At 69.3% G+C, this 46,324-nt stretch carries 45 protein-coding genes; 16 read left to right on the forward strand and 29 right to left on the reverse strand.

Going from position 1 to position 46,324, the window contains the following annotated elements; all coding sequences use genetic code 11:
* The coding region (locus ACFQ27_RS13780) for a citrate synthase (protein WP_377353990.1) at positions 1-693 on the forward strand (693 nt) is incomplete at its 5' end.
* 62 nt (positions 694-755) lie between these two features.
* Positions 756-1,688, forward strand: coding sequence for a cation diffusion facilitator family transporter (locus tag ACFQ27_RS13785; protein WP_374343637.1), 933 nt, complete (start codon positions 756-758; stop codon positions 1,686-1,688).
* On the opposite strand, the gene ACFQ27_RS13790 is transcribed toward ACFQ27_RS13785, so the two are convergent.
* Positions 1,685-2,143, reverse strand: a complete 459-nt coding sequence (locus ACFQ27_RS13790) for a hypothetical protein (RefSeq protein WP_374343639.1) — start codon at positions 2,141-2,143, stop codon at positions 1,685-1,687. The two genes, ACFQ27_RS13785 and ACFQ27_RS13790, sit on opposite strands and share 4 nt — an antisense overlap.
* 187 nt (positions 2,144-2,330) lie before the next feature.
* Between ACFQ27_RS13790 and ACFQ27_RS13795 the strand changes: the two genes are divergently transcribed.
* The 3 genes from ACFQ27_RS13795 to queG all read left to right on the forward strand — a co-directional run bounded on the left by ACFQ27_RS13795 (position 2,331) and on the right by queG (position 5,078).
* On the forward strand, positions 2,331-3,203 hold the full coding sequence (locus ACFQ27_RS13795) for an alpha/beta fold hydrolase (protein ID WP_377353991.1): 873 nt from the start codon (positions 2,331-2,333) through the stop codon (positions 3,201-3,203).
* 110 nt (positions 3,204-3,313) lie between these two features.
* Positions 3,314-3,988: an FtsZ-binding protein FzlA gene (gene fzlA, locus ACFQ27_RS13800; RefSeq protein ID WP_377353992.1), complete on the forward strand. Its 675-nt coding sequence runs from the start codon at positions 3,314-3,316 to the stop codon at positions 3,986-3,988.
* On the forward strand, positions 3,969-5,078 hold the full coding sequence (queG, locus tag ACFQ27_RS13805) for a tRNA epoxyqueuosine(34) reductase QueG (protein ID WP_377353993.1): 1,110 nt from the start codon (positions 3,969-3,971) through the stop codon (positions 5,076-5,078). Before fzlA ends, queG begins: the two co-directional genes overlap by 20 nt.
* A gap of 116 nt (positions 5,079-5,194) precedes the next feature.
* Here queG and ACFQ27_RS13810 read toward each other — a convergent pair whose 3' ends face one another.
* The 6 genes from ACFQ27_RS13810 to rfbC form a co-directional block, all read right to left on the reverse strand.
* Positions 5,195-5,839, reverse strand: coding sequence for a glutathione S-transferase family protein (locus ACFQ27_RS13810; RefSeq protein ID WP_374343648.1), 645 nt, complete (start codon positions 5,837-5,839; stop codon positions 5,195-5,197).
* Between the two features lie 3 nt (positions 5,840-5,842).
* On the reverse strand, positions 5,843-6,661 hold the full coding sequence (locus tag ACFQ27_RS13815; RefSeq protein ID WP_377353994.1) for a crotonase/enoyl-CoA hydratase family protein: 819 nt from the start codon (positions 6,659-6,661) through the stop codon (positions 5,843-5,845).
* A gap of 18 nt (positions 6,662-6,679) precedes the next feature.
* Positions 6,680-7,585, reverse strand: coding sequence for a glutathione S-transferase family protein (locus ACFQ27_RS13820; protein ID WP_377353995.1), 906 nt, complete (start codon positions 7,583-7,585; stop codon positions 6,680-6,682).
* A gap of 64 nt (positions 7,586-7,649) precedes the next feature.
* The gene (locus ACFQ27_RS13825; protein WP_374343654.1) at positions 7,650-9,116 is read right to left on the reverse strand and encodes an MFS transporter; all 1,467 of its coding nucleotides are present in this window, start codon (positions 9,114-9,116) and stop codon (positions 7,650-7,652) included.
* A 214-nt stretch (positions 9,117-9,330) separates the two neighbouring features.
* The gene (locus tag ACFQ27_RS13830) at positions 9,331-10,176 is read right to left on the reverse strand and encodes an acyl-CoA thioesterase (RefSeq protein ID WP_377353996.1); all 846 of its coding nucleotides are present in this window, start codon (positions 10,174-10,176) and stop codon (positions 9,331-9,333) included.
* 2 nt (positions 10,177-10,178) lie between these two features.
* Entirely contained in the window at positions 10,179-10,736 is a 558-nt protein-coding gene (gene rfbC / locus ACFQ27_RS13835) for a dTDP-4-dehydrorhamnose 3,5-epimerase (RefSeq protein WP_374343658.1), read from the reverse strand.
* Positions 10,737-10,765: 29 nt separating this feature from the next.
* Here rfbC and ACFQ27_RS13840 point away from each other — a divergent pair, with 29 nt between their 5' ends.
* Positions 10,766-11,809 carry a glycosyltransferase family 2 protein gene (locus tag ACFQ27_RS13840; RefSeq protein WP_377353998.1) on the forward strand — a complete coding sequence of 348 codons (1,044 nt, stop codon included), beginning with the start codon at positions 10,766-10,768 and terminating at the stop codon, positions 11,807-11,809.
* On the opposite strand, the gene argE is transcribed toward ACFQ27_RS13840, so the two are convergent.
* Positions 11,769-12,947 (reverse strand): acetylornithine deacetylase, encoded by a 1,179-nt coding sequence (gene argE, locus ACFQ27_RS13845; protein ID WP_377353999.1) that lies wholly within the window; start codon positions 12,945-12,947, stop codon positions 11,769-11,771. The genes ACFQ27_RS13840 and argE overlap by 41 nt on opposite strands.
* Before the next feature lie 170 nt (positions 12,948-13,117).
* Between argE and purU the strand changes: the two genes are divergently transcribed.
* Positions 13,118-13,954, forward strand: a complete 837-nt coding sequence (gene purU, locus ACFQ27_RS13850) for a formyltetrahydrofolate deformylase (RefSeq protein ID WP_374343664.1) — start codon at positions 13,118-13,120, stop codon at positions 13,952-13,954.
* Positions 13,955-13,960: 6 nt separating this feature from the next.
* Here the strand turns inward: purU and ACFQ27_RS13855 are convergent, their stop codons facing one another.
* The 9 genes from ACFQ27_RS13855 to ACFQ27_RS13895 form a co-directional block, all read right to left on the reverse strand.
* Positions 13,961-14,323: a YybH family protein gene (locus ACFQ27_RS13855; RefSeq protein ID WP_377354001.1), complete on the reverse strand. Its 363-nt coding sequence runs from the start codon at positions 14,321-14,323 to the stop codon at positions 13,961-13,963.
* Between the two features lie 16 nt (positions 14,324-14,339).
* The gene (locus ACFQ27_RS13860; RefSeq protein ID WP_377354002.1) at positions 14,340-15,572 is read right to left on the reverse strand and encodes an FAD-dependent oxidoreductase; all 1,233 of its coding nucleotides are present in this window, start codon (positions 15,570-15,572) and stop codon (positions 14,340-14,342) included.
* Positions 15,573-15,743: 171 nt separating this feature from the next.
* Complete coding sequence (locus ACFQ27_RS13865; RefSeq protein ID WP_374343671.1) at positions 15,744-16,571, reverse strand: flagellin; 828 nt, start codon at positions 16,569-16,571, stop codon at positions 15,744-15,746.
* Between the two features lie 375 nt (positions 16,572-16,946).
* A complete protein-coding gene (locus ACFQ27_RS13870) occupies positions 16,947-17,543 on the reverse strand; it encodes a methylated-DNA--[protein]-cysteine S-methyltransferase (protein WP_374343673.1) in 597 nt (198 codons plus the stop codon).
* Between the two features lie 4 nt (positions 17,544-17,547).
* Positions 17,548-18,066 carry an FKBP-type peptidyl-prolyl cis-trans isomerase gene (locus tag ACFQ27_RS13875; RefSeq protein WP_374343675.1) on the reverse strand — a complete coding sequence of 173 codons (519 nt, stop codon included), beginning with the start codon at positions 18,064-18,066 and terminating at the stop codon, positions 17,548-17,550.
* A gap of 27 nt (positions 18,067-18,093) precedes the next feature.
* Complete coding sequence (locus tag ACFQ27_RS13880; protein WP_374343677.1) at positions 18,094-19,302, reverse strand: threonine ammonia-lyase; 1,209 nt, start codon at positions 19,300-19,302, stop codon at positions 18,094-18,096.
* Between the two features lie 31 nt (positions 19,303-19,333).
* Positions 19,334-19,756, reverse strand: a complete 423-nt coding sequence (locus tag ACFQ27_RS13885; RefSeq protein WP_377354003.1) for a GtrA family protein — start codon at positions 19,754-19,756, stop codon at positions 19,334-19,336.
* Positions 19,756-20,709 carry a glycosyltransferase family 2 protein gene (locus ACFQ27_RS13890; protein WP_374343681.1) on the reverse strand — a complete coding sequence of 318 codons (954 nt, stop codon included), beginning with the start codon at positions 20,707-20,709 and terminating at the stop codon, positions 19,756-19,758. Before ACFQ27_RS13890 ends, ACFQ27_RS13885 begins: the two co-directional genes overlap by 1 nt.
* Positions 20,706-21,542: a sterol desaturase family protein gene (locus tag ACFQ27_RS13895; RefSeq protein WP_377354004.1), complete on the reverse strand. Its 837-nt coding sequence runs from the start codon at positions 21,540-21,542 to the stop codon at positions 20,706-20,708. The genes ACFQ27_RS13890 and ACFQ27_RS13895 overlap by 4 nt, the downstream gene beginning before the upstream one ends.
* Before the next feature lie 150 nt (positions 21,543-21,692).
* Here ACFQ27_RS13895 and ACFQ27_RS13900 point away from each other — a divergent pair, with 150 nt between their 5' ends.
* Positions 21,693-23,180 carry a hypothetical protein gene (locus tag ACFQ27_RS13900; RefSeq protein ID WP_377354005.1) on the forward strand — a complete coding sequence of 496 codons (1,488 nt, stop codon included), beginning with the start codon at positions 21,693-21,695 and terminating at the stop codon, positions 23,178-23,180.
* A 7-nt stretch (positions 23,181-23,187) separates the two neighbouring features.
* Here ACFQ27_RS13900 and ACFQ27_RS13905 read toward each other — a convergent pair whose 3' ends face one another.
* A complete protein-coding gene (locus ACFQ27_RS13905) occupies positions 23,188-24,270 on the reverse strand; it encodes a GNAT family N-acetyltransferase (RefSeq protein WP_377354006.1) in 1,083 nt (360 codons plus the stop codon).
* Positions 24,271-24,362: 92 nt separating this feature from the next.
* Positions 24,363-26,159 carry an ABC transporter ATP-binding protein gene (locus ACFQ27_RS13910; protein WP_374343689.1) on the reverse strand — a complete coding sequence of 599 codons (1,797 nt, stop codon included), beginning with the start codon at positions 26,157-26,159 and terminating at the stop codon, positions 24,363-24,365.
* 93 nt (positions 26,160-26,252) lie between these two features.
* Here ACFQ27_RS13910 and ACFQ27_RS13915 point away from each other — a divergent pair, with 93 nt between their 5' ends.
* The gene (locus ACFQ27_RS13915) at positions 26,253-26,780 is read left to right on the forward strand and encodes a D-glycero-alpha-D-manno-heptose-1,7-bisphosphate 7-phosphatase (RefSeq protein ID WP_377354007.1); all 528 of its coding nucleotides are present in this window, start codon (positions 26,253-26,255) and stop codon (positions 26,778-26,780) included.
* Here ACFQ27_RS13915 and ACFQ27_RS13920 read toward each other — a convergent pair.
* Positions 26,777-28,381 (reverse strand): cisplatin damage response ATP-dependent DNA ligase, encoded by a 1,605-nt coding sequence (locus ACFQ27_RS13920; RefSeq protein ID WP_377354008.1) that lies wholly within the window; start codon positions 28,379-28,381, stop codon positions 26,777-26,779. The genes ACFQ27_RS13915 and ACFQ27_RS13920 overlap by 4 nt on opposite strands.
* Positions 28,378-29,388, reverse strand: a complete 1,011-nt coding sequence (locus tag ACFQ27_RS13925; RefSeq protein ID WP_374343696.1) for a ligase-associated DNA damage response exonuclease — start codon at positions 29,386-29,388, stop codon at positions 28,378-28,380. The genes ACFQ27_RS13920 and ACFQ27_RS13925 overlap by 4 nt, the downstream gene beginning before the upstream one ends.
* 351 nt (positions 29,389-29,739) lie before the next feature.
* Between ACFQ27_RS13925 and ACFQ27_RS13930 the strand changes: the two genes are divergently transcribed.
* Both ACFQ27_RS13930 and ACFQ27_RS13935 read left to right on the forward strand, forming a co-directional pair.
* On the forward strand, positions 29,740-30,201 hold the full coding sequence (locus ACFQ27_RS13930) for a PaaI family thioesterase (RefSeq protein WP_374343698.1): 462 nt from the start codon (positions 29,740-29,742) through the stop codon (positions 30,199-30,201).
* Positions 30,198-30,608, forward strand: coding sequence for a PaaI family thioesterase (locus ACFQ27_RS13935; RefSeq protein WP_374343700.1), 411 nt, complete (start codon positions 30,198-30,200; stop codon positions 30,606-30,608). Before ACFQ27_RS13930 ends, ACFQ27_RS13935 begins: the two co-directional genes overlap by 4 nt.
* Positions 30,609-30,745: 137 nt before the next feature.
* Here ACFQ27_RS13935 and phnD read toward each other — a convergent pair whose 3' ends face one another.
* Positions 30,746-31,744, reverse strand: coding sequence for a phosphate/phosphite/phosphonate ABC transporter substrate-binding protein (gene phnD, locus ACFQ27_RS13940; protein ID WP_377354009.1), 999 nt, complete (start codon positions 31,742-31,744; stop codon positions 30,746-30,748).
* Between the two features lie 114 nt (positions 31,745-31,858).
* On the opposite strand from phnD, the gene ACFQ27_RS13945 reads away from it, so the two are divergent.
* The 4 genes from ACFQ27_RS13945 to ACFQ27_RS13960 all read left to right on the forward strand — a co-directional run bounded on the left by ACFQ27_RS13945 (position 31,859) and on the right by ACFQ27_RS13960 (position 36,602).
* Positions 31,859-33,541 carry a lysine--tRNA ligase gene (locus ACFQ27_RS13945; RefSeq protein WP_377354010.1) on the forward strand — a complete coding sequence of 561 codons (1,683 nt, stop codon included), beginning with the start codon at positions 31,859-31,861 and terminating at the stop codon, positions 33,539-33,541.
* A 232-nt stretch (positions 33,542-33,773) separates the two neighbouring features.
* Complete coding sequence (locus ACFQ27_RS13950; protein WP_377354011.1) at positions 33,774-34,250, forward strand: MerR family transcriptional regulator; 477 nt, start codon at positions 33,774-33,776, stop codon at positions 34,248-34,250.
* Positions 34,251-34,362: 112 nt separating this feature from the next.
* Complete coding sequence (locus ACFQ27_RS13955; protein ID WP_374343708.1) at positions 34,363-36,150, forward strand: acyl-CoA dehydrogenase C-terminal domain-containing protein; 1,788 nt, start codon at positions 34,363-34,365, stop codon at positions 36,148-36,150.
* The gene (locus tag ACFQ27_RS13960; protein WP_374343710.1) at positions 36,150-36,602 is read left to right on the forward strand and encodes an OsmC family protein; all 453 of its coding nucleotides are present in this window, start codon (positions 36,150-36,152) and stop codon (positions 36,600-36,602) included. The genes ACFQ27_RS13955 and ACFQ27_RS13960 overlap by 1 nt, the downstream gene beginning before the upstream one ends.
* A gap of 117 nt (positions 36,603-36,719) precedes the next feature.
* On the opposite strand, the gene ACFQ27_RS13965 is transcribed toward ACFQ27_RS13960, so the two are convergent.
* The 4 genes from ACFQ27_RS13965 to ACFQ27_RS13980 all read right to left on the reverse strand — a co-directional run bounded on the left by ACFQ27_RS13965 (position 36,720) and on the right by ACFQ27_RS13980 (position 39,718).
* Positions 36,720-37,139 (reverse strand): very short patch repair endonuclease, encoded by a 420-nt coding sequence (locus ACFQ27_RS13965; protein ID WP_377354012.1) that lies wholly within the window; start codon positions 37,137-37,139, stop codon positions 36,720-36,722.
* A 19-nt stretch (positions 37,140-37,158) separates the two neighbouring features.
* On the reverse strand, positions 37,159-38,148 hold the full coding sequence (cysK, locus tag ACFQ27_RS13970; RefSeq protein ID WP_374343715.1) for a cysteine synthase A: 990 nt from the start codon (positions 38,146-38,148) through the stop codon (positions 37,159-37,161).
* A 100-nt stretch (positions 38,149-38,248) separates the two neighbouring features.
* Positions 38,249-39,391 carry a DNA cytosine methyltransferase gene (locus ACFQ27_RS13975; protein ID WP_377354014.1) on the reverse strand — a complete coding sequence of 381 codons (1,143 nt, stop codon included), beginning with the start codon at positions 39,389-39,391 and terminating at the stop codon, positions 38,249-38,251.
* Positions 39,392-39,586: 195 nt separating this feature from the next.
* Positions 39,587-39,718: a hypothetical protein gene (locus ACFQ27_RS13980; RefSeq protein ID WP_374343719.1), complete on the reverse strand. Its 132-nt coding sequence runs from the start codon at positions 39,716-39,718 to the stop codon at positions 39,587-39,589.
* A 133-nt stretch (positions 39,719-39,851) separates the two neighbouring features.
* Between ACFQ27_RS13980 and recQ the strand changes: the two genes are divergently transcribed.
* Positions 39,852-41,669 (forward strand): DNA helicase RecQ, encoded by a 1,818-nt coding sequence (recQ, locus tag ACFQ27_RS13985; protein ID WP_377354016.1) that lies wholly within the window; start codon positions 39,852-39,854, stop codon positions 41,667-41,669.
* Between the two features lie 10 nt (positions 41,670-41,679).
* Here recQ and ACFQ27_RS13990 read toward each other — a convergent pair whose 3' ends face one another.
* The 3 genes from ACFQ27_RS13990 to ACFQ27_RS14000 all read right to left on the reverse strand — a co-directional run.
* Positions 41,680-42,750: a methyl-accepting chemotaxis protein gene (locus ACFQ27_RS13990; RefSeq protein WP_377354017.1), complete on the reverse strand. Its 1,071-nt coding sequence runs from the start codon at positions 42,748-42,750 to the stop codon at positions 41,680-41,682.
* Positions 42,751-43,044: 294 nt separating this feature from the next.
* Positions 43,045-45,462: a DNA topoisomerase (ATP-hydrolyzing) subunit B gene (gene gyrB / locus ACFQ27_RS13995; RefSeq protein ID WP_374343725.1), complete on the reverse strand. Its 2,418-nt coding sequence runs from the start codon at positions 45,460-45,462 to the stop codon at positions 43,045-43,047.
* The coding region (locus ACFQ27_RS14000; protein WP_377354019.1) for a DNA replication and repair protein RecF at positions 45,459-46,324 on the reverse strand (866 nt) is incomplete at its 5' end. The genes ACFQ27_RS14000 and gyrB, both read right to left, overlap by 4 nt.

The following is a 46,324-nucleotide window of genomic DNA, read 5'->3' on the forward strand; positions in this document are numbered from 1 at the left end:
GCCCCCGACCCCGCCCTCGGCCACGTCGCCGACATCCTGCGCATGCTGCGCGGCGCGGCCCCCGCGCCGGCCGAGGCCCAGGCGGTGGACGCCTATCTGATGACGGTCTGCGACCATGGCCTCAACGCCTCGACCTTCGCCGCCCGCGTGGTGGCCTCGACCCGGGCCGGCCTGACCTCGGCGGTGCTGGCCGGGATCAGCGCCCTCAAGGGCCCGCTGCATGGCGGCGCCCCGGGGCCGGTCATCGACATGCTGGACGGGATCGGCGCGCCCGAAAACGCCCGGGCCTGGATCGAGGCGGCCCTGGCCCGCGGCGACCGGCTGATGGGCTTTGGCCACAGGGTCTACAAGGTGCGCGACCCCCGCGCCGACGCCCTGAAGGGCGCGATCCGGCGTATGGGCGCGGCCGGCGCCGCCAAGCGCGGACGGCTGGAATTCGCCGAAGCCGTGGAGAAGGCGGCCCTGGACATCCTCAAGGCCCACAAGCCCGACCGGCCCCTGGACACCAATGTGGAGTTCTACACCGCGCTCTTGCTGGAGGCTCTGGCCTTCCCCCCCAGCGCCTTCACCTGTGTCTTCGCCATGGGCCGCACCGCCGGCTGGCTGGCCCACGCCCGCGAGCAGCTGGCCGGCGGCCGCCTGATCCGCCCGGCCTCGGTCTATGTGGGGCCGACGCCCAAGGCTGCGGCTTAAAGCGCAAGGCTTGCGAGTCGTTCGCGCTACATCGGCCCGGCGGGCGCGGCTATCTAGTCGCCATGCACGCGCCCGCTGGCCTTTCCCCGCACGAGACCGCCGCCCTCACCCGGCGGATCACCCTGATGTCCGTCGCCACGGCCGGGACCTTAGTGGTCCTGAAGGTGGTGGCCTGGATCGCCTCGGGCTCAGTGGCCCTCTTGGCCTCGGCGGCGGACTCAGGCCTCGACCTCGTAGCCTCGCTGGTGACCTTCTTCGCGGTCCGCTACGCCGCAGAGCCGCCGGACGCCGAGCACCGGTTCGGCCACGGCAAGGCCGAGGCCTTCGCCAGCCTGGTCCAGGCCGGCCTGGTCTTCGCCTCCGCCGCCCTGATCGGCCAGGAGGCCATCCGCCACCTCTATGAACCCCATGCGCTCAGCCAGGGCGGATGGGCCATCGGGGTTATGGTGATCTCGACCGTCATGACCTTCGGCCTGATCAGCGCCCAGACCCAGGTGCTGAAGAAGACCAGCTCCGTGGCCGTCTCCGGCGACCGGGCCCACTACGCCACCGACCTGGCCTCAAACATGATCGCCCTCGTGGGCATCGGCGCCTCGGCCCTGCTGGGCGTCAACGGCCTCGACGCCATCGCCGCCCTGGCGGTCACCGCCCTCTTGCTGTGGGGCGCGATCAGCGTGTTCCGCGAGGCCGCCAACCAGCTGATGGATCGCGAGCTGCCGGAAGCGGACCGCGAGCGGATCATCGAGCTCCTGACCGAAGATCCGCGCCTGACCGACGTCCACCAGCTGCGCACGCGCGCCTCAGGGCCCTACGTCCACATCCAGATGCACGTCGACCTCGACCCGTCCCTGACCCTCGAGGCCGCGCATGCGGTGATGGTCGAGGCCGAGAAGCGGGTCCTGGCCCACTTCCCGTCGGCCGACATCCTGATGCACCCGGACCCGCGGGGCCGCGCCGAGCCCCACGGCGGCGCCTTCGCCGAAGCGCACGGCTAGCTGACGAGAACCACCAGCAGCACCGGCAGGACGCTGCCCGCGGCCAGCAGGCCAAGGGCGAGCTTGCGGCCGCGCGGGATCAACAGGCTGATCCACACCCCGGCGATGGACGATCCGGCCAGGCCGAGGCCGGAGAGGAACAGGATCGCCTTCAGGACGCCCATGGCCGGCGGCTCCTTACGCTCCGGCTCGGCCGCCTTGGGCTTTTCCGGGGCCTTCTGGGCGCTGGCGGCGGGCGCGGGGCGCTTGGGCTTTTCGGCGTAGCGCTGGTGGATGTGCACCTGGGCCAGCTTCTCGACGACCGCGGGCGGCGTGTAGGTCCCGCCCCGCGCCTCATGCAGGTGCAGCACCTGGATCGCCCCGGTCAGGCCGTAGAACAGCAGCAGCGGCGCGAAGAAGACGCTGACATAGAGGTGGATTTTCCGCAGCAGGCGGTTGAGTTGGGCGGGGTTCATGGGGGACTCCAAATCAGGCCTTCGCGCAGGGTGCTGCCCCGCCATAGCCCAGCTGGCATTGATCCACCTCAGAATCCCGGCGCCGACCCGCGGTTTCCCGGATCCGCGCCTGAGGGCGAGGCGCCCCTGGAGCCCGCCCGCGCAACGGTGCTAAGCCCGCCTGCGACGCCGCCGCAGGAGATCCGCCATGGAAGGCCCCACCTCGCACTTCTATTTCTCGCAGCGCCTGCGCCTGCACTATGTCGACTGGGGCAATGAGGGCGCGCCGCCCCTGCTGCTGGTTCACGGCGGCCGCGACCACTGCCGCAACTGGGACTGGGTCGCCGCTCACTATCGCGACCGCTATCACGTCATCGCCCCGGACCTGCGCGGCCACGGCGATTCCGGCTGGGCCATGGGCGGCGGCTATGACACGGCGGCCTATCTCTATGACCTGGCCCAGATCATCCATCAGAAGAAGCTCAGCCCCGTCACCATCATCTCCCACTCCCTGGGAGCCGGGATCGCCCTGAACTATTGCGGCGCCTTCCCCGAGACGGTGGCCAAGATCATCGCCATCGAGGGCCTGGGCCCCTCGCCCAAGATGCTGGCCGAAATCGCCGCGCGGCCCGTCGAAGGCCGCATCCGCGATTGGGTGAAGGAGCGCCGGGAGAACTCGGGCCGCAGCCCGCGCCGCTATGCGACCCTGGACGACGCCACCGCCCGCATGGCCGAAGAGAACCCCCACCTGTCCCCCGAACAGGCCCGTCACCTCACCGTCTATGGCGCGCACCAGAACGAGGACGGCACCTGGTCCTGGAAGTTCGACCCCTACGTCCGCTTCGGCGGCGGCATCGGCGGCCTGTCGCACACCGACCAGCACCATCTGTGGCGACAGATCACCGCCCCCGTCCTGCTGATGCGCGGCCTGGAGTCCTGGGCCTCCGATCCGGTCGCCGACGGCCGCATCGAGAACTTCAAGAACGCGCGGCTGGTCAATTTCGAGGGCGCCGGCCACTGGGTGCACCACGACAAGCTTCAACAGTTCCTGGCCGAGGCGGACGCGTTTCTGGCGGAATGAGGGGCTGCGCGCGATAAGCCGCACCCCTGAACGCCCTGATTCTGCTCTAAGTAAACGCGAACTTAAGGGGTCTGGGGTTTCCTCAAACTCCCCCCGTGACTGCCGTGTTCATGAGCGAAACTCGAATCCTTTTCCACTTCCCGCTGGACCCCGCCTCGCGCCAGGTGCGCCTGGCCCTGGGCGAGAAGCGGCTGGCCTTCACGGAACAGCCCGTCCGCTACTGGGAGCGTCCGGCCGAGCTGGTTAACCTGAACGCGTCCGGCCTGACCCCGGTCATGCGCGACGGCGACCTGGTGCTGTGCGAGAGCCGGGCGATCCTGGACTATCTGGAAGAGACCTTCCCCGAGCCCGCCCTCCTGGGCCGCGCGCCGTCGGAACGGGCCGAGGCGCGCCGCCTGCTGCAATGGTTCGACCGCAAGTTCGACTACGAGGTCGGCGGCTATCTGCTGCACGAGAAGATGGAAAAGCGCCTGCTGGGCCTGGGCGCGCCGGACCTGGCCAGCCTGCGCCAGGGCCGCGAGGCGCTGCGCGCCCACATGATCTATATCGAGGGCCTGGTCAGCCAGCGCGACTGGCTGGCGGGCAGCCGCATGTCGCTGGCCGACTTCGCCGCCGCCGCCCACCTGTCGGTGATCGACTATTTCGGCGACGTGCCCTGGAACGACTTTCCGGGGGTCAAGACCTGGTACATGAAGCTGAAGTCCCGCCCGGCCTTCCGCCCGATCCTGGCCGACCGCTGGCCGGGCCTCGCGCCGGCGGCCCACTATGACGACCTCGACTTCTGAGCTGATCCGCGCCCGGGCCGCCGAACTCGGCTTCGACGCCTGCCGCTTCGCCGAGGTGGAGAGCCCCTGGCCGGCGGGCGCCCGACTGGCCGCGTTCGTCGAGACCGGCCGCCACGGCGAGATGGCCTGGATGGCGGACACCCTGGAACGCCGGTCCCACCCCCGCGCCATGTGGCCGGGCGCGCGTTCGGCGATCCTCTTAGGCGTCAACTACGGCCCCGAGCGCGATCCGCTCGAAGCCCTGAAGAACCCCACCCGCGCCGCCATCTCGGCCTACGCCCAGGGCGACGACTACCACGACCTGATCAAGGGCCGGCTGAAACAGCTGGGCTCCTTCATCGCCGGCCGGCTGGGCGGTGAGCTGAAGGTCTTGGTCGACACCGCCCCCCTGATGGAAAAGCCGCTGGCCCAGCGCGCCGGCCTCGGCTGGCAGGGCAAGCACACCAACCTGGTCAGCCGCGAGTTTGGCTCCTGGCTGTTCCTGGGCGCCATTCTGACCGAACTTGTCCTGCCCCCCGACGAGCCGGGCCAGGACCACTGCGGCCAATGCCGGGCCTGCCTGGACATCTGCCCGACAAGCGCCTTCCCCGCGCCCTACCAGCTCGATGCGCGGCGCTGCATTTCCTACCTGACCATCGAGCTGAAGGGGCCGATCCCGGCGGAGCTCCGGCCCCACCTGGGCAACCGCATCTATGGGTGCGACGACTGCCTGGCGGTCTGTCCCTGGAACAAGTTCGCCCAGACCGCCCGCGAACAGCGGCTACAGGCCCGCGACGCCCTGGTCTCGCCGAGCCTCGCCGAGTTGGCCAATCTGGACGACGCCGCCTTCCGCGCCCTCTTCACCAAGAGCCCGGTCAAGCGCATCGGCCGCGACCGGTTCGCGCGCAACGTCCTCTACGCCATCGGCAATTCGGGGGACCCGAGCCTCGCCGAAGCGGCCAAACCGCACCTCACCGACCCCAACCCAATAGTCCGCGGCGCCGCCGTCTGGGCCCTGTCGCGGTTGCTGGATGGGGAGGCTTTTGGGGCGTTGAGAGCAGCGACGGACGAGGAAGACCCCGCCGTTCTCGCAGAGTGGAACACCCCCTAGATGTCATACCGGAAAGCGCGCAGCGCTTGTCCGGGACCCATACGCGCGGGGTCTGCAGGCAGTCTATGGGTTCCGGTCTTCGGCTACGCCGAAACCGGGATGACACTGCAGCCCCGTCACGCGCTCTGCCACCCCGGCGTCCCTTCGGAGGCCTGGGCGCGCTTGGCGGCCTGGAAGCCTGCGCGGGCCTGCAGCCGGTCCCAGTAGGCGGCGATGTGCGGGCCGAACCGCTCCGACAGGCCCAGCGTCTCCGCCAACAGCAGGGCGTAGCCCACCGAGATATCCGCGCCCGTGAACCGGCCGGCGCAGTACCAGCCGCCTTCGGGGACGATCTCATTGAGGATCTTCAGGCGCGAGGCGAACCAGCGGCCATAGTCCTCGGCCACCTGCGGGTTGCGCCGCTCCTTGGGCTCCAGCCGGGTGTAGCGAAGCACCAGGGTCTGGGGGAAGGTGAGCGTCGCCTCGCCGAAGTGCAGGCCGTTCAGCCAGGCGCCATAGGCCGGATCGCCCGGCTCCACCGACAGCACGCTCGGCCCCTCGCGGGTCGCCAGGTACTGCACGATGGCCGCGGACTCAGTCATCCGCGTGGTCCCATCCACCAGGAGCGGAATGGTCCCCAGCGGGTTCTCGGCCAGATACTCGGGCTGCCGGACCCTGGGCGGGAACGGCAGCAGCTTCAGCTCATAGGGAAGGCCCAGCTCCTCCAGCGCCCACAGGGCGCGGAAGGAGCGGGCGTCGGCGCAATGCCAGAGGGTCAGCATGGGCTAGTCGGCGTAGACCGCCGCGCGCTTCTGCATGTTGGACATCACCGCCTCGACCTGGTTGGGCGAGGAGATCAGCGCCGTCTGCTCGACGCTCTCGGCCTCCAACAGGGCGTGCTGCGTGGCGTGGGCCTGCAGCTCGAACAGGCGCTTGGCGGCACGGATGGCGGTCGGGCTCTTGCCGGCGATCTCGTTGGCCAGCTTCAGGGCCTCGGCCAGCGGATCGGCCGTGACCTTGGTCGCCACGCCGACGCGGCCGGCTTCCTCGCCGTCGAAGATGCGGCCGGTATAGGTCAGCTCGCGGGCGATATCGTCGCGGATCATGCCCTTCATCAGCACCATGCCGGCCATGTCGGGCACCAGGCCCCACTTGATCTCCATGACCGCCATCTTGGTGTCAGGGGCCACGATGCGGATGTCCGGGGCGATGGCCAGCTGGAAGCCGCCGCCGAAGGCCACGCCGTGGATGGCGCCGATCACCGGCACCGGCTGTTCGCGCCACACCATCACCGCGTGCTGGGCGTGGTTGGAGCCGCCCGCCGTGCGGTTCGGGGTCACCAGGGAGCCGCCGGCCGAGCTTTCGCCCGCCTTGCGCTCGCCCGAGGCCATCTTTCCGAAGTTGCTCATGTCCAGGCCAGCGCAGAAGGCGCGGCCTTCGCCGGACAGGACGATGGCGCGCAGGCCCGCGGTGGTCTTCAGCTTCTCGCCGGTCTCCACCAGGGCGGCGAACATCGCCGGATCCAGGGCGTTCATCTTGTCGCTGCGGACCAGACGGACGTCGGCCACGCCGTTGGTGATCTCAACCTTGATGCGCTCTTCCATGAGGGTCTCCTTGAATGTCTAGGCCTGCGGGACGGCGATGAAGCCGACGCGCGGGAAATGCAGGTTCAGCCGCCCGAGATCGGGCGTGTCGCGGGAAATGATCAGGCGGTCGGGGCGCGCGGCCACCACCGTCCCGGTGATGGGATCCTTGCCGTAGTCGTCGGCCATGACCACCACCGCCTGGCCGACCGTCAAGGGATCGGCGGGATCGTGGGCGGGCGCGGTCGCGGGCTCGGCGGCCTTGGCGACGGCCAGGGCCTCAGGCCCGGTCATCTCGGTCCGGGTCCCGTGACCCAGGGCCCGCATGCGCTCACGCCAGCCGCCCAGGCGCTCCAGGCCGGCGGTGAGCTCGGCGTAGGTCTTGGGCAGGGCGCCGCCCAGCCACCAGATGTTCATATAGGCCGAGACGTCCGACAGGCCGGGCGCCTCCCCGGCCAGGAAGGGCTGGCCCGCCAGGCCCTGGTCGATCCAGGCGGCCATGGAGCGCCACTGGACCTTCATGATCGGCGCGGCCTTGGCCATGCCGTCGACATCGAACGGCCGGCCGGAAAGCTTCTCGCGGTCGGCGATGAAGTCCTTGGGCGTCAGGTGGCCCATCTCGCCGAAGATCACCGGCACGGTGGCGCCGAAGAACAGCCGGTCGGCCCAGATGTTGGCGCCCCAGGCGGGCCCCGAGACCGTCGCCGGCGTGGGTGCACGGGCCTCGATCTCGGCCAGGATCACCTGGCTGTCGCAATAGATGTCGGCCCCGATCTGCATCACCGGCGCCTTGCGGTAGCCGCCGGTCAGGGGCGTCAGGTCCGGCTTGGGCATCATGTTCGGCGTCTGCACCGAGCGCCAGGCCAGGCCCTTCAGACCAAACATCACCCGCACCTTCTCGGAAAAGGGCGAGGGGTCATAGTGGTGCAGAATGAAGTCGCTCACGGTCGTCCTCCCGACCGGCTCTTCCAGGCCGGCGGCGCAAGCTGTCACGGATTTCGCGGCGAGCCTACTGTGACCCCGCGTCAGACTGCGCAGGTTTTGCAGGCGGCTGGGACACGAAGGCCACAGGCGAAGGCTCGCCCAGCGTATCCAGGATGGGCGCTTCCTCGTAAGCCGCCCGCACCCGGCCGTCACGGGCGTCCAGGGCTTTTCGGATCTCGGCGTGGCGCGCGGCGTCCAGCTTCCAGCCCATGACGCAGACCCCGCCCAGCATGACGAAGAAGATCGGCCCCAGGATGTAGGCCAGCTCCAGGGAGCGGATGGCCTCCGGCGTATTGTGCGCGCCTTCCTTGGCGATGTAGCCGAGATAGCCGAGCAGCGGGAAGGTCAGGCCGATGGAGAAGGCCGAGGCGATCTTGGCCGCCAGGGTGTTCAGCGCATAGATCAGCGACAGCTGCTCCTTGCCCTGCTCCAGCCGCACCTCGTCGGCCACATCGGCCAGCATGGCGCGGATCATCAGATCGAAGCCCGCGGCCATGAAGCCGCACCAGAACATCAGCGGCAGGACCGCCGGCACGCTGCCCTTGGGCGCGGCCATCAACAGGCACAGGCCCAGCGAATAGGCCGTGGTGGTGACCATCAGGGTCCGGTGCTTGCCGAACCTCTGGGCGATGCGGGCGGTAAGCGGCGCCCCCGCCACCCCGGCGATCACATAGACCAGCAGCAGCACCGAGGCGACGCCGGGGGTGAAGCCACGGCTGTCAGTGAAGAAGAAGACGTAGAGCGCGCTCATCCAGCCGGGGCCGAGCGTCAGGCACATCTGGGCCAGGAACAGCCGCAGCAAGTCGGGCTTCACCAGCAGGGACAGATAGTCCCGGGCCTTGAACTCCACCCCGTCATGGTCGGGATTGACGTGTTCCGGGGTGCGGCTGAGGGCGATCAACGCCGTCACCGGCGTCAGCCAGAAGATGAACCAGCCCATGTCGCGCACGGCCTGAGCTTCGCTGCGCCCGAACTTGTCGGCCAGGATCGGGAACAGCAGCACCACCACCGCGCCCGTCACCCCCAGCATGGCCACCACGCCGAACACCCGGCTGCGTTCGTGGTACTCGGTAGACAGGGTCGCGCCCCAGGCAGAGTGGCCCAGCGCCAGGATGGAATTGCCCAGGTAATAGATCAGCAGCCAGCCGATCAGGTACAGCTCGCTGACCTGGCCCTTGGCCTCAAACAGGGCCCAGACTGAGATCATCAGGATCGGCGCGCCGATCGCCATCCAGGGCCGGTAGCGGCCGAAGCGGGTGCGGGTGCGGTCCATGACCAGGCCGAGCGCCGGGTCCACCCCGATGTCCAGCAGCCGCACCACCGCCCAGGCGCCGCCCACGGCGGCGAGGCTGACCCCCAGGTGGCTGGCGAAGAAGGGCGGCAGATAGACCGAGACCGCCACGGCCAGCGCGCCCAGCGGCAGGTTGGCCAGCGAGAACGCCAGAATGGTCGAAAACTTCAGCCGGCTCTGCGCCGACACGGCCTCACTCACGCGTCCAACTCCCCCGGCGAGCCGGCGCCCGCATCTGTTCTCTAAGTGGAGTTGAAAGCCAGCGCGGGCGTACGCGCAAGTTAAGATGACGCAAGAACCCTTCCCGCTCAGGACTATTCGTCCTGACCGGACAAGAAGGGTTCTCAACAGAGTGATGACGACCCTTTTTATCCCGATTGGGCTCGCCCAATCGGGAAAGGGTCTAGGTTCAGATTTAGCGGTAGCGGATCAGGGCTTCCTGCGCCGCCGAGGCCACCAGCACGCCGTCACGGGTATAGATGGCCCCGCGATTGAAGCCGCGTCCGCCAGAAGCCGAGGGGCTGTCCTGCACATAGAGGTGCCACTGATGGAAGTCGGTGGCCTTGTGGAACCACAGGCTGTGATCAAGGCTGGCGACCTGCAGCCGCCCGTCGCTCCAGACCACTGCGTGCGGCCGAAGCGAGCAGTCCAGCAGGGTCATGTCGGTGCCATAGGCCAGGGCGCATTGGTTCAGCACCACGTCGTCGCCGAGGGGCGCGCGGGCCCGGAACCAGCACATGTCCAGCGGCGGCAGCACCTTGGGCGTGTCGTGGGGCTGGGGATCGCAGGGGCGCACCTCCACCGGCCAGACCCGGCGTTCGGCCGGATCGCGGCCCGCCGCCACCCACAGGTCTTCCTCGTTCTTCAGGCTGTCGGGGTCCGGGGCGGCCGGCATGTCCGACTGGTGCTCGAAGCCCTCTTCCGGGGTCTGGAACGAGGCGGCCAGGTTGAAGATCTGCTTGCCGTGCTGGATGGCGATCACCCGCCGCACGGCGAAGGACCCGCCGTCCCGCACCCGCTCGACCTTGAACAGGATCGGGATCTTCGGATCGCCCGGCCGGATGAAATAGGAATGCAGGGAGTGGCAGACGCTGCCCTCGACCGTGCGATAGGCCGCCGACAGGGCCTGGGCCACCACCTGGCCGCCATAGATCCGGCCGCGATCCTTATCGAGGGTGTGGCCCCGGTACATGTCGAGCTCGATCTGCTCGAGCTCCAGGATACGGACCAACTCGTCCTCGGCCGGCATGCGGAAGGCCATGGTCAGAACTCCGCCCGCGGCATGTCGGCCAGGCGCGGCAAGAGCTTGTCCTTGTCCGAGGTGATCGCGCCGGTCAGGTCCATGCCCCAGTCGATGGCCAGGTCCGGATCGTTCCAGGCCACCCCGCCCTCGCATTGCGGCGCATAGAGGCCATCGACCTTGTAGGCCAGCATGGTGTTGTCCTCGAGGGTGCAATAGCCATGGGCGAAGCCGCGCGGGATCAGCAGCTGCTCGCCGCCTTCCGCCGTCAGCTTCGCGCCCACCCACTTGCCGAAGGTCGGCGAGCCGGGGCGCACATCCACCGCCACGTCGAAGATCGCCCCGGACAGCACCCGCATCAGCTTGGCCTGGGGGTGCGGCGCGGTCTGGAAGTGCAGCCCGCGCACCGTGCCGGCCTTGGCGTTGAAGGCCTGGTTGTCCTGCACGAAATCCAGGTTGAGCCCCGCGGCCTCGAAGGCGCGGCGGCTCCAGGTTTCGGAAAACCAGCCCCGCGCATCGCCATGGCGCTTGGGCGTGATAAGCAGGACGTCGGGCAGGTCGAGCGGCGTGAGGGTCGTCATGGTCTTCCTGAGCGTGAGACGTGTTCGCCATGAACGAGGCCAAGGCCGAAGACAAGACCGCAGCGCCGGCCGTCACCGTCGCCGTGGTGGCCTATCGCAGCGGCGCCACCCTGGCCGCCTGCGTCGAACGCCTTGCCCAGCAGAGCTTTTCCGACTTTGAACTGGTGCTGGTGGACAACGCCTCGCCGGAGCGTGAGGCCCAGCCTGTCGCCTCCGCCTGGCCCTTCGCCCGGCTGATCGAGAACGCCGACAACCTGGGATTCGCCGCGGCGATGAATCAGGCCGCCCGCGCCGGGCGGGGCCGCTGGCTGGCCCTGTTGAACCCCGACGCCTTCCCGCAAGCCGACTGGTTGGAGCGCCTTGTGGACGCCGCTGAGCGCCACACCACGATCAAGGCCTTCGCCAGCCGCCAGCTGATGGACGAGGATCCCACCATTCTGGATGGCCTGGGCGATGTGATGGGCGGTCCCTGCATCCCCTATCGCGGCGGCTACCGTCGGCGCGATCCCGGCGACACCCCGGAAGGCCTGGTGTTCTCGGCCTGTGGGGGGGCGATGCTGATCGACCGAGCGCTGTTCCTGGCCCAGGGCGGGTTTGACGAGCGCTTCTTCTGCTATTGCGAGGACGTCGACCTGGGCTATCGGCTGCAGCTGGCCGGCGAGTCGACCCTCCTGGTTCCGGCCGCCGTGGTGCGCCATGTGGGCTCGGCCTCGTCGGGCGGACCCCGGTCGGACTTCGCGGTGTTCCATGGCGTGCGCAACCGCTTCTGGGTGCTGGTCAAGGACACCCCCTGGCCCCTGCTGCCCCTGGTCCTGCCCCTGCACGTCCTGGCCCAGACGGTGATCTCGATCATCCAGCCGGAGAACCGCCGCCAGATCGGCCTGACCCTGAAGGCCTATGGCGCGGCGCTGAAGGGGCTGGGGCCGATCCTGAAATCCCGCCGCCAGGTTCAGGCTGACCGTAAGGTGTCGACCTGGCGCATCGCGCGGGCCATGACCTGGAACCCGCTGGACCTCGCCGGGCGGCGGGCGGTCATTCGCCCGATCGCGCCCAGTCCACCAGACGCGCCATGAAGGCCGCGCCGCGCTCCATCTGGGTGACCTCGACAAACTCGTCGGGCTGGTGGGCCTGGTCGATAGAGCCGGGGCCGCAGATGACGGTGGAGAAGCCCGCCCCCTGGAACTGACCCGCCTCGGTGGCGAAGGCCACCACCCGGGCCGGGCCGTTGTCGCCGGTCAGCCGGCGGGCGAAGACCTCGGCGGGGCCGTCATCCTCGGGCGCCAGGGCCGGGGTGTTGGAGCGCCGCTCGATCACCACGCCGGCCTCCGCGAACCGCGCCTTCAAGTCTGCGTCCATCGTCCGGGCGCTGGCGTAGAAGTCCGCCAGGATGGCGTCGGGGTCCTGGCCCGCCTGACAGCGCAGGTCGAACAGGAACCAGCATTCCCGCGCCAGGATATTGCCCGCCGTGCCGCCCTGGACCATGCCGATGGTCAGGGTGGCGTGCTTGGGGGTGAAGGGACTGGCCGGATCGGCCTCGCGCTCCAGCCGCTCGGCCAGGGCGTTGAGCTCGCCCATCAGCTTCACCGCCGCCATCACCGCCGAGGCGCCCAGCTGGGTCTGGCTGGAATGGGCCTCGTGGCCGGTCACGGTGACCTTGAAGGTCGAGATACCCTTGTGGCCGCGCACCGCCTCCATGTTGGTCGGCTCGCCCACCACCACCAGGGCCGGCTTGGGTAGCTCATTGGCGATCACCTTGATCATGTCGGGCGCGCCCAGGCAGCCCACCTCCTCGTCATAGGAGAAGGCCAGGTGGACCGGCGCCTTCAGCTCCGCCGTCGCCAGGTCCGGGATGGCGGCCAGGGCCAGGGCCAGGAACCCCTTCATGTCGCAGGTCCCGCGACCATAGAGCCGCCCGTCCCTCAAGGTGACCTTGAACGGGTCCGAGCTCCAGGGCTGGCCGTCCACCGGCACCACATCGGTATGGCCCGACAGCACCACCCCGCCCGGGATCTCCGGTCCAACGGTGGCCAGCAGGTTCGACTTGGTCCCGTCGACGTTGGGGACGCGGCGGTGCGGCACCCCATGGCGGTCCAGATAGGCCTCCACCCATTCCACCAGGGCCAGGTTCGACAGCCGCGAGGTGGTGTCGAACCCCACCAGGGTTTCCAGGAGGTCGAGGGCGCGGGGCGCAAGGCTCTGGGCGGTGGACATGCCCCTAACCTAGGCGCGCCCGCCGCAACCGGCAAAGGGCCAGACCGCCCGCTCCCCCAATCGTCATCCTCCGGTCAGCCGCCAGGCTGATCCGGGGGACCCAAGCTGAATCCGCGGGCGGAGAGAGTGTGCTTGACCTCCGCTCCGTTCTTGGGCCTAGCGCAGGGATCATGATCCTGACCCTCTCCTGTCCCGACCAGCCCGGCATCGTCGCCCGCGTCTCGACCTTCCTGTTCGAGCGCGGTTGCAACATCCTGGACGCCCAGCAGTTCGACGACCAGGAGACCGGCGTCTTCTTCATGCGCGTGGTGTTCGAGGGCGGCGCCGCCGAGGACCTGCGCGAGGCGTTCGCGCCCCTGGCCAAGGGCTTTTCCATGCGCTGGGCGATCCGCGACCCCAAGGTCCGCCGCAAGGTGATGATCCTGGCCTCGCAGCAGGACCACTGCCTGGCCGACCTGATCTATCGCTGGCGCCGGGGCGAGCTGCCCATGGACCTGGTGGCCATCGTCTCCAACCACCCGCGCGAGACCTACGCCCACCTGGACCTTGACGGCGTTCCCTTCCACCACCTGCCGGTGACCCGCGCCACCAAGCTGGAGCAGGAGGCGCAGATCTGGGCCCTGATCCAGGAGACCGGCGCGGAGCTGGTGGTGCTCGCACGCTACATGCAGGTCCTGTCCGACGGCCTGGCCGCCAAGCTCGAGGAGCGGTGCATCAACATCCACCACTCCTTCCTGCCGGGCTTCAAGGGCGCGCGCCCCTATCACCAGGCCCACGCCCGCGGGGTGAAGGTGATCGGAGCCACCGCCCATTATGTCACCGCCGACCTCGACGAGGGGCCGATCATCGAGCAGGACGTCGAGCGCATCAGCCACCGCGACACGCCCAAGGACCTGATCCGCAAGGGCCGCGACATCGAACGCCGGGTGCTGGCCCGCGCCGTGCGCTGGTGGCTGGACGACCGGGTGCTGCTGAACCGCACCAAGACGGTCGTCTTTACCGACTAGGCCGTCTCACCCCTGCGCAGGCAGGGGGTGGACATAGACCTCGTTCACCGCGATCCGGGCGCCGTCGAGGATCACCAGGTCGAAGCCGCGCATGGCCGGGGCGGCCTTGGGGTCCTCGCCGATCACGCAGAACCAGCGCCCGCAGAAGCCGCCCGGGACCGGCCAGGTCTCGTCCGGATTGTAGGCCATGGGCGGGGTGGCGGCGAACAGGCCGGTCAGGTAGCCGCGCAGGGCCTCGTGCCCCGTGATCCCGTGCGGGACCTGCTGGTCCACATAGCGGCAGTCCGGCGCGTAGAAGCCGAGCAGGGCGTCCACATCCTTGGCGGTCCAGGCGGCCAACCAGCGGGCGTTGTAGTCGGCGATATCCATCGGCGTCGGGCTCCCCTCAGACACTCAGAACGCGGGCCCGATGCTCGGGCGTGAAGATCTCCGGCGGCGCCATCTCCGGCCCGGCCATCACCGCGATCCCATGCAGCTTCAGGGTCGGATCGGTCTTGGCGGCCTCGCTGTGCCGGCGGCGGCGCTCGGCGGCTTCGGGGCCGAACTCGGCTTCCAGGGCGGCGGTGATATAGGCGCTGACCCGCAGGCGGCGCATGCGCTCGGCCCGTTCCTCGGCGAAGGGGGCGAAGGCCTTGGCCGACCAGTCGTCCGAGGCCTTCAGGATGTCGCTGACGATGCGTACATCGCGATAGGTGACCGACAGACCCAGGCCCTGGATCGGATCGTTCCAGCCGCCCGCGTCCCCCACCAGCACCGCGCCCTCGACGAAGGGCTCGTCGGTCCAGGCGTCGTTGTTGAAATAGGCCATCAGCGGTCCGGCCGGGGTGGCGTCGGCCAGCGCCCGGTTTGCCGGGGCGCAGCCGACCCGGAAGGCTTCGAGGAACGCCTTCGGCCCTTCAGGTCCGGAGAACCGGCGCCGCTCATCCAGGCCGAAGCTGCCATAGAGCCGCACGCGGCCCTCGCCCTGCGGGAAGGCCAGGAAGCCGAACCGGCCCTCGACCCCGATGGCCTGGCGGCTGGGGTCCCAGTCGCCCGCCCCGTCCACCAGCATGCCGGCGAACATGTGATGCGGCGGGTCCTGATGCAGGACGATGCCGGCCTTTTCCCGCACAAAGGACGTGCGACCATCGGCGCCGACCAGCAGGCGGCAGGTCGCGAGGTGATCGCCCTCGGCGTCGCTCCAGGCGCAGAATGGGGCGGCGCCAGCGCCGGCGTCGGTCACCCGCACGCCCCGGCGCACCTGGGCGCCCGCGCGGGCGGCGGCGTCGAGCAAGGTCTGGCAATGCTTGGGATGGCCCAGGCACAGCGGCCCCGGCACGCCCTCGGCGAAGAAGCCCAGGGGCAGGGGCTCGGCCTCCGACACCTCGGCCGGCCGGCTCTCGTCATAGGTGACGTGGGTGGCGATGTGGTGGCCGCCGGCGCCCATCAACAGCTCGTAGAGGCCCAAGCGCTGGACTTCCTTGACCCCCCAGGGCGCGATCCACTCGCCGCGCACCCGGTCCTCGAACACCTCGGACTGCTCCAGCACCAGGACCGAGCGTCCCGCCCGGGCCATGACCTCGGCCAGGGTCGAGCCGCCGATGCCGCCGCCCACCACGATAAGATCGTAATCCGCCATAGCGCGCCTCCTCGCCGGCGCCGTCCCGCGCCGTTCGAGAAGAGATTGGCGCCTATTCCCCGGCGGAATGAAATCCCAAAGAGGCCAAAAGCAAAACGGCCCCCCGACACGAGGTCGGGAGGCCGCGAAAGTCTTGCCTGGAGAGGCTGTCGTTCTTGTTTTTCGAACGCTTTAGCGGAACAGGCTGAGGAGGCTCGAGGACGAGCTGTTGGCGATGGACAGCGCCTGCACGCCCAGCTGCTGCTTGGTCTGCAGCGAGGTGAGGCGAGCGCTTTCCTTGGCCAGGTCGGCGTCGACCAGGTTGCCGACACCGGCGTCGATCGAGTCTTGCAGCTTGCCCACGAAGGACAGGTGCGAGTTCAGCGACTTCGCGCCGGTGCCCAGCTTGGACAGAGCGGTCGAGACGTTGCTGATCGAGGTGCTGACCGTGGTGATCATGTTCTGGGCCAGCGTCTGGGTGCCGATCGAGTCGGTGGACGCGACGGTGACGTTACCGCCGCCCAGGGAGAGGTCCTGGGCCGCGACGGTCAGCTTGGAGGTGCCGTCCGCATCAGCCAGGGCGGCGATGGTCGCGCCACCGCTCTTGATCATGTTGATGCCGTTGAAGGTCGCGTTGGTCACGGCCTTGCCGATCTGGTCACGAAGCGACTTGAAGTCTTCGTTCAGAGCGGTGCGCGAGGCGCTGTCCAGCGAGGAGTCCGAGGCGGCGAGCGCCTTTTCCTTCATCTGCAGCAGCAGGTCGGAAACGCTTTCGCCACCGGCGACGGCGACGTCCACGGTCGACTGCGAGCGTTGCAGCGAGTCCTTGACGGCGTTCAGGGAGTTGGAGGTCGAACGCTGGTTCTGAGCGATAGCCCAGATAGCGCCGTTGTCCTTGGCCGAGGCCACCTTCTTACCGGTGTTGATGCGGTTCTGGACCTGCATCAGCTCCGAGTTGGTGGAGTTGAGGTTCTGCAGGGCCACCATCGCCCCGACATTGGTGTTGACGCTATTCGGCATCACATAGTCCTTGTTCTTAGGTTTCCGATCCTCCTTTTGAGGACCGCCGGCTTTTTGCCTAATAGCGTTTGTACACGGGCTTGATTATCGAACCGTTGATCGAATCCGAAAGAGTCATGAATCCGGCCGTTTATTTTCGTTAATACAGTAAACGGATAGCAAGCATTCAAGTTTAGATTTGATTCAGCATCCCTAATAGATTCAGCCCCACGCCCCTAGACTCTGGGGGCCGTTAAGATCGGTGAATCCGCCTTAAGAGATCGGCCCGGCCGGGTTCAGGCGCACAGCGCCGACCGCCGGGCCGGCGGGGCGTTCGGGTCGTCTCGACGGGTGTTGGGAAGCTGAGGCCCGGGACCGGCTACGGCGGGGCCAAGGTCATCGCGGCGGGGACGACCCCGGCCGCCTGACGCTGAGCGGCAGACCGCCCAGGTCGTCGAACAGGCCCGGCGCGTCGGACAGGCGGGCCTGCTCGATGGAGAGCAGCCTGAGCTTGGTGTCGACCCCGCCGGGGGCCGAGAAGCCGGTGAGCTTGCCGTCCGCCCCCATCACCCGGTGACAGGGAACCACGATGGGCCAGGGGTTCTTGCCCATGGCCTGGCCAACCGCGCGGGCCTCGCCCGGCGCGCCGGCTGCGGCCGCGATCTGTCCATAGGTCCGCGTCTGGCCTGGCGGCACGGCCCGCGCCGCGGCGTAGACACGTTTCAGGAAGTCCGTCAGGCCGGTCTCATCGAGCGCCAGGCCGGTCAGGTCGGTCCGTCCGTCGGCCATCAGCGCCTGGATCGCCGTCACCGCCTCGGCGCCCGCGCCCCAGGGCTGGCTCTCCACCGCCTGCGGCCAGCGTCGCGACAGCCGGTCTCGCAGGGCCTCGGCGCCCCGGTCCGGCAAGGCGGTCCCGGTCAGGCCGATCTCGTTCCACACCACCCCGCAGACGCCGATCGCCGTGTCGAACAGGGCGAAGGCTTGCGGGGCCATGGGATCACCCGTTGGCCGAATGGCCAGGGCCGGGCAGTACGCCCAGGAGCTCGATCTTGAAGATCAACACGCTGTTGGGCGGGATCTCGCCGCCGCCCGCGCCTTCCTCGCCATAGCCCAGCTCCGGCGGGACATAGAGCATCCACACATCGCCCGGCCGCATCAGGGTCAGGGCTTCCTGCCAGGCGGGGATCAGGGCGGCCAGGGGCATGGAGGCCGGCGCGCCGCGGTCATAGGAGGAATCGAAGACCTTGCCGCCCTCGACCTTGCCGTCGGCGCTCAGCAGCCGGCCCTCATAGTGGACCTTCACCTCGTCCATCTTCTGCGGGCGGACGCCGTCCGGCGCGCCAGTCTTCAGCACCTTATACTGCAGGCCGTCAGCCAGGGTCTGGACCCCCTTCTGCTTGGCGTTGGCGGCCAGGAAGGTCTTGGAGGCGGTCAGGTTGTCGGCGATCGCCTGCTTGTCCGGCCCGCAGGCGGCGAGCGACAGGGCCGCGGCGAGAACGAGGGCGAAGCGCTTCATGACAGGGTCCTTGGGCGACGATCAGACTCAGATGGTTCTGGGCGGATATCCCGCCTTGCCCAGGGCGTCCATGATGTCCTGGGTGTGCTGGGCGTCGCGGGTCTCGATGGTGATGTCGAACTCCGCGCCCTTGGCCGGCACGTCGAGGGCCAGGCGGTTGTGCGCCACCTCGATGATATTGGCCCCCATATTGCCGATGATCGCCGAGACCGTGGCCAGCAGGCCCGGCCGGTCGTCGCCGATGATGCGGATGGAGACCAGGCGCTGATCGCGGATCAGCTCACGGGTCAGGACCGACGCCAGCAGGCGGGTGTCGATATTCCCGCCGGTGACGATCAGACCGACCTTCTTGCCCCGGAACGGATTGGGATAGGCCAGGAGCGCCGCCAGCGAGGCCGCGCCGGCGCCCTCGACCACCGTCTTCTCCACATTGCAGTAGAGGGCGACGGCCCGCTCGAAATAGGGCTCCTCGATCAGCAGCACCTCATCCACCAGCGGCCGGGCGATGGCGTAGGACAGGTCGCCGACCTGCTTGACCGCGATGCCTTCGGCGATGGTCGCCCCGCCCGCGTTGGCCGCCCCGCTGACGCCCCGCATCTTGGCGGTGAAGGACGGGTACATGGCCGGCTCGACGCCGATCACGCGGATATTGGGATTCAGGGTCTTGGCCGCCGTGGCGCAGCCGGCGATCAGCCCGCCGCCGCCGATGGGGATCGGCAGGACCTCAAGGTCCGGCTGGTCCTCCAGCATCTCCAAGGCCACCGTGCCCTGGCCGGCCATCACCTGAAGGTCATTGAACGGGTGGACAAAGGCCAGGTCGCGGTCATTGCACAGCCGCTGGGCGACGCCCGAGGCCTCGTCATAATTGTCGCCCTCCAGCACCACCTCGGCGCCATGGGCGCGGGTCTGCTGGACCTTCACGAAGGGGGTCGAGCGCGGCATGACGATGGTCACCGGGATGCCCAGCCGGGCGGCGTGATAGGCCAGGCCCTGGCTGTGGTTGCCGGCCGACGCCGCGATCACCCCGCGCTTGCGGACGTTCTCGCCCAGCTGCAGCAGGGTGTTGAGCGCCCCGCGCTCCTTGTAGGCGGCGGTGAACTGCAGGTTCTCGAACTTCACCCAGACCTCGGCCCCGGTGATCTCCGACAGGGTGCGGCTGTGGCGCAGCGGCGTGCGCTCCACGTGTCCCTTCAGCCGGTCTGCGGCTGCGCGGATATCGTCGAGGGAAAGGGTCATGGGAGTAAGTCTTCCGAACGGGCCGCCACCTCTAACGAGGCGAGGTGGGCGGGGCAATGGGCCGGAACACCCAGAGCCGGGCGGCGGCGAAGCTTGAGGCGGGCACGACCGCGACCATGCCGGCGAGCCCGACCCAGAAGGGCAGGCCCAGCCGGGTGACCAGCAGCCAGATGATCCCCTGCCCAACCGCCAGACCGCAAAGCGACATCACCACGAACCGGGCGATCTGGTCCCGCCGCCAGGGCGCGGCGCCGAAGGTCAGGAGGGTGTTGCCGAAATAGGAGACGCTGACCGCCGCCAGATAGCCGGTGAAACTGGCCGTAAGCGGCGGCAGGTTCGCCCAATGCCGGGCGGCCAGGGCGACCAGCACATGCACGGCCGTCGCCGTCACCCCGATCAGGCCGAAGCTGGCGGCCTGCCGCAACAGGAGCGCGACCCAGGCGGGCGGGCGCATCAGGCCTCGAACCCGGCCCGGTCGCGGACCACATAGATCGGCCGACCCTTCACTTCCTGGAACATGCGGGCCACGTACTCGCCCATCACCCCCAGCGCGATCATCTGCAGGGCGAAGCCGAACAGGATCGTCACCATGATCGAGGCGTAGCCGGGGACGTCGCGGCCCAGCAGCAGCACCCGGATGATGATCACGCTGCCGAACAGGATGGCCAGGAAGGCGCTGACCAGGCCGATCCAGCTCCACACCCGCAAGGGCACGGTGGAGAAGGAGGTCATGCCGTCGATGGCGAACCGCCAGAGCTTCAGATAGCCCCAGGAGGTGGTCCCCGCGGCGCGCGGCGGCCGGGCGTAGGGCACGCCGACCTGGGTGAAGCCCACCCAGGAGAACAGGCCCTTCATGAACCGGTTGCGCTCGGGCAGGCGGTTCAGGGCGTCCACCACCTGGCGGTCCATCAAGCGGAAGTCGCCCGTGCTGGCCGGGATCGAATGGTCCGAGACCGTGTTGAACAGGCGGTAGAAGCCCGCCGAGGTCAGGCGCTTCAGGGGCGTGTCGCTGGCCCGGTCGGTGCGCACCCCATAGACCACGTCATAGCCCTGCTCCCACAGGCGGATGAACTCGGCGATCAGCTCCGGCGGGTCCTGCAGGTCGGCGTCGAGCGGCACGACCAGGTCGCCTGTGGCGGCGTCGAGGCCGGCGGTCATCGCCGCCTCCTTGCCGAAGTTGCGCGACAGGCGGATCAGTTTCAGGCGCGGATCGTTGGCCGCGCGGGCGGCGAGCCGCCCATAGGTGTCATCCTGGCTGCCGTCGTCGATACAGACGATCTCCAGCCGGACCGGCAGGGCGGCGAGCGCCGTCTCGATCCGGGCGAAGAAGACCTCCAGCCCCTCGGCCTCATTGTGCATCGGCACAATGAGCGACAGCAGCAGGCCTTGGGCGGAGCGCGGCGTCACGGGGCGGTGACAGCGGGCTGGACGGCCCGGTCCTTGAGCCGCGCGGCCCAGGTGCGGACCGGATGCAGGTAGGCGCCGGTCAGGCCAGGCGCGATCTCTTCCTGCACCCCGGTCGGCTGGTCGCACACACCCGGCGCATAGAAGGTCCCGAAGGCCCGGTCGAACACCGAGAACACCGTGGCGAAGTTCACGCCCGAGCCGCGATATTCGCGAGCGTGGTGCCAGCGATGCATGGCCGGCGAGATGAAGATCCAGTCCAGCTTGCCCAGGGTCCAGGGCAGGTCGGCGTGGATCAGGTGGCCCCAATAGTGGCGCACCAGCACCGCCGTCACCACCGCCCAGTCGGGCAGGCCCAGCAGGATCATGCCGATCAGGTCAATGAGCGTCCCCAGCCGGTCGAAGGGATGCATCCGCACCAGGGTGAACCAGGTCATCCTGGTGTCACTGTGGTGGATGGCGTGCGAGGGCCACAGCACCGAGGTGTGGAACAGCCGGTGGTTCCAGTAGCCTAGGAAGTCGCAGACAAAGACCGCTGCGAACAGGGTCCCGACCGGGCCGATCTTGTCCCAGACGACAGCGCCGGCATAGACCGCGCCGGGCGCATGCATGATCGTGTAGACCGCGCTCGAAGCCATGGCCAGGGCGGGGCCCACGGTCAGGCTGTCCATCACATAGAGGACCAGATTGCGCTTGGTCTCCGCCGCGGCGGCGCGGCCGTCGGCCACGGCGCGGGCGCCCTTGACCAGCAGGGCCAGCAGGAAGAAACCCACGGCCAGCAGGCTCATCTCGACCGCCTGGTGGACATAGGCCGCGAGGCCGGGAGGAAGCTGCATCAGGGCCGCCAGGGCTGGATCTCAAAGAGACCCAAGGTCTAGCCGCATCTTCCTTCGCCATCCTTAATCGGCGGCGAAAGCCTGTCCGTTAAGGCCCCGTCAACCCTGCCGACCCGACCCATGGGACGAGATCCCTTGCAGGCCCACGCCATGACCGAACCCGCCTTGGCGTTCACCTTTCCCCGCCGGCCAACGCCGCGACGCGGGCTGGTCGCGGTCCTGACCCTGCTGGTCCTGCTGATCGCCGCCGGCCGCATCCGCTTCGCCCTCACCGAGCCCCTGTGGTTCGACGAGACCTTCACCCTGGCCATCACCGGCCAGGAGACCTGGGCGGGCTTCCTGCGCGAGTGCTGGCATGACCCGGGCGGCCCGGCCTACTACCTGCTGGCCAGGCTCTGGACCGGCCTGTTCGGCGCCGGCGACCTGGCCGTGCGCGCGCCCAGCCTGATCGCCGTGGCGATCGCCGGCGCCCTGCCCATGCTGATCAAGGTCCCTGGCCTGTCGCAGCCTGCGCGGATCGGCTGGGGCCTGATGATCTATGCCTGGTGGGGCGTGGGCTTCTTCCTCGACGCCCGGTGCTACGCCCTCCTGCTGGCGATCTCCACCGGCCAGCTGATCGCTTTCGCCCGGTTGATGGAGACGCCGGGCCTTCGGCGGGCGCTGATCTGGGCAGGCCTCGCCGCCCTGGCCATTGTCACTCACTACTACGCCCTGTTCTTCGGCCTGGCCCAGGGCTTGATCTACCTCGCCCGCTGGCGGCTGCAGGCGGTGCGCACCTGGCCGGCGGCGCTGGCCTTTGCCCCGGCCTTCGCCGAGATCGCCTGGCACGCGCCGCAGCTGAAGCGGTTCTCCGCCCTGGGCAAGGTCTGGCATCCGGACCTCACCGCCGCCGGCGTGGTCCAGGTGGCGACCTTCCTGGTCAATCCTATCGGGCCGCTGGCCCTGGCCGGCGCCGCCCTCGTCCTGATCCTGGCCCGCCTGGCGGGCCGCCGCGACGATGCGGAACTTGAGGTCCCGCCAGCCGCCATCTGGCTCACCGCCGGGTCAGGGGTCCTGGCCTTCGCCCTGGTGCTGGCCTTCGCCCTGACGGGGTCGGGCCTATCGCCGCGCTACCTGATCCCCGCGGCCCCGGCCCTGATGCTCGGCCTGGTCCTCATCGCCCAGGCCGGCCCCAGGCCCAGCCTCGCCCTGGGCGGCCTGGTCTTCCTGTGGCTGGGCCTGCAGGTCAGCCCGGCCTTGGATGGCCTTGGTCCCCGCCGCCCCCTGCCCCGCTACGAGTTCGAGACCGCCTCGGAATTCCTGATGGCCAAGGGCGTCACCGACGTCGTTTTCCTCTGGGACCACGAGGTCACGCCGATCATCCCGCCGGACACCATCGCCCGCGTCGGCGGCGTGTTCTTCCAGCGCGCCGGACGCCCCGTGCGGGTCACGCCCCTGGTGGTCACGCCCGACCAGGACCCCAACCGCCTGATCCCTCAAGCGGCCTCAGGGGCAATGCCCGGCTTTATCTGGCTCTACAACCAAGACGGCCACACCGCCGCGCACCGCTTCCCGCCGACGCTCGACAAGGCGCCCGGCTGGTCGTGCCAGCGGACAGCGCCCGGCCCCGCGGGGGTCTTGGCCTGTGTGAAGGGCTAGGCGCTGATCAGCGCAGGCCGCGGATCGTATCCAGCCGGCGCATGGCCTTGCCGGGCAGTTCGGAGACCCGTCCGAGCGGCAGGGCCTCGGCGGCGGCGCGCACGCCATAGGCCGCCGTGCGGATAAAGGCCGCCGCGGAGGGCCGGCCGACAAAGCCGAAGGTGACGTCCTGGCCCAGATTGGCCAGCTCGCGCTTGAAGCGGTAGTCGCCGGGACCCAGATCCAGCCGGCTGTAGGGCGTCTGGTCCATCCAGCGCAGGATGTCCTGGAACAGCAGGATGCCCGGCGAGTAGCGCTCGAACTCGGGGTCGTGGGCGATCAGCCAGCCATGGACGGTGCGCCGACCGCGCAGGTGCAGGTGCACCGCCGCCAGCCGCTCGCCGAAGTGCAGGGTGAACAGGGTGGCGCCGAAGTCCGGGTCACGGCTGGCGAACAGGTCGCGCAGCAGGCGCATGGTCCAGCCGGTCTCGAACAGGTCGGTCTGGCCGGTGGCGTGCAGCTGGGCCCGCTTCCAGGCCACCAGGCTGTCGAAGTCGGCCCGCGACCGCGAGAAGGCGGTGAAGCGGGCCTCGCCCACTTCGCGCTCCACCTTGCGGCGCTTCTTGTCGCAATCCTTCAGCACAGAGGTGCCCGCCGCCCGGCGCGCGGCCTCATAGGCGGCATAGCCCTGGCCCACATCGACCACGTGGCTGGTCACCTGACCCCGGGCGTGGGGGGCGAAGCTCTGGTCCTCCGCCAGCATGTGGCAGAAATCGAAGCGATTGACGCCGAGGGCCTCGACCAGCTCGCGCGCGTCGATCTTCACGCCGGGCTCGGCCACCAGGCCCTGGTAGTCGCACATCGGCGCGCCCGCCGGCATGGCGGTGACGCTGCCGGCCCGCGCGGCGAAATAGCCGACGTCGCGGCCGTCCTGGCGCAGCACCGCCACCCGGACATGACGCGCCCCCTCGCCCTGGGCTCGCTCCACGGCGCGGGCCCATTGCGGCGACAGGAACGGGCTGTCGAGACGGATGTCGGACGCCTGCAGCTCCCGCCAGCGCTCCATGCGGGCAGGCGACAGGTCTTGCGGACGGAGAACTTCGATTTCCACTCAGGCGGTCCCGCACAGTAAGCCGACGTCCTTAACCTTAGACCTCGACTCCTTTCCGGGGGGTTGCAATTGGGATCGCGCCACACGCGACCTCAGGCGGGGTCGAACTCGCTGACATAGTGGCCGGGCGCCACCTCCTGCAGCTGCGGGACATAGGGCTCGGCGGCGTCCAGCCGCGAGGGCAGGAAGCGCAGGGCCGCCCTCGGATCCATCGGGCTGGGCGGCTCGCCCGCCAGCTTCACCCGCGCCCGGGTCCGCTCCACGCTCGGGTCAGGGATCGGGGCCGCCGACAACAGGGCCTTGGTGTAGGGGTGGCGGGCGTCGGCATAGAGCTGGTCGCGGTCGGCCAGCTCCATCACCCGGCCCAGATACAGCACCATCACCCGGTGGCTGATCTCGCGCACCACCGCCAGGTCATGGCTGATGAAGATCATCGCCAGGCCCATCTCCTTTTGCAGGGCGATCAGCAGGTCGATGATCTGGGCCCGGACGCCGACATCGAGGGCCGAGACCGCCTCGTCGCAGATCACCAGCTTCGGCTTCAGGATCATGGCCCGGGCGATGCCGACCCGCTGGTTCTGGCCCCCGGACAGCTCATGCGGATAGCGGTTGATCAGGCCCGCCGGCAGGCCCACCCGCTGCATCATCGCCGCCACCTCGGCGTCGCGCAGGCTGCGGGTCAGGTCGGGCCGGAACACCTGCAGGGGCTCGGCGATGGAATCGCCGATGGTCATGCGCGGATCGAGGCTGGCCAGGGGATCCTGGAAGACGATCTGCAGGTCGCGACGGGCCGAGCGCATCGTCTCCCGGTCCGCCCGCGTGATGTCACGGCCCATCAGGGTCACCGCGCCGGCTGTGGACGGCAACAGGTTCAGCACCGCCCGCGACAGGGTGGACTTGCCGCAGCCGCTCTCGCCCACCACGCCCAGGGTCTCGCCCTCGCGGACCGTAAAGCTCACCCCGTCCACGGCCCTAAGCTGACGCGGCTGGCCCCACAGACCTTCTCGGACCGGGAACCAGACCTTGATGTCCTTGGCCTCAGCCACCACCGGCGCGTCGGGCTTCACGGGCGAGGTGGTCGGCCGCCCGCCGCGGTCGCGCCGGTCCAGCCGGGGCACGGCGTCCAGGAGCGAGCGGGCGTAGGCGGTCTGCGGGGCGGCGAACAGGCGCTCGGCCGGCCCCTCCTCCACATAGGCCCCGTCCTTCATCACACAGACCCGGTCCGCCAGCCGGGCGATCACCCCCATGTCGTGGGTGATCAGCACCAGGGCCGCCCCGGTCTCGCGGGTCAGCTCGGCCATCAGGTCCAGGATCTCGGCCTGGACGGTGACGTCGAGCGCGGTCGTCGGCTCGTCGGCGATCAGCAGCTCCGGTCCGCAGGCCATGGCCTGGGCGATCATCACCCGCTGGCGCATGCCCCCGGACAGTTCGTGCGGATATTGGCCCATCCGCCGCTCAGGGTCGGGAATGCGCACGCGCTTCAGCCACTCCAGAGCCCGGGCGTGCGCGTCCTTAGCCGACAAACCCAGGTGCAGGCGCAGGGGCTCGGCGATCTGGTCGCCGATCCGCACATGCGGCGTCAGCGCCGTCAGCGGATCCTGGAAGATCATGGTCATCTTCGAGCCGCGGACCTTGTTCAGCTCCGCCGGCTTCAACCCCAGGAGCTCGCGGCCCTGGAACTTCGCTGAGCCGGACGCGGCGCCGTTCTGGGCGAGCAGGCCCATGACCGCCATGAAGGTCTGGCTCTTGCCCGAGCCGCTCTCGCCCACAACGCCCAGGGTCTCGCCCCGTCCTACCGCCAGCGACACCCCGCGCACCGCCTGGACGGTCCCGTCATGGGTGTCGAACTCGACCTTCAGGTTCTCGATCGCGAGCACAGGTGACGACAAGGGGGCCTCGAAAGCGGACAGCGGCTCAGGCAAGGACCATAGACCGGCCCGCGCGGCTTACGAAAGCGCAGGCCCGCGCTATAAGACGCTCCCGTGACCCAGCCCATTTCCGCAGCACCGCCCCGGCCCGCCCTGTTCCTCGACCGCGACGGCGTGCTGAACGAGGACCCCGGCTATGTCTATCGCTGGGAGGACTTCCGCTGGATCCCCGGCGCGCGGGAAGCCATCGCCGCCTTCAACGCCGCGGGATGGTGGGTGTTCGTGGTCACCAACCAGTCCGGGGTGGGCCGGGGCTATTACGGCGAGGCCGATGTCCTCGCCCTGCACGCCCAGATGAGCCGGGACCTGGAGACGGTGGGCGGGCGCGTCGACGCCTACTACTACTGCCCGCACCACCCGGAGGCGGCCGAAGCGCGCTATCGCCACCCCGACCCGCCGGACCGCAAGCCCAATCCCGGCATGCTGTTGCGCGCCATGGCCGAGCACCCGGTGGACGTCTCCCGGTCCCTGATGGTCGGCGACAAAGACGGCGACGTGGAGGCCGGCCAGCGCGCCGGCGTGCGGGCGCTGAAGTTCGAGGGCGGCGACCTGTTCGAGTTCCTTCAGGACGAACTCCGCTAGTCCAGCATCCGCTGCAAGGTGGAGAGCTCGTCAGCCTCGCCCGGCGGCTTGTCCCAGCGCAGGCGGTGGATGCGCGGAAACCGCATGGCCACGCCCGACTTGTGCCGGGTCGAGCTTTGCAGCCCTTCGAAGGCCACCTCCAGCACGAGGCCGAAGTGCGGCTCGGCGCGGACCGAGCGGACGGGCCCGAACCGCTCCACCGTGTTGTCACGCACGAACTTGTCGATCTGCTTCAGCTCCTCGTCGGTGAAGCCGAAATAGGCCTTGCCCACCGGGGTCAGGTGGCGCTGGCCCGTTGTGTCCATCGTCCAGACCCCGAAGGTGTAGTCAGAATAGAAGCTCGATCGCTTGCCGTGCCCCCGCTGGGCGTACATCAAGACCGCGTCGATCAGGTGCGGGTCCCGCTTCCACTTGAACCAGGGCCCCTTGGGCCTGCCGGCCTCATAGATCGAATCCCCGCGCTTCAGCATCAGCCCTTCCGCCAGGCGCGCATCGCCCTCCGGCGGCTCGGCCCTCAGCTGCGCGAGGTCCTCCCAGGCGGCGAAGGGCTGCAGGGGCGACAGGTCGATGCGGGCAGACCCGATCCGCGCCACGAAGGCCTCGAGCCGCAGCCTGCGGTCGTCGAAGGGCAGGTGGCGGATATCCTCCCCGCCCTCGGCCAACAGGTCATAGGCGCGGATCCCGGCCGGCAGGCTCTGGATCAGCTTGGCGTCCGTCGTCTTGCGGTTCAGACGCTGCTGCAGATCGCTGAAGCTCATGATCGAGGCGCCGTTGCGGATCACCAGCTCGCCGTCGATCACGCCCTCGAAGTCCAGCGCCTCGACCACGTCGGGAAAGCTCCTGGAGATGTCGTCGCCGGTCCGCGAATAGAGCCGGCGCACGCCGCCCTCGCTCACCGCCTGCACCCGGATCCCGTCCCACTTCCACTCGGCGCGATAGGCGCCTGGGTCGAGCCTGGCGAAATCCACCGCCTCGTCGAGGGCCTGGGCCAGCATCACCGGCCGGAAGCGTCCGGGGGAGATCGCGCTTGGCCGGTCGGAGCGCCCTTCCAGCCAGGCGAACAGGTCCTCGTAAGGGGGCGACAGCCCGTGCCAGATCTCCTCGATCTCGGCGACCTCCACGCCCCCTAGCGCCGCGACCGCCTGCTTGGCCAGCCGGGCCGAGACCCCGACCCTTAAGCCCCCGGTCATCAGCTTCAGAAGCGCCCAGCGCCCGGTGGGGTCCAGGGTGTCCAGCCAGGTCTCGATCAGCCGCTGGACCTCGGCGCGGCTGGCGCTCCCGAGCGCATCCACCACTTCGGACAGGGCGGGTTCGCGGTTGGCGCCGGGCCGGCCTTCCCAGACCAGGGCCACGGTCTCAGCAAGGTCGCCTACATAGTCGTAGGACCAGCCGAACAGCACCGGGTCCATCCGCGCCTCGGCGGCCTTGCGGATGAAGCCCGGCTTGGCGGCGTCAAACACCAGTTCGCCGGTCAGGGCCGCCAGCGCCCAGCCCCGATCCGGGTCCGGCGTCTGGGCAAGATAGTCCCGCACCAGGGCGAGCTTGGTGTTCCGCGAGGCGGTCAGGGACAGGCGGTCGAGCAGGTCGGCGAAGGCCCTCACTCCCCCTCCTCCTCTTCATACCCCACAAGCGCCAGGGCCCGCGCCGGGACGCCGTGCAGTTCACTCCAGCGCAGCAGGGCCTCCTCGCGGCCGTGGGTGATCCACAGCTCGCCGGGGCGCAGCTCGTCCACGGTGGCGGTGAGTTCGTCCCAGTCAGCGTGGTCGGACAGCACCAGGGGCAGCTCCACCCCGCGCTGGCGGGCCCGAGCCCGCACCCTCATCCAGCCTGAGGCGAAGGCCCCCACCGGGTCGGCGAACCGGCGCGACCAGCGGTCCTGCAGGGCCGAGGGCGGGGCGATGACGATCTCGCCGGCCAGGTCGCCCTTGGCCGAGGCGGTGGCGGGCGCAAGGGGACCTAGGTCCACCCCATGGGCTTCGTAGAGCCGGTTGAGCCGCTCCAGCGCCCCGTGCACATGGATCGGCCGGTCCCAGCCGGCCTCGCGCAGCAGCCGGATCACCCGCTGGGCCTTGCCGAGCGCATAGGCCCCGACCAGGTGGGTCCGCTCGGGGAACTGGGCGACCGAGCGCAACAGCCGGGCGATCTCGTCACCATCCGGCGGATGGCGGAACACCGGAAGGCCGAAGGTCGCCTCGCTGATGAACACGTCGCACGGCACAGGCTCGAAGGCCGGGCAGGTAGGATCGCGCCTGCGCTTGTAGTCGCCGCTGACCACCATGGTCAGGCCCTTCCACCGGACCACCGCCTGGGCTGAGCCCAGCACATGGCCGGCCGGGACCAGGGACACCTCGACCCCATTGATCTCCACGCGCGCGCCATAGGCGCAGGCCTGGGTCGTCCCCGCGAAGTCCGCGCCATAGCGTTCAGCCATGATCGCCAGCGTCTCCGGCGTCGCCAGCACCGCGCCATGGCCGGCGCGGGCATGGTCGGAGTGGCCGTGGGTGATCACCGCCCGGTCCACGGGCCGCACGGGATCCACGTAGAAGCCGCCCGGCGGACAGAACAGGCCTTCAGGCGTGGGATGCAGCAGGGCTTCAGGCCGGATCATGCCGGGCCATATGGGAAGCCGCCGCGACAGCTGCACCTTACAGAGTATTCACATTGTGAATTCAACGTCATGACCAAGACTTAACGGGTATTCGCGAGCGGCCAAGTCTATACCGCCGCTCACGACGAACGCGCCTCCCCGCGCATCGTTCAGAACCGGAAGACCAAGCCCATGACCCATTCTTTCCAAGCCGGCCGCTTCGGCGGTCTCGCCACCCTGCTCGTCGCCATCCTGCCGATGGCCGCGATCCTGCTGGGCGGTCTCGCCAACCTCGCCTGAGGACGGCCGCCGCCCAAACTGACGCGTCGTCAGGATTGACCTTGGCCGGTCCCCTGGCCCACACTGGGAGATATGAGCGCCAATGATCCTGTCCTGATGGCCGCCGCCCAGATGGCGACCAGTGTGCCCCAGGCCGCCGCCCTCGGCTTCGAGCTCGTCTCGGTGGGCGACGGCCGCGGCTCCATCCGCACCCCCTGGCGGGAGGAACTGGTGGGCGATCCCGAGACCGGGGTCATCGCGTCCGGCGTCGTCACCGCCCTCCTGGACCACACCTGCGGCCTGGCGATCACAGCGGGCAAGCGCGACGCCTTCTCCACGGCCACCCTGGACCTGCGCATCGACTATATGCGCCCGGCCGCCCCCCGCAGCGGGATCACCGCCGAGGCCCACTGCTACAAGCTGACCCGCTCCATCGCCTTCGTCCGCGCCCAGGCCTGGGACGAGGATCCCAACGATCCCATCGCCACCGCCCAGGCGGCCTTCATCATCAATACGCCGGTCCCGCAGCCCGCCCCGCCGGAGGCTGGCCAATGACCACCCCCGCCGACCAGCTGAAAAGCTTCCTGGCCTCCGTCCCCTATATCCGCTTCCTCGGCATGACCGCCGAGCTGGCCGGCGACGAGATGACCGCCATCCTGCCGTTCGCGCCGCACCTGATCGGCAACACCTACCTGCCGGCCCTGCATGGCGGGGTGATCGGAGCCTTCCTGGAAATGACCGCGCTCGCCCAGCTGTCCGTGGTCCAGGAGACGCCCAAGGTCCACAAGACCATCGACATCACCATCGAATACCTGCGCCCAGGCCGGTCCATGACCACCTACGCCCGCGCCGACCTGCGCAAGGTCGGCCGCCGCATCGCCAATGTGCATGTCGAAGCCTGGCAGGAAGCCCGCGACAACCCCATCGCCGCGCTGCGGGGCAACTTCCTGCTGGGGGGCTGACGGCCCCCAAACTGTCATCCCGGCCGCAGCGAAGCGGAGAGCCGGGACCCATACGCGCGGGGCGGTCCGGAGAATTAGGTGTCTATGGGTCCCGGCCTTCGGCTGCGCCGAAACCGGGATGACACCCTGAGCCGCAGCTACTTCTTCAAGGCCGCCTGCTCGGCGTGTACCTGATCCAGCAGCTTCTGGGCTGCGGCGATCGCCGCCGGGTCCTTGCCGTTCTTGGCCTCGATCAGCTTCTCGGTCGCCTCCATCTCGCGCACCGGCAGCAGGTGGGTCGCGTCAGCGGGCTTGAAGGGGCCGGTCTGGATGGTCTTCAGCACCGCCCGCTGGCGTTCCGCCTCCGGCCCGGTCCCGACGCCGTAGCTGAACATGAACTTGGAGATCTTGGCCTTGGTCGCGGCGTCCAGGTCGGCGCGCCAGACCATCGGATCCTCGGGAATGGTCGGCGAGGTCCAGATCACCTTGATGCCGTTGACCGTCTTCTGGGCCATGGCGTCCGGCTTGGCGGCCAGGCGTTCGATGGACTGGGTGTTGTTGGTGGCCGCGTCCAGCACGCCCGAGCCCACGCCGAACAGGTTGGTCTCATGGTTGGCCGAGCGCACCGTCTTGAAGCAGGCGGCCGGGTCGATCCCCTTGGGCGCGAACAGATAGGTCATGGGCGCCAGGGTGCCCGAGGTCGACTTGGCGTCGCCCATGCCGAAGTTGATCGTCTTGTCGCACTTCAGCAGGTCGTCGAGGGTCAGCTTGCTGTCCTTGCCGACGATGATCACCGACTGGTAGCCGTCGGGCTTGTTGTCCGGCTTGGCGGTGCGGGCGAACACCTCGCCGCCGGCCCGGCGCGTCGCCTCCAGCCCCGACTGGTTGGTGAACCAGCCCATGTCGGTCTGCTTGAACCGCATGGCCTCGACCACCGCCGAATAGTTGGCGCCGAAGAACGGCTTCACCTTCAGGCCCGTGGCCTTTTCCATGTCCGCCAGGAAGGGCGCCCACTGCACCGCCTGGGACTGGGCGTTTTCGGTAGAGACGATGGAGAAGATGATCTCGTTCTTCGCGGGCGGCTTTTCCGCCGGCTTGGCGCAGGCCGCCAGCAGGCTGAGCGTGGCCAGCGAAGCGAGTTTCAGCGCGGTCTTCATCGACGTCCCCCAAGGCATTCCCGCGCCCTATCCTCCCATTTCGTGACGCTTGCGAGACGGCTCGCGCCGATTTGGTTCTTGAGGCCGGGCGTTTAGGGCGCTAACGCGCGGACCATGTCCCTGCAAGGTCTCTCCCATCAAGCCCGCGACGCCAAGAGCTGGCCCTTCGAACAGGCCCGCCTCCTGCTGGATCGCGTCCTCAAGCTCCGCCTCTCCGACGCCGAGCGTGACCTGGCCGCCACCCTGATCGCCGCCGGCAAGGCGGACGAGGCGGCGCGCACCTTTGAGGCTCTGCAGAAACCCGTCGTCTTCCAGTGCGGCTTTGGCGCATCGGGTCTGCCGCACATGGGCACCTTCGGCGAGGCCGCGCGCCCGACCATGGTGCGCAACGCCTTCCGCGCCCTGACCGAGGACGCCATTCCCTCCAAGCTGATCGTCTTCTCCGACGACATGGACGGCCTGCGGAAGATCCCGGACAACGTCCCCAACCGCGAGATGCTGGAAGAGGACCGCGACAAGCCGGTCAGCCGCGTGCGCGACCCCTTCGGCGAGTACGAGAGCTTCGCGGCCCACAACAACGCCCGCCTGCGCGCCTTCCTTGACGGCTTCGGTTTCGACTACGAATTCATGTCCTCGACGGCCTGCTACACTGGCGGCCGGTTCGACGAGGTGCTGCTGCGCTTCCTGGAGCGCTTCGACGCCATCCAGGCGATCATGCTCCCGACGCTCGGCGAAGAGCGCCGGGCAACCTATTCGCCCTTCCTGCCGATCAGCCCCAAGACCGGCCGCGTCCTGCAGGTCCCGACCTTGGAGCGCGACCTCGCCAAGGGGACCATCGTGTTCAAGGACGAGGACGGGACCCTGACCGAGGTCCCGGTCACCGGCGGCCATGTGAAGCTGCAGTGGCGTCCCGACTGGGCCGCCCGCTGGACGGCGCTTGAGGTCGACTTCGAGGCCTCCGGCAAGGACCTGATCGATTCCGTCCGCGTCTCGGACAAGCTCACCAAGGTGCTGGGCGGGGTTCCGCCCCAGGCCTTCCACTTCGAGCTGTTCATGGACGAGAACAATCAGAAGATCTCCAAGTCCAAGGGCAACGGCCTGACCATGGAGGAGTGGCTGCGCTATGGCGCGCCCGAGAGCCTGGCCTACTACATGTACCAGTCGCCCAAGTCGGCGAAGCGGCTCTATTTCGACGTCATCCCCAAGGCCGCCGACGAGTACCTGCAACAGCTCGACGCCTTCAACCGCGTGAAGGCCGAGGGCAATGCGACGCCCATCGACAATCCGGCCTGGCACGTCCATCGCGGCGCGCCGCCGCAAGCCGGCTCGCCGGTGTCGTTCTCCCTGCTCTTGAACCTGGTCTCGGCCGCCGACGCCTCCACCAAGGACATCCTGTGGGGCTTCATCTCGCGCTATATCCCGGGCGCGGACGCGACCAGCCAGCCCTTGCTGGACCGGCTCAGCGACTACGCGATCAACTACTACGAGGACTTCGTGAAGCCCTCGAAGACCTTCCGGGCGCCCGACGACAAGGAGCGCGCGGCCATGCTGGACCTGGTGGCCCGCTTCAAGGCCCTGCCGGCCGGCTGCCAGGACGCCGAGCTGATCCAGAACGAGGTCTATGAGGCCGGCAAGACCGCCGGGTTCGAGCCCCTGCGCGCCTGGTTCACCGCCCTCTACGAGGTCCTGCTGGGCCAGAGCCAGGGCCCGCGCTTCGGCTCCTTCGCCGCCATCTTCGGCCTGGACCGCACCATCGCCCTGATCGAGCGGGCGCTGGCCGGCGAGTTTACCGCCTAGGCCGTCATCCTCCGGCCGCGCCATCGGTCCGGGGGACCCAAGCTGAATGTCTGACAGGCCCCGTGGGTCCCCCGGATCCCCGCTGCGCGGAGACCGGAGCATGACGCACGCCTGGGGCGATCACGCATCCGTGATCACCTCCCGCTGCGATATGTGAACGGCGGTTATATTGACGTGCGCGGAAGGCAACCTTACGTTTCCGTCAACGACAACCTAGTCAGGGAGGACGACCATGCCGCTCGAACTGCGCCGGCCCGCGCGCACCTTCACCATCCGCCAGCTCTGCCAGGAATTTAAGTGCACGCCCCGCGCGCTGCGCTTCTATGAGGACAAGGGCCTCCTGACCCCCGCCCGCGACGGCATGAACCGGGTCTATTCCTACAAGGACCGCGCCCGCCTGCAGCTGATCCTGCGCGGCAAGCGCGTCGGCCTCTCCCTGCAGGAGATCGGCGAAATCCTGGACCTCTATGAGGTCGGCGACAATTGCGCCGCCCAGAACGCCCGGTCGCTGGCCAAGTTCCGCGAGCGCATCCTGGCCCTCGAGGTCCAGCGCAAGGACATCGACGACGCCATCGACACCCTGGTTGAGGCCTGCAACCGCCTCGAACAGCACCTGGCCAACACCCGGCCGGACCTGCTGCCCCAGGCCGCCGACTATGACCAGGTCCTGCGCGCCCGCCTGGGCGACCACCCGGAAGCCGCGCACTAACCTAGCGGTAGCAAGGCCGTTCCGCTTCCAGCGGAAAAGCTCTAGATCGTGACTACAGCGTCAGGTTCGCCATAGCGAACCTGACGTCCGTCATTTCCGGAGCCCATCCCCCATGAGCTACACGCCCCCCGTCCGCGACCACATCTTCCTTCTGAAGGAAGTCCTGAACCTCGAGACCTATTCGGCCCTCCCCGGCTTCGAGGACGCGCCGATGGACCTGGTGGAGCAGATCGTCGAGGAGGCCGGCCGTTTCACCGCCGGCGTGCTCGCCCCCCTGAACAGCGTCGGCGACAAGGAAGGCTGCCGCTGGAATCCGGACCACACGGTCACCACGCCCAAGGGCTTCAAAGAGGCTTACGCCCAGCTGGTCGAGGGCGGCTGGCCTGCGATCGGCGCGGTGAAGGCCTATGGCGGCCAGGGCCTGCCGCACGTGGTCAACCTGTCCTTCTCCGAGATGAGCTCGTCGGCGAACATGGCCTTCTCCATGTATCCCGGCCTGACCCACGGCTGCTACTCGGCGATCCTGAACGGCGGCTCCGACGCCCAGAAGGACCTCTACCTGCCCAAGCTGGCCTCCGGCCAATGGGGCGGGACCATGAACCTGACCGAGCCCCATTGCGGCACGGACCTGGGCCTGCTGCGGACCAAGGCGGTCCCGCAAGGCGACGGCAGCTACAAGATCTCCGGGACCAAGATCTGGATCTCCGGCGGCGAGCACGACATGGCCGAGAACATCGTCCACCTGGTGCTGGCCCGGATCGAGGGCGCACCGGAGGGCGTGCGCGGCATCTCCCTGTTCATCGTGCCGAAGTTCATCCCTGACGCCGATGGCAAGCCCGGCCCGCGCAACAGCGTGTTCTGCGATGGCCTGGAAGAGAAGATGGGCATCCACGGCAGCGCCACCTGCGTGATCCGCCACGAGGAGTCGGTGGGCTGGCTGGTCGGCGAGGAGAACCGGGGTCTGGCCCTGATGTTCGTGATGATGAACGAGGCCCGCCTGGGCGTGGGTCTGCAGGGCGTCGCCCAGGCCGAGGCCGCCTACCAGGCCGCCGCCAGCTTCGCCAAGGAACGCCTGCAGGGCCGCTCGCTCACCGGGCCGAAGAACCCGAACGGCCCCGCCGACCCGATCATCGTCCACCCGGATGTTCGCCGGATGCTGATGGACTCCAAGGCCCTGATCGAGGGCGGCCGCGCCTTCATGTTCTGGACCGCCCTGCAGGGCGACCTGTCCCACAGCCACCCGGACGAGGCCGTGCGCCAGAAGGCGGCGGACTACATGGCCCTGCTCACCCCGGTGGTGAAGGGCTACCTGACCGACAAGGGCCTGCAGGTCTGCTCCAACGCGGTCCAGGTGCACGGCGGCTCTGGCTTCACCGAGCACTTCCCGGTCAGCCAGTACATGCGCGATGTGCGCATCGCCCTGATCTATGAGGGCACCAACGGGGTCCAGGCGCTCGACCTGGTGGGCCGCAAGCTGGCGGCCAATGGCGGGCGCGCGGTCATGACCTTCTTCGCCGAGATCGACGCCTTCGTGGCCGCTAACGCGGGCGCCGAGGGCATGAAGGAGTTCGTCGACGGCCTGGCCGCCGCCAAGGCCAAGCTACAGGACGGCACCATGTGGCTGATGCAGAACGGCCTGGCCAATCCGGACAACGCCGGCGCCGCCTCCAGCGACTACATGCACCTCTTCGGCCTGACCGGCCTGGCCTACATGTGGGCGCTGATGGCCAAGGCCTCGCTGGCCGCCATCGCCGCCGGCTCGGCCGACCCGTTCTACCAGACCAAGCTCACCGTCGGCCGCTATTTCGTGCAGCGCCTGCTGCCCGACGCCGACGCCCACCTGAAGAAGGCGATCACCGGCTCGGAGCTGATGATGGCCCTGCCGGCCGAGGCGTTCTGATGGCCAAGTATGTCGCCCGCATCGCCTGGGCCCTGCGCGACGGCGAGGACTTCGCCAAGGGCCGCTACAGCCGCGGCCATGTGGTGAGTTTCGACGGCGGCCTGATCATGCCCGCCTCGGCCTCGCCGCACGTGGTCGGCAAGTGGGCGGTCGAGGAGGCGGTGGACCCGGAGGAGATGTTCGTCGCCGCCCTCTCCAACTGCCACATGCTGACCTTCCTGCATAAGGCCCGCCTCGCCGGCTTCGTCTGCACGGCCTACGAGGACGACGCCGAGGGGATCATGGAAGAGATCGCGCCCGGTCGGATGGCGGTCACCAAGGTCTGGCTGAAGCCGAAGATCACCTGGCAGGGCGACGAACCCACCGCCGAGGTCCTGTCCGACCTCCACCACCAGGCCCACGAGGAGTGCTTCATCGCCAACTCAGTGAAGACCGAGGTGGTGGTGGGCTAGGGAACATCGGTCCACGAACCACACAAACCACACGAACTGGATCAATGTCCGATCACCCCGTCATTCACCGGGATGTGCGGGTGGGCGGTGTTCGTGTGGTTTGTGTGGTTCGTGGAGCTAGATTGACGGGATCCCCAGCACGCCCCGCAACCGCGTCTCCAAGCCCGGCCGGTCCTTAAGGTCGCACTCCCAGACCGTCTCCACCCGCCAGCCCGACGCTTCGAGCGCCTCGCGGTTGCGCACGTCCCGCGCCCGGTTGCGGTCCACCTTGGCGACCCAGTAGTCGCGGTTGGCCTTGGGAACCCGCGCCCCGCGGGCGCAGTCGTGCCCATGCCAGAAGCAGCCGTGGACGAAGACGGCGAGCCTGCGCCCCGGCAACACGATGTCCGGGGAGCCCGGCAGGTCCTTGCGGTGCAGCCGATAGCGGGCGCCTAAGGCCGTCAGGACCTTGCGCACCGCCATTTCCGGCGTGGTGTCCTTGCCCTTGACCTGGCGCATCACCGCCGAGCGCTTCTCCGGCGGGTAGACGTCGGTCATCGGAGCCGATCCTTGGGGCTCAGAGCCCTTCGAACAGGGCCGTCGACAGGTAGCGTTCTGCGAAGCTGGGGATGATCGCCACCACCACCTTGCCGGCCATCTCGTCGCGCGAGGCGACGTCGAAGGCCGCCGTCAGGGCCGCGCCGGAGGAAATGCCCACGGGGATGCCTTCCTCGGCCGCCACTCGGCGGGCCATGGCGAAGGCGTCGTCGTTGGTCACCTGGACGATCTCGTCCATCACCCCACGGTCGAGGACCGAGGGCACAAAGCCCGCGCCGATGCCCTGGATCTTGTGCGGGGCGGGCGAGCCGCCGGACAGCACCGGCGAGGAGGCCGGCTCCACCGCGATCATCTTCACGCTGGGCTTGCGGGCCTTCAGCACCTGGCCGATGCCGGTGATGGTGCCGCCGGTGCCGACGCCGGAGATCACCGCATCCACCCGGCCCTCGGTGTCGTTCCAGATCTCCTCGGCGGTGGAGACCCGGTGGATCAGCGGGTTGGCCGGGTTGTCGAACTGCTGCGGCATGACGGCGCCGGGAATGGCGTCGACCAGTTCCTTGGCGCGGGCCACAGCGCCGGCCATGCCGCGCTCGGGCGGGGTCAGCTCCAGCTTGGCGCCCAGCAGCAGCAGCATCTTGCGGCGCTCGATGGACATGCTCTCGGGCATGCACAGGATCAGCTTGTAGCCCTTGGACGCGGCGACGAAGGCCAGCGCGATGCCGGTGTTGCCGCTGGTCGGCTCGACAATGGTCGAGCCCGGCTTCAGATGGCCCGCGACCTCCAGGCTCTCGATCAGCGAGACGCCGATCCGGTCCTTCACCGAACTGATCGGGTTGAAGAACTCCAGCTTGGCCAGCACCGTGCCCTTGGGCTTCAGCGCCTTGGTCAGGTTGGGCAGGGCCACCAGGGGCGTGTCGCCGATGGTGTCGACGATCGAGTCGTAGATCTTGCCCCGGCCAGCGCGCTTATAGCGGGCGGCGTCGTAGGCGTTGGCGGCGGAGTCGGCCATGGCGTGCAGTCCCAATGAGATCTTGAGCCTGCGAACTTAGGCCTCCGGGCCGGATTTGGAAGGGTCTTCCTGTGGCCGAGCTTTATAGCTTTTCTATGGGCTAGGCCGCCGCGTCGGCCCGCTGGTCCGCCGCCAGCAGGGGCTCCAGCAAGGTCTCGGCCAGCCAGCGCACCGCCGGAACCGCCACCCCGTCGCCGCAGACATGCAGGGCCGAGGTCGCCGCCTTGGGCAGGCGATAGGTCTCCGGCAGCCCCATCAGCCGCGCCCCTTCACGGCCGCTGATCAGCCGGGTCCGCACCTTGCCCTCGTCCACCACCACCAGGGTCTGGCGCGAGGAGCCGCCGCGCGGCGTGCGCAGACAGCCGGCGAGGCCGTCGAACCGTGCTTCCGCCCGCTGGACCTTGACCCCGTTCTCCACTCGCATCCGCCGGAACAGCCCGCCCGCCGCCCGGCCGCCGGCGGCCCGCAGCTGCTCGATCCGCGCCCGGTGCAGGGGCGACATCAGGGCCAGGAGCTCGGCGGTCTTCTGCGGCGGATGCCAGTCGGCGCCCGCATCCGGATCCAGCAGGTCGGCCAGCTGGGCGTTGCGGCGCAGGGGCGCCTCGCCGCGCCACCAGATCCAGCCGGCGGCCAGGTCGGCCGGCAGCCGGTCGTGCGCCTCACGCACCGCCCGCGTCTGGAACGGACTGTCGCCTTGCAGGGCTTCGGGCACGGCCTCACGGGTCGCGATGACGAAAACCCGGGGCCGCGACTGGGGCAGGAAGGCCGCCGCGTCGATCTCCAGCGCCCCGAACCGATAGCCCTGCGAGGCCAGCGCCCGGCACAGGGCGGTGAAGTCCGCTCCGCCGTGCGAGGTGAACAGGCCCACCACATTCTCAACGACGATGGTGCGCGGTGCGCGGCCCTCGGCGACGAGGGCCTCCATCAGTTTCCAGAAGCCGAAGAAGGCCGATGACCGGCCGCCCTTCAGCCCCGCCCGCGCGCCCGCCAGGCTGAAGTCCTGGCAGGGCGACGAGGCCCAGGCCAGGTCCGCCTGGCCCGGCAAGTCGGAGGGCTCCAGCTTCCAGACATCGCCCTCGACAAAGTGCTCGGCGGCGTCGGCGAAGTTGTCGCGATAGGTTCGGGCCTTCACCGGATCAAAGTCGTTGGCGAAGGCGCAGGTCCAGGCCTCGCCCAGGCCCAGGCGCGCCATGCCGCCGCCGGCGAAGAATTCGTAGAAGCTCAGGCGGTGGTTCCGACTCATCCCGATCAAGATTAGCCTATGCCGGCCGGATCGAAAGGACGCCGCCATGAGGATGTTGGCCCTGCTGCTCGTCGCCGCAGCCCTCAGCGCCTGCCAGCCCCAGGCCCCCGACGGCGCGCCGGCCCCGCCCCCGGCCGATGCGCCGGCGGGGAGTCAGTTCTAAACAACCAGGTCCGTAGTTGCCGGGCTTGAGAACTACCCCGCCCCGAGTTGCACCGTGGCGATCTGGGATTGGGCGGCGGCCTTGCCGGCGTGCGGGACCGGCAACATCAGGCCTACCGCGATCGCGGCGAGGGCCAGGGCGGCCATGAAGGCTTTCAGCGCCATGTTGAGGGTCCTCCGAACCCTTCGTCCGCGCCCAGACTGGGGCGCCCATAGTTAAGGTTCCGAAAAGCCCGCCATAGATTTCCAGGGTCGCGCGCCTGGACCCGTCCGCCCGACGCGGGTCATAAGCCCGCCCATGCATCCGTCTCTGGACCAGGCCCGGGAGATTCTGCGCCGCACCTTCGGCCACGCCGAGTTCCGGGGCCTGCAGGCCCAGGTGATCACCGAGGCCCTGGAGGGCCGCAGCGCCTTGGCCGTGCTGCCCACCGGCGGCGGCAAGAGCGTCTGCTATCAGATTCCCGCCATGCTGCGGCCAGGCCTCGGCCTGGTGGTCTCGCCGCTGATCGCCCTGATGGCCGACCAGGTGGCGGGCCTGACCCAGTCCGGCGTCGCCGCCGCCCGGCTGGATTCCAATGTCGAGCCCCGCGAGCGGGCCGAAACCTGGTCCCGGATCGAGGCCGGCGAGCTCGACCTGCTCTATGTCTCGCCCGAAGGCCTGATGCAGCCCTGGATGCTGGAGCGGCTGTCGCGCACGCCCCTGTCCCTGATCGCCATCGACGAGGCCCACTGCGTCAGCCAGTGGGGCCATGACTTCCGCCCCGAGTACCGCATGCTCGGCCGACTGGCGGAGATGTATCCCGATGCGCCGCGCCTGGCGGTCACCGCCACGGCGGACAACCGGACCCGCGAGGACATCCGCGCCGAGCTGCGCCTCAAGGACTGCGCCGAGTTCGTGGCCAGCTTCGCCCGACCCGAGCTGATCCTGTCGGCGGAGCGTAAGCGCGGCGCCGGCCACAAGCGGGTGATGGAGCTGGTCCAGGCGAGGCCCAACCGCTCCGGCGTGGTCTATGCCGGCTCCCGCGACAGCGCCGACAAGCTGGCCGAGGCCCTGCGCCAGGCCGGCGCCCCGGCGCTCGCCTACCACGCCGGCCTCGATAAGGCGGTCCGGGCCGAGCGGCTGGAGAAATTCCTCGAGGCCGACGAGGCGGTGATGGTGGCGACCATCGCCTTCGGCATGGGCGTCGACAAACCCGACGTGCGCTATGTGATCCACGCTGATCCCCCCGGCTCCATCGAGGCTTATTGGCAGGAGATCGGCCGGGCCGGCCGCGATGGCGAACCCGCCGAGGGCATCACCCTCTATGGCGCCGCCGACATGGCCTGGGCGTTCCGCCGCCTGGACGGCCGCGAGGTGGACGACGAGGTCAAGCAGGTCCAGGGCCGCAAGATCCGCCAGCTCTACGCCATGCTGGACGGGACCGCCTGCCGCGCCGCCGCCGTCCGCCGCTATTTCGGCGAGGAGGGCGTGGCGCCCTGCGGCCAGTGCGACGTCTGCCTGGGCCAGATCGAAACCCTCGACGCCACCCAGGCGGCGCAAAAGGCCCTGTCCGCCGTCCACCGCCTGGGCGGCCGGTTCGGGCGCGGCCGGCTGATCGACCACCTGCTGGGCAAGACCAAGGACCCGTCCGCCTTCGAGGCCGGCCTGTCGACCTTCGGCGTCGGCCAGGAGCTGTCCGCCGACGGCTGGCGCGACCTGGTGGACCAGCTGCTGTTCGACGGCCTGCTGCGCGAGGATCCCAATGACGGCCGCCCCTTGATCGGGCTGGGCGACGCCGCCGAGGTGCGCAAGGTCTATCGCGGCGAACGCGAGGTCGCCCTGCGCAAGGGCGCCGAGCCCAAGGAGGCCCGCCGCCCCCGCCGCAAGGTGCGCGAGGACGCCATCATGGACGCCCGCCACCAGCCGGTGTTCGAGGCGCTTCGCACGTGGAGGAGGGACGAGGCGGCCCGCCAGCACCTGCCGCCCTATGTGATCTTCCACGACCGCACCCTGGCCGAGATCGCCGTGCGCCGCCCCGGCGGCCTGTCAGACCTGGCCGCCATCTCCGGCGTCGGCGAAGGCAAGCTCGCCCGCTACGGCGCGGCGGTGATGGACGTTCTGAAGGGGTGGGACTAGGCCCCTCCGTCTAGGCCGCCCGCACGCCCTCGCCGGCCGCCGCCTCGCGCTGCAGGATGCAGCCGTACCAGCCGAGCCCGCGATAGGTCTCGTAGCCGGGGGTCAGGGCATAGCCCACCGTCGCCCCGTCGATGGCGTAGCTGCCCATGCTCACCGCGTCGCCGGGCAGGTGGAACACCTCCTCCAGCTCGCCCTTGCGGTCCGAGGAGGCCAATACCCGGCCCTTGTGGTCCAGCAGCATGATCCGCGAGCGGGCGGCTTCCTCGCCGGTCAGCCGCACCCCGTCGACCACCGCCTGGGCCTGGGGGCGCCAGTCGAAATGCACACCCAGCACGCCGACCGGCCGGCCCGTCGCCTTGCCGCCCTGGCGGATGGCGGTGGCGTAGGTGGCGACCGGCGCGCCAGCCAGGGCCGCCTCGCGGGCGACGTCACAGGCCACGAACTCATCGCCGGAGGCCGTGCGCATCGCCTGCTGGAACCAGGGCGCGGCGGCCACCGACAGGTCGCGGGTCGCCGCATACTTCTCCGGCCGGCCGGTGGCGACCACCCGGCCGCGGGCGTCACAGATCCACAGATCCAGATAGACGGTGTAGGCGTCGAGGATGACCTTCAGCCGGCTGGACGCATGGCGCGAAGCCTCCGGGCCGGGTTGGGCCACGCAGTCGACCACGGCGGAATCCGTCGCCCACCAGCGCACATCGCAGGTCCGCTCATAGAGGTTGCGGTCGATGATCTCGATGGCGTTGAGCGCCAAGTCGGCCAGCCGCTGGCCGCGCAGGTGACTGAGGATCGCGGCGCCCACCGCCGACAGCTCCCGCAGGTCGGCGCGGACCTGGGTCTCCATGCCGATCGCCACGTCGTCGATCTCGCTGGCGATCCGCTTGAACTCCTCGGCCACGATGGCGAAGGCCTTGCCCGCCTCGCCCGCCCGCGCCGCGGTGATCAGGGCGTTGATCGCCAGCATCTTGGCTTCGCGGTTGATGGTGGAGATCTCGCCGATCTTGGCGCCGGCCACCTTCGACAGGCGCTCCGACAGCTCCAGGATACGCTCGGGAACCAGACTGCCTTCCGCCTCGGCCACGCCGCACTCCAGGGGGCCGGACAGCCCCCATCACAGGTTGAACTCACATGTCGCGAGGCAAAGCTTAGGGGGCGGCGGGCGTAACGTCGAACGCCTGACAGCGCGGATGTTACCGGCGCCGTTACAACAGGCGGCGCGGCGGAGCGGCGCCCACCCGCCGGGCGCCTCTACGCACGGTTTCAATTTTCGCGTGCGACCCCTCGCCACACACCCAGGCTTGTTTCAGCCGGATCCGGCGTGGTCCGCGAGACCGGAGACGGCTGATTCGCCGCCGCCTCGACTCTGGATGGGCGTTTAGACGTCCACCTCGGCGTCCAGGGCGTTCTCCTGGATGAACTCGCGGCGGGGTTCGACCACGTCGCCCATCAGCCGGGCGAACAGGCCGTCGGCGTCCTCGGAGTGGTTCACCTTGACCTGCAGCAGGGTGCGGGCGTCGGCGTCCAGGGTGGTCTCCCACAGCTGCTCGGGGTTCATCTCGCCCAGCCCCTTATAGCGCTGGATCGACAGGCCCCGGCGGCCGGCTTCCATCACCGCGCCGAACAGGTCCAAGGGCCCGCGCACGGTGGTCGACCGGTCGCGCCGCAGGAAGGTCGCGGGCTTGGCGAAGGTGTCGGCCATGGCTGCGGCCCGCTCGGCCAGGCGCCGGGCGTCGGCGGCGTTGAGCAGCAGGTCGTCCAGCACCACGCGCTCGGTCACGCCGCGGCGGATCCGGGAGAAGGCGTAACCGCCGGCCGGCGCCGGCTCGCCCGACCAGTGGCCGTCGCCTTCCTCGGCGTAGAGGTCCAGGCGGGCCGCGGCCTTGGCCACGTCGCCGCCCTCGGCCAGCAGGCCGGCCAGGGCGGATTGCTCAATGGCGAAGGCCGGCGCCCGGGCCGACAGGCGCTCGATATTGGCCTTGGCGCCGCGGGCCTGCTGCACCAGGGCCAGGAGGTCCTGGCCGGTCAGGCGCTCGCCCGAGGCCAGGTCCAGGGTCGCGCCGTCGACGCCCTCGTCGATCAGGTAGGTCTCAAGCTCGGCGTCGTCCTTCAGGTAGCGGGCCGACTTGCCCTTGGACGCCTTATAGAGCGGCGGCTGGGCGATATAGAGATAGCCGCGCTCGATCACCGTCGGCATCTGCCGATAGAAGAAGGTCAGCAGCAGGGTGCGGATGTGCGCCCCGTCCACGTCGGCGTCGGTCATGATGACGATCTTGTGGTAGCGCAGCTTCTCGATGTCGAAGTCGTCGCGGCCGATCCCGGCGCCCAGCGCCGTGATCAGGGTGCCCACCTGGTCCGACGACAGCATCTTGTCGAACCGGGCCCGCTCCACGTTCAGGATCTTGCCGCGCAGGGGCAGGACCGCCTGGTTCTCGCGATTGCGCGCCTGCTTGGCCGAGCCGCCGGCCGAGTCACCCTCGACCAGGAACAGTTCGGACCGGGCCGGGTCCTTCTCCTGGCAGTCGGCGAGCTTGCCGGGCAGGGAGGTGATGTCCAGCGCCGACTTGCGCCGGGTCAGTTCGCGGGCCTTGCGCGCCGCTTCGCGGGCGGCGGCGGCTTCGGCGATCTTCTGGACGATCATCTTGGCTTCGGTGGGGTGTTCCTCGAACCAGGTGGCCAGGCCCTCGCTGACCAGGTTCTCCACCGCCGGGCGGACTTCCGAGGAGACCAGCTTGTCCTTGGTCTGAGATGAGAACTTGGGGTCCGGCACCTTGACCGACAGGACGCAGGTCAGGCCCTCACGGGCGTCTTCGCCGGAGACCGAAACCTTCTCGCGCTTGGTCGTGCCCGAGCTCTCCGCATAGCTGGAGATGATCCGGGTCAGCGCCGAACGGAACGCCGCCAGGTGGGTGCCGCCATCCCGCTGCGGGATGTTGTTGGTGAAACACAGGACGTTCTCGTGGTAGCCGTCGTTCCACCACAGGGACAGGTCCAGCTCCACCGTGTCGCGCTTGCCGCGGACCACGATGGGGGTCTTCATCAAGGGCGTCTTGGCCTTGTCGAGGTGGCGCACGAAGGCCTCGATGCCGCCCTCATAGTGCATGACCTCGACGAAGGGCTCGGCCTCGCGATGGTCCTTCAGCCAGATGGTCACGCCGGAGTTCAGGAAGGCCAGCTCACGCAGCCGGTGTTCCAGCGTCTTGCGGTCGAACTCGATGAACCGGAAAGTCTCGGTGGACGGCAGGAAGGTGACCTCGGTGCCGGTCAGGTACTCGCCGTTCTCGCGCCGGGGCGACTCGCCGATCACCTTCAGGGGCGAGACCGCGTCGCCGCGCCGGAACTCCATCTCGTGGGTCTGGCCGTTGCGGTGGATCTTCAGCTTCAGCCAGTCGGACAGGGCGTTCACCACCGAGACGCCCACCCCGTGCAGGCCGCCGGAGACCTTGTAGGAGTTCTGGTCGAACTTCCCGCCCGCGTGCAGCTGGGTCATGATGACCTCGGCCGCCGAGACGCCTTCGCCCTCGTGGATATCGGTGGGAATGCCGCGGCCGTCGTCGGTGACCGTGCAGGAGCCGTCAGCGTTGAGGATCACCTCGACGCGGGTGGCGTAGCCGGCCAGGGTCTCGTCGATGGCGTTGTCCACCACCTCATAGACCATGTGGTGCAGGCCAGACCCGTCGTCGGTGTCGCCGATGTACATGCCGGGACGCTTGCGCACCGCGTCCAGGCCCTTCAGCACCTTGATGGAGTCCGCGCCGTATTCCGCCGCGCCGCTCGTTTCGTGTTCTTCGCTCATTCGCCGTCCAGCATGGTCAGGGCCTGGCCGTCCACACGGACGCCTTGGGCGCGACCTTTCAGATCCTCGAAGAGGTGCTCGTCCGTGCCGGTCAGGAAGGCCTGGAGCCCGAGCGCCTCGATTTCGTCGAACAGCGCGGCCCGCCGGCGGCGGTCCAGATGCGCTGCGACTTCGTCCAACAGCAATATAGGGTTTGGCGCTGATTCTGCACGCGAAAGACGCGCGCCCTGGGCCAGAACAAGGTTCAGAATCAGGGCTTTCTGCTCGCCCGTGGAGCATTCGGCGGCGGGGCGGTCCTTTTCGGCGTGGATCACCTCCAGATCCCCTCGATGGGGGCCGGTCAGGGAGCGTCCCGCCGCCGCATCCCGCTCCCGCGCCGAGGCCAGAGCCCGGGCCAGTCGGCCCTCGATTTCGGCGAAATCCAGCCCCTCGCCGGCCATCCGCTCCCAGTCGCCGGTCAGGGTCATGCGGGCCTGGGGGAAGGGCCGCTCGCCCCGGCTGTCGATCTCGGCCTGCAGGGCGGCCAGGGTGCGCGCCCGCGCATCGGCCATCAGTGTCCCGGCCTCGGCCATCCGCGCCTCCAGGGCCGTCAACCAGGCCGCGTCCGCAGGCCCGTCAGTCAGCAGGCGCAGCCGCTCGCGCATGGATTTCTCATAGGCGCTGGCGTGGGCCGCGTGGGTCGGCTCGGCGGCGAACACCAGGCGGTCGAAGAACCGGCGCCGATCGCCGGCCCCCTCCAGGAACAGCCGATCCTGGGCCGGGGTCAGCCAGACCTGGCGCTGATGGTCGGCCAGCCGGCCCGGCGGCACGGTCTCGCCCTCCAGCCGCACGACCCGGCGCGCGGCGCCGGCGCTCTCGACCC

Origin of the sequence: Phenylobacterium conjunctum (genome assembly GCF_042679085.1) — a bacterium.
Taxonomy (GTDB): domain Bacteria; phylum Pseudomonadota; class Alphaproteobacteria; order Caulobacterales; family Caulobacteraceae; genus Phenylobacterium; species Phenylobacterium conjunctum.

What these genes read in the sequence shown, in the direction of transcription:
- ACFQ27_RS13785 (WP_374343637.1), top strand. Translation starts at nt 756, where the DNA reads ATGCACGCGCCCGCTGGCCTTTCCCCGCACGAGACCGCCGCCCTCACC.
- ACFQ27_RS13790 (WP_374343639.1), bottom strand. Translation starts at nt 2,143, where the DNA reads ATGAACCCCGCCCAACTCAACCGCCTGCTGCGGAAAATCCACCTCTAT.
- ACFQ27_RS13795 (WP_377353991.1), top strand. Translation starts at nt 2,331, where the DNA reads ATGGAAGGCCCCACCTCGCACTTCTATTTCTCGCAGCGCCTGCGCCTG.
- fzlA (WP_377353992.1), top strand. Translation starts at nt 3,314, where the DNA reads ATGAGCGAAACTCGAATCCTTTTCCACTTCCCGCTGGACCCCGCCTCG.
- queG (WP_377353993.1), top strand. Translation starts at nt 3,969, where the DNA reads ATGACGACCTCGACTTCTGAGCTGATCCGCGCCCGGGCCGCCGAACTC.
- ACFQ27_RS13810 (WP_374343648.1), bottom strand. Translation starts at nt 5,839, where the DNA reads ATGCTGACCCTCTGGCATTGCGCCGACGCCCGCTCCTTCCGCGCCCTG.
- ACFQ27_RS13815 (WP_377353994.1), bottom strand. Translation starts at nt 6,661, where the DNA reads ATGGAAGAGCGCATCAAGGTTGAGATCACCAACGGCGTGGCCGACGTC.
- ACFQ27_RS13830 (WP_377353996.1), bottom strand. Translation starts at nt 10,176, where the DNA reads ATGGCCTTCCGCATGCCGGCCGAGGACGAGTTGGTCCGTATCCTGGAG.
- rfbC (WP_374343658.1), bottom strand. Translation starts at nt 10,736, where the DNA reads ATGACGACCCTCACGCCGCTCGACCTGCCCGACGTCCTGCTTATCACG.
- ACFQ27_RS13840 (WP_377353998.1), top strand. Translation starts at nt 10,766, where the DNA reads ATGAACGAGGCCAAGGCCGAAGACAAGACCGCAGCGCCGGCCGTCACC.
- argE (WP_377353999.1), bottom strand. Translation starts at nt 12,947, where the DNA reads ATGTCCACCGCCCAGAGCCTTGCGCCCCGCGCCCTCGACCTCCTGGAA.
- purU (WP_374343664.1), top strand. Translation starts at nt 13,118, where the DNA reads ATGATCCTGACCCTCTCCTGTCCCGACCAGCCCGGCATCGTCGCCCGC.
- ACFQ27_RS13855 (WP_377354001.1), bottom strand. Translation starts at nt 14,323, where the DNA reads ATGGATATCGCCGACTACAACGCCCGCTGGTTGGCCGCCTGGACCGCC.
- ACFQ27_RS13860 (WP_377354002.1), bottom strand. Translation starts at nt 15,572, where the DNA reads ATGGCGGATTACGATCTTATCGTGGTGGGCGGCGGCATCGGCGGCTCG.
- ACFQ27_RS13865 (WP_374343671.1), bottom strand. Translation starts at nt 16,571, where the DNA reads ATGCCGAATAGCGTCAACACCAATGTCGGGGCGATGGTGGCCCTGCAG.
- ACFQ27_RS13870 (WP_374343673.1), bottom strand. Translation starts at nt 17,543, where the DNA reads ATGGCCCCGCAAGCCTTCGCCCTGTTCGACACGGCGATCGGCGTCTGC.
- ACFQ27_RS13875 (WP_374343675.1), bottom strand. Translation starts at nt 18,066, where the DNA reads ATGAAGCGCTTCGCCCTCGTTCTCGCCGCGGCCCTGTCGCTCGCCGCC.
- ACFQ27_RS13880 (WP_374343677.1), bottom strand. Translation starts at nt 19,302, where the DNA reads ATGACCCTTTCCCTCGACGATATCCGCGCAGCCGCAGACCGGCTGAAG.
- ACFQ27_RS13885 (WP_377354003.1), bottom strand. Translation starts at nt 19,756, where the DNA reads ATGCGCCCGCCCGCCTGGGTCGCGCTCCTGTTGCGGCAGGCCGCCAGC.
- ACFQ27_RS13895 (WP_377354004.1), bottom strand. Translation starts at nt 21,542, where the DNA reads ATGCAGCTTCCTCCCGGCCTCGCGGCCTATGTCCACCAGGCGGTCGAG.
- ACFQ27_RS13900 (WP_377354005.1), top strand. Translation starts at nt 21,693, where the DNA reads ATGACCGAACCCGCCTTGGCGTTCACCTTTCCCCGCCGGCCAACGCCG.
- ACFQ27_RS13925 (WP_374343696.1), bottom strand. Translation starts at nt 29,388, where the DNA reads ATGATCCGGCCTGAAGCCCTGCTGCATCCCACGCCTGAAGGCCTGTTC.
- ACFQ27_RS13930 (WP_374343698.1), top strand. Translation starts at nt 29,740, where the DNA reads ATGAGCGCCAATGATCCTGTCCTGATGGCCGCCGCCCAGATGGCGACC.
- ACFQ27_RS13935 (WP_374343700.1), top strand. Translation starts at nt 30,198, where the DNA reads ATGACCACCCCCGCCGACCAGCTGAAAAGCTTCCTGGCCTCCGTCCCC.
- phnD (WP_377354009.1), bottom strand. Translation starts at nt 31,744, where the DNA reads ATGAAGACCGCGCTGAAACTCGCTTCGCTGGCCACGCTCAGCCTGCTG.
- ACFQ27_RS13945 (WP_377354010.1), top strand. Translation starts at nt 31,859, where the DNA reads ATGTCCCTGCAAGGTCTCTCCCATCAAGCCCGCGACGCCAAGAGCTGG.
- ACFQ27_RS13950 (WP_377354011.1), top strand. Translation starts at nt 33,774, where the DNA reads ATGCCGCTCGAACTGCGCCGGCCCGCGCGCACCTTCACCATCCGCCAG.
- ACFQ27_RS13955 (WP_374343708.1), top strand. Translation starts at nt 34,363, where the DNA reads ATGAGCTACACGCCCCCCGTCCGCGACCACATCTTCCTTCTGAAGGAA.
- ACFQ27_RS13960 (WP_374343710.1), top strand. Translation starts at nt 36,150, where the DNA reads ATGGCCAAGTATGTCGCCCGCATCGCCTGGGCCCTGCGCGACGGCGAG.
- ACFQ27_RS13965 (WP_377354012.1), bottom strand. Translation starts at nt 37,139, where the DNA reads ATGACCGACGTCTACCCGCCGGAGAAGCGCTCGGCGGTGATGCGCCAG.
- cysK (WP_374343715.1), bottom strand. Translation starts at nt 38,148, where the DNA reads ATGGCCGACTCCGCCGCCAACGCCTACGACGCCGCCCGCTATAAGCGC.
- ACFQ27_RS13975 (WP_377354014.1), bottom strand. Translation starts at nt 39,391, where the DNA reads ATGAGTCGGAACCACCGCCTGAGCTTCTACGAATTCTTCGCCGGCGGC.
- ACFQ27_RS13980 (WP_374343719.1), bottom strand. Translation starts at nt 39,718, where the DNA reads ATGGCGCTGAAAGCCTTCATGGCCGCCCTGGCCCTCGCCGCGATCGCG.
- recQ (WP_377354016.1), top strand. Translation starts at nt 39,852, where the DNA reads ATGCATCCGTCTCTGGACCAGGCCCGGGAGATTCTGCGCCGCACCTTC.
- gyrB (WP_374343725.1), bottom strand. Translation starts at nt 45,462, where the DNA reads ATGAGCGAAGAACACGAAACGAGCGGCGCGGCGGAATACGGCGCGGAC.